44 protein-coding genes are annotated in these 57,525 nt (G+C 40.4%); 31 read left to right on the top strand and 13 right to left on the bottom strand.

The features are described from left to right. Positions 1 to 278: 278 nt before the first annotated feature. Positions 279 to 2,480 (bottom strand): CHASE2 domain-containing protein, encoded by a 2,202-nt coding sequence (locus ACFE93_RS13770; protein ID WP_375473817.1) that lies wholly within the window; start codon positions 2,478 to 2,480, stop codon positions 279 to 281. A gap of 190 nt (positions 2,481 to 2,670) precedes the next feature. Beyond that, complete coding sequence (locus tag ACFE93_RS13775) at positions 2,671 to 2,955, bottom strand: hypothetical protein (protein ID WP_375473818.1); 285 nt, start codon at positions 2,953 to 2,955, stop codon at positions 2,671 to 2,673. A 275-nt stretch (positions 2,956 to 3,230) separates the two neighbouring features. Between ACFE93_RS13775 and ACFE93_RS13780 the strand changes: the two genes are divergently transcribed. Both ACFE93_RS13780 and ACFE93_RS13785 read left to right on the top strand, forming a co-directional pair. Next, positions 3,231 to 3,467: a helix-turn-helix domain-containing protein gene (locus ACFE93_RS13780; protein ID WP_375473819.1), complete on the top strand. Its 237-nt coding sequence runs from the start codon at positions 3,231 to 3,233 to the stop codon at positions 3,465 to 3,467. A gap of 59 nt (positions 3,468 to 3,526) precedes the next feature. Next, the gene (locus tag ACFE93_RS13785; protein ID WP_375473820.1) at positions 3,527 to 6,565 is read left to right on the top strand and encodes a PAS domain S-box protein; all 3,039 of its coding nucleotides are present in this window, start codon (positions 3,527 to 3,529) and stop codon (positions 6,563 to 6,565) included. 41 nt (positions 6,566 to 6,606) lie between these two features. Here ACFE93_RS13785 and ACFE93_RS13790 read toward each other — a convergent pair whose 3' ends face one another. The 10 genes from ACFE93_RS13790 to ACFE93_RS13835 all read right to left on the bottom strand — a co-directional run bounded on the left by ACFE93_RS13790 (position 6,607) and on the right by ACFE93_RS13835 (position 19,733). Next, a complete protein-coding gene (locus ACFE93_RS13790; RefSeq protein WP_375473821.1) occupies positions 6,607 to 7,695 on the bottom strand; it encodes a sulfonate ABC transporter substrate-binding protein in 1,089 nt (362 codons plus the stop codon). Between the two features lie 540 nt (positions 7,696 to 8,235). Beyond that, positions 8,236 to 9,099 (bottom strand): TauD/TfdA dioxygenase family protein, encoded by an 864-nt coding sequence (locus ACFE93_RS13795; protein ID WP_375473822.1) that lies wholly within the window; start codon positions 9,097 to 9,099, stop codon positions 8,236 to 8,238. A 36-nt stretch (positions 9,100 to 9,135) separates the two neighbouring features. Then, positions 9,136 to 10,242, bottom strand: a complete 1,107-nt coding sequence (locus tag ACFE93_RS13800; protein WP_375473823.1) for an aliphatic sulfonate ABC transporter substrate-binding protein — start codon at positions 10,240 to 10,242, stop codon at positions 9,136 to 9,138. 401 nt (positions 10,243 to 10,643) lie between these two features. Continuing rightward, positions 10,644 to 11,465 carry a class I SAM-dependent methyltransferase gene (locus tag ACFE93_RS13805; protein ID WP_375473824.1) on the bottom strand — a complete coding sequence of 274 codons (822 nt, stop codon included), beginning with the start codon at positions 11,463 to 11,465 and terminating at the stop codon, positions 10,644 to 10,646. A gap of 86 nt (positions 11,466 to 11,551) precedes the next feature. Beyond that, the gene (locus ACFE93_RS13810) at positions 11,552 to 12,637 is read right to left on the bottom strand and encodes an acyl-CoA dehydrogenase family protein (RefSeq protein WP_375473825.1); all 1,086 of its coding nucleotides are present in this window, start codon (positions 12,635 to 12,637) and stop codon (positions 11,552 to 11,554) included. A 19-nt stretch (positions 12,638 to 12,656) separates the two neighbouring features. Next, positions 12,657 to 12,986 carry a 4Fe-4S binding protein gene (locus ACFE93_RS13815; protein WP_375473826.1) on the bottom strand — a complete coding sequence of 110 codons (330 nt, stop codon included), beginning with the start codon at positions 12,984 to 12,986 and terminating at the stop codon, positions 12,657 to 12,659. Beyond that, on the bottom strand, positions 12,983 to 14,617 hold the full coding sequence (locus ACFE93_RS13820; protein WP_375473827.1) for an FAD-dependent oxidoreductase: 1,635 nt from the start codon (positions 14,615 to 14,617) through the stop codon (positions 12,983 to 12,985). The genes ACFE93_RS13815 and ACFE93_RS13820 overlap by 4 nt, the downstream gene beginning before the upstream one ends. A 597-nt stretch (positions 14,618 to 15,214) precedes the next feature. Beyond that, on the bottom strand, positions 15,215 to 17,047 hold the full coding sequence (locus tag ACFE93_RS13825) for an iron uptake porin (RefSeq protein ID WP_375473828.1): 1,833 nt from the start codon (positions 17,045 to 17,047) through the stop codon (positions 15,215 to 15,217). 860 nt (positions 17,048 to 17,907) lie between these two features. Next, positions 17,908 to 18,915: a glycosyltransferase family 2 protein gene (locus ACFE93_RS13830; protein WP_375473829.1), complete on the bottom strand. Its 1,008-nt coding sequence runs from the start codon at positions 18,913 to 18,915 to the stop codon at positions 17,908 to 17,910. Positions 18,916 to 19,022: 107 nt separating this feature from the next. Continuing rightward, positions 19,023 to 19,733, bottom strand: a complete 711-nt coding sequence (locus tag ACFE93_RS13835; RefSeq protein ID WP_375473830.1) for a TVP38/TMEM64 family protein — start codon at positions 19,731 to 19,733, stop codon at positions 19,023 to 19,025. A 667-nt stretch (positions 19,734 to 20,400) separates the two neighbouring features. Here ACFE93_RS13835 and ssuD point away from each other — a divergent pair. The 6 genes from ssuD to ACFE93_RS13865 all read left to right on the top strand — a co-directional run bounded on the left by ssuD (position 20,401) and on the right by ACFE93_RS13865 (position 25,758). Next, positions 20,401 to 21,549 (top strand): FMNH2-dependent alkanesulfonate monooxygenase, encoded by a 1,149-nt coding sequence (gene ssuD, locus ACFE93_RS13840; RefSeq protein ID WP_375473831.1) that lies wholly within the window; start codon positions 20,401 to 20,403, stop codon positions 21,547 to 21,549. 99 nt (positions 21,550 to 21,648) lie between these two features. Next, positions 21,649 to 22,476 carry an aliphatic sulfonate ABC transporter permease SsuC gene (ssuC, locus tag ACFE93_RS13845; RefSeq protein ID WP_375473832.1) on the top strand — a complete coding sequence of 276 codons (828 nt, stop codon included), beginning with the start codon at positions 21,649 to 21,651 and terminating at the stop codon, positions 22,474 to 22,476. A gap of 141 nt (positions 22,477 to 22,617) precedes the next feature. Further along, positions 22,618 to 23,388, top strand: coding sequence for an ATP-binding cassette domain-containing protein (locus tag ACFE93_RS13850; protein ID WP_375473833.1), 771 nt, complete (start codon positions 22,618 to 22,620; stop codon positions 23,386 to 23,388). 492 nt (positions 23,389 to 23,880) lie between these two features. Beyond that, positions 23,881 to 24,117 (top strand): NAD(P)-dependent oxidoreductase, encoded by a 237-nt coding sequence (locus ACFE93_RS13855; protein ID WP_375473858.1) that lies wholly within the window; start codon positions 23,881 to 23,883, stop codon positions 24,115 to 24,117. 234 nt (positions 24,118 to 24,351) lie between these two features. Beyond that, entirely contained in the window at positions 24,352 to 25,302 is a 951-nt protein-coding gene (locus ACFE93_RS13860) for a D-2-hydroxyacid dehydrogenase (protein ID WP_375473859.1), read from the top strand. Between the two features lie 261 nt (positions 25,303 to 25,563). After that, on the top strand, positions 25,564 to 25,758 hold the full coding sequence (locus tag ACFE93_RS13865; RefSeq protein ID WP_375473834.1) for a hypothetical protein: 195 nt from the start codon (positions 25,564 to 25,566) through the stop codon (positions 25,756 to 25,758). Positions 25,759 to 25,918: 160 nt separating this feature from the next. On the opposite strand, the gene ACFE93_RS13870 is transcribed toward ACFE93_RS13865, so the two are convergent. After that, positions 25,919 to 27,118: an acyl-CoA dehydrogenase family protein gene (locus tag ACFE93_RS13870; RefSeq protein WP_375473835.1), complete on the bottom strand. Its 1,200-nt coding sequence runs from the start codon at positions 27,116 to 27,118 to the stop codon at positions 25,919 to 25,921. A gap of 2,582 nt (positions 27,119 to 29,700) precedes the next feature. Here ACFE93_RS13870 and ACFE93_RS13875 point away from each other — a divergent pair. From ACFE93_RS13875 to ACFE93_RS13985, 23 genes are all read left to right on the top strand, one after another. Continuing rightward, positions 29,701 to 32,793: a peptidase domain-containing ABC transporter gene (locus ACFE93_RS13875; RefSeq protein WP_375473836.1), complete on the top strand. Its 3,093-nt coding sequence runs from the start codon at positions 29,701 to 29,703 to the stop codon at positions 32,791 to 32,793. A gap of 129 nt (positions 32,794 to 32,922) precedes the next feature. Next, positions 32,923 to 34,470, top strand: a complete 1,548-nt coding sequence (locus tag ACFE93_RS13880) for an HlyD family efflux transporter periplasmic adaptor subunit (RefSeq protein WP_375473837.1) — start codon at positions 32,923 to 32,925, stop codon at positions 34,468 to 34,470. 114 nt (positions 34,471 to 34,584) lie between these two features. Next, positions 34,585 to 35,373, top strand: coding sequence for a peptidylprolyl isomerase (locus ACFE93_RS13885; RefSeq protein ID WP_375473838.1), 789 nt, complete (start codon positions 34,585 to 34,587; stop codon positions 35,371 to 35,373). A 437-nt stretch (positions 35,374 to 35,810) separates the two neighbouring features. Beyond that, positions 35,811 to 36,050 (top strand): hypothetical protein, encoded by a 240-nt coding sequence (locus ACFE93_RS13890; protein ID WP_375473839.1) that lies wholly within the window; start codon positions 35,811 to 35,813, stop codon positions 36,048 to 36,050. A 624-nt stretch (positions 36,051 to 36,674) separates the two neighbouring features. Next, positions 36,675 to 39,722 (top strand): tetratricopeptide repeat protein, encoded by a 3,048-nt coding sequence (locus ACFE93_RS13895; protein WP_375473840.1) that lies wholly within the window; start codon positions 36,675 to 36,677, stop codon positions 39,720 to 39,722. 108 nt (positions 39,723 to 39,830) lie between these two features. Further along, positions 39,831 to 39,977, top strand: coding sequence for a Nif11-like leader peptide family natural product precursor (locus tag ACFE93_RS13900; protein WP_375473841.1), 147 nt, complete (start codon positions 39,831 to 39,833; stop codon positions 39,975 to 39,977). A 24-nt stretch (positions 39,978 to 40,001) separates the two neighbouring features. Then, on the top strand, positions 40,002 to 40,277 hold the full coding sequence (locus tag ACFE93_RS13905; RefSeq protein WP_375473842.1) for a hypothetical protein: 276 nt from the start codon (positions 40,002 to 40,004) through the stop codon (positions 40,275 to 40,277). A gap of 148 nt (positions 40,278 to 40,425) precedes the next feature. Beyond that, entirely contained in the window at positions 40,426 to 40,764 is a 339-nt protein-coding gene (locus ACFE93_RS13910) for a hypothetical protein (protein WP_375473843.1), read from the top strand. A 92-nt stretch (positions 40,765 to 40,856) separates the two neighbouring features. Further along, the gene (locus ACFE93_RS13915; protein WP_375473844.1) at positions 40,857 to 42,119 is read left to right on the top strand and encodes a nif11-class peptide radical SAM maturase 3; all 1,263 of its coding nucleotides are present in this window, start codon (positions 40,857 to 40,859) and stop codon (positions 42,117 to 42,119) included. Positions 42,120 to 42,125: 6 nt separating this feature from the next. Beyond that, positions 42,126 to 42,296, top strand: a complete 171-nt coding sequence (locus ACFE93_RS13920) for a hypothetical protein (protein ID WP_375473845.1) — start codon at positions 42,126 to 42,128, stop codon at positions 42,294 to 42,296. A 108-nt stretch (positions 42,297 to 42,404) separates the two neighbouring features. Continuing rightward, positions 42,405 to 43,667 carry a calcium-binding protein gene (locus tag ACFE93_RS13925; RefSeq protein WP_375473846.1) on the top strand — a complete coding sequence of 421 codons (1,263 nt, stop codon included), beginning with the start codon at positions 42,405 to 42,407 and terminating at the stop codon, positions 43,665 to 43,667. Positions 43,668 to 44,256: 589 nt separating this feature from the next. Further along, positions 44,257 to 46,275 carry a tetratricopeptide repeat protein gene (locus tag ACFE93_RS13930; protein WP_375473847.1) on the top strand — a complete coding sequence of 673 codons (2,019 nt, stop codon included), beginning with the start codon at positions 44,257 to 44,259 and terminating at the stop codon, positions 46,273 to 46,275. A gap of 333 nt (positions 46,276 to 46,608) precedes the next feature. After that, the gene (locus ACFE93_RS13935) at positions 46,609 to 48,594 is read left to right on the top strand and encodes a tetratricopeptide repeat protein (protein WP_375473848.1); all 1,986 of its coding nucleotides are present in this window, start codon (positions 46,609 to 46,611) and stop codon (positions 48,592 to 48,594) included. A gap of 3 nt (positions 48,595 to 48,597) precedes the next feature. Beyond that, positions 48,598 to 49,626 (top strand): NAD-dependent epimerase/dehydratase family protein, encoded by a 1,029-nt coding sequence (locus ACFE93_RS13940; RefSeq protein WP_375473849.1) that lies wholly within the window; start codon positions 48,598 to 48,600, stop codon positions 49,624 to 49,626. A gap of 10 nt (positions 49,627 to 49,636) precedes the next feature. Next, the gene (locus tag ACFE93_RS13945) at positions 49,637 to 50,902 is read left to right on the top strand and encodes a methyltransferase domain-containing protein (protein WP_375473850.1); all 1,266 of its coding nucleotides are present in this window, start codon (positions 49,637 to 49,639) and stop codon (positions 50,900 to 50,902) included. Between the two features lie 39 nt (positions 50,903 to 50,941). After that, entirely contained in the window at positions 50,942 to 51,739 is a 798-nt protein-coding gene (locus ACFE93_RS13950) for a sugar phosphate nucleotidyltransferase (RefSeq protein ID WP_375473851.1), read from the top strand. Continuing rightward, complete coding sequence (locus tag ACFE93_RS13955) at positions 51,736 to 52,389, top strand: PIG-L deacetylase family protein (protein ID WP_375473852.1); 654 nt, start codon at positions 51,736 to 51,738, stop codon at positions 52,387 to 52,389. Before ACFE93_RS13950 ends, ACFE93_RS13955 begins: the two co-directional genes overlap by 4 nt. A 39-nt stretch (positions 52,390 to 52,428) precedes the next feature. Beyond that, the gene (gene rfbC, locus ACFE93_RS13960) at positions 52,429 to 52,986 is read left to right on the top strand and encodes a dTDP-4-dehydrorhamnose 3,5-epimerase (RefSeq protein WP_375473853.1); all 558 of its coding nucleotides are present in this window, start codon (positions 52,429 to 52,431) and stop codon (positions 52,984 to 52,986) included. 161 nt (positions 52,987 to 53,147) lie between these two features. After that, positions 53,148 to 54,032, top strand: a complete 885-nt coding sequence (locus ACFE93_RS13965; protein ID WP_375473854.1) for a hypothetical protein — start codon at positions 53,148 to 53,150, stop codon at positions 54,030 to 54,032. Positions 54,033 to 54,072: 40 nt separating this feature from the next. Next, positions 54,073 to 55,011, top strand: a complete 939-nt coding sequence (locus tag ACFE93_RS13970; protein WP_375473855.1) for an NAD-dependent epimerase/dehydratase family protein — start codon at positions 54,073 to 54,075, stop codon at positions 55,009 to 55,011. Positions 55,012 to 55,025: 14 nt separating this feature from the next. Further along, positions 55,026 to 56,366: a DUF4910 domain-containing protein gene (locus tag ACFE93_RS13975; protein WP_375473856.1), complete on the top strand. Its 1,341-nt coding sequence runs from the start codon at positions 55,026 to 55,028 to the stop codon at positions 56,364 to 56,366. 28 nt (positions 56,367 to 56,394) lie between these two features. Next, entirely contained in the window at positions 56,395 to 56,685 is a 291-nt protein-coding gene (locus ACFE93_RS13980) for a hypothetical protein (protein WP_375473857.1), read from the top strand. A gap of 240 nt (positions 56,686 to 56,925) precedes the next feature. After that, positions 56,926 to 57,093 (top strand): CopG family transcriptional regulator, encoded by a 168-nt coding sequence (locus ACFE93_RS13985; protein WP_094348841.1) that lies wholly within the window; start codon positions 56,926 to 56,928, stop codon positions 57,091 to 57,093. Positions 57,094 to 57,525 lie beyond the last annotated feature (432 nt).

A 57,525-nucleotide genomic window follows, 5' to 3' on the forward strand; every position in this document is an offset into this window, starting at 1 on the left:
AGTCGATACAATCGCATTGTTAGTCGATACAATCGCATTGTTAGCCGATACAATCGCATTGTTAGTCGATACAATCGCATTGTCAGCTTATAATATAGATAAACAAAAATATTTACAGTTATTGCGAGCGTAGCGTTTGCAAAGCGTCTCATTGGTGCAGCCTTTGGTAGAGAAGAGAAGCAATCCCAGCCTTTGCGATTGCTTCATAACGCTTTGCTGCGTTCGCAATGACATTGTGTAATTAATTATAGTCCAGCCGCGATTTCTAATCGCCAGGGCTACAGCATACGTTTCAAATCTTGTAAAACTGCGGCGGCTGATTGATAGCGATCGCTAAAATGATAGCAAACCATTTTATCTAAAATTGCTGCTAATTCTTCACTCACTTGCACCGTTTGTCGCCACATCACATTCCCTGTTTCTGGCTCTGGGTGGAGTTCTTGCGGTAGTATCCCAGTTATGGCTTGAATAGCAATCATTCCTAAAGCATAAATGTCACTGCATAAACGGGGATGACCGGCAAATTGTTCTGGAGGTGCATAACCCCGCGTCCCAATAGCTACTGTCGCTAATTCTGTTTGCTCACTACTCGGTGGTTGCATCAATTTCACAGCACCAAAGTCAATCAATACCAGCCGATCATCTTGAGCGCATCTAATAATATTAGTCGGTTTGAGATCGCGATGAATCACTCGATGTTGATGAATAAATTCTAGAACTTCTAAAACTTGTTTGAGCATTTCCATCACAAATGATTCGTTTTGCACATTTTGTACGGGTGGTAATTCTTCACTGAGGGTATGTCCCTCAATATATTGTTGAATTAAATAAAATTCTTGGTTATCTTCAAAATAAGCAAGTAGTTCGGGAATCTGATGATGTTTACCCAAAGTTTCTAAAATTTCAGCTTCACTATGAAACAACCTGCGAGCGACTTGCAAAAATCGTGTATCTTGACGGGCTGGCATTAACTTTTTAACTACACAAGTAGGATTACCCGGTCGTTGAGTATCCTGTGCTAAATAAGCCCGACCAAATCCACCAGCACCGAGAGTTTGAGAGATTTTGTAGCGTCCACTCAAAAGCAAATCACCTGATTTTATTTCTGGTGAATCAATTGGGGGAAGAAAGTCAACAGAGGAATCGGGAAGTGCTGTTTTATCTTCTAAGAGTACATTTAATTGGGCGATCGCTTCTTGTTGTTTTTCAACTTGCAGAATAATCACCTGAGTTTGCCGTTGATTTTGGTAGCTAGTATAAGCAATTACACAGATACTACTAATAACTAAAGCAAGAGCAGCAGGGATTAACGGCACCCATCCAGCTTGCAAAAACAAAGCAACGCAGATTACTACTAAGCCAAGTAAAGTCATCCCTACTACTACTAGCAAAAGCAGTGGATTTTGGCACCGCAATGCTAAAACACCACCTAATAGCGACCAGCCCCATACCCAAATAAGTTCCGCCCAGTCGGGCCAATACCAAATCAAAGGTCGCCCATCCAACACTGTGCTGATGATTTGACTTGCTATCTGTGCATGAATAAACAGAGCAGGCATTCTGGCTGGTTGATCTGGTAAAGCGCTGTAGGGGGTATAAAAGCCACCTGGGGGGAGATTAGCTGCTGTAGTGCCAATAATTACTAGACGGTCTTTGAATAAACTGGGGTTGACTCGACCGTTAAGAACATCTGTGAGGGTTACTTGGTCGGCAAGGTTGTTGGGGTAACGGTAATTTAATAATATTTGATAGCCATCTGCCTCCAGATGTTGGTAGCCACCGGAATTAGGTTGTAAACGCACAAATAGGGTTTTACCTAACAGAAAATCTCCTTTTTTAGTGAAATCATATTTAATACCTTGTTTTTCCAGATAATCAATTGCAATTAATGCACCAAATGCAAATGATGTTGTACATTTATTGTCTGTAGAGTTAGCAAATAATAAAGTACGGCGGAGAATTTGGTCGTTTTCATTGTCAGCAACCACATCGCTAAACCCAACATTATCTATAGGGACATTTGGCGGTGGGGGAATTTCATCTCTACCCAAGCTGCTGAACAAACAGGTAGTGACAATGTTATCTTGATTTTGGAGATTAGCCGCCAAATTATTGTCTTCTGGTCGGAAAAGATATAAACCAACAATTCGCGGTTGATAAGACTCTATTTTCTTTAATAGCTGATTGATTGTCCGATCTGATATGGGCCATTTCTCTCGTTTGAGATCCTTATCAGTAATTTTTACTAGCAAAATCCGCCGATCGGGTGCTTCTGCTTTCCGCGATCGCAACATCTGGTCATAAACTCTTAACTCCCAAGGCTGTAACCATTTGAGTTCCCGAACTCCCCAGATAAAGGCGGTGACTCCTATACTGGTAACAAAAATAATTTGCAGCCAGCTTTTGCTCTTAGAAGTTTCACGGGAATCCTGAACTTTGACAAAAGGTACGCGGAGTTTTTCTAATAGTCCACTAATCACGGCGTTGAGGCGGTAGCCTGAATTGGGTAGATGTTGTAGGCGCAGAAGTCAATTTTCGGAATCTAGGTTAAAAGCTAGTTAACCTAAGCTTTTATTAATGTAGTAATTTACTTGCTAGTTAGAGACTTTGACGTATTCTTACTTTGAAAGCAAGCTTACGCCCAGTGTCAACTATAGAATCAGACAACTGCTAATCATCTGTTTGAGATGTTTGAACATCTTCAACAGGACTGGTAATTGGGAAAGAAATCGGATTAGTAGATGGAGTTAGTGAATCTAACTGGGGTTGTTCAAGCGATGCTTCCATGCTTGAATCAGCAAAATAGGAGCCAACAATTCTATCATAGTTAGAAGCAACAGCTAAAAAAGCACCACCCAAAATATAGATAGGTAATGGCAGATTAAATTCTTGCAACCAGTCAAACAGTTCCGCTAAGGCAAACAGCACTAAAAAGCAGGCAAGCCAAACCTTCATATTCTTATCCCCTGAATTGAAACAATTCTATTACTAGCTTAAATAGCTTGCACGATCGTTGATGTAGTACATAATCACCAACTTACAATAAAGCAGATGGGCAGAGGAGAAAAATGATTTTCGGTACAAGCCTTGCCCCTTGTAAGCAGTCTTCTTTCCCCTATATTATCTTGCTCCTCTGCCTCTTATTGACAACCTCTATAACCCTAGATAGGTGCAGTTAGAGTTATAGCATCTGCTATATTGCATTAGAAAAATCAAAATATATTTAGCTTATGCCAGCGATCGAACAGCCAAGGATTGCACAATTGGTTCGTGAGACTTGGCAGTGCCTCAAATTTACACAGGTAAAACTGGCAACCGTGTTAAGGGTTTCATTCCAAACTATAAACCGATGGAAAAACGGACGTACACAACCTTCACTACTGGCGATGAAACAAATTAAAGAACTATTACAGCAGATGAGAGAACCCGGTGAGTCGCTTTTAGCCACTGGCGATGAAACAAATTAAAGAACTACTACAGCAGATGGCAGAACCCGGTGAGTCGCTTTTAGCCAAATACTTTTAAAATGAGTGAGAACCTGAAAGCTCAAGAGGTTACTGAATTGCAGCAATATTTGAGCGAACAGCAAACTGCGCTGCGCGATAGTGAAGCACGTTACCGTTCACTAGCAGAGGCAAGCGCATCCATTGTCTGGAGGGCAGCACCTTGGGGCAACGTTGTTGATGATATTCCAACTTGGCAGGCGTTCACAGGGCAAAATCCCGAACAATATAAAGGATGGGGTTGGGTTGGGGCACTGCACCCAGAAGATCGTGCCTCGATAGTGGAAATTTGGAAACAGGTATTTCCTACACGCAGCGTTGCAGTTGCTGAGTATCGTGTTCTGCGGCATGACGGCGAATACCGTTATATGAATATACGCGGTGTGCCCATACTCGACGAAACAGGCGAAATCCGCGAATGGGTGGGAATGTGCGTCGATATTACCGAACGCAAGCAGGCTGAGGCCAAACTGCGCGAGAGTGAAGCGCGTTTTCGGCTGCTAGCTGAGAATTCAACTGATATTATTTCCCGCCATACAGTCGATGGAATTCTTCTCTACGTTTCACCAGCTTGCTACACAGTCCTGGGATATCAACCAGAGGAATTAGTCGGTCATCCTAGCCATGAGTTAGTTCACCCTGACGATTTGGTAGAGATTGCGAGAAATTACCCAGTCAATGGCGATTTACCAGATATTTATACCATTACTCACCGTGCGCGTCATCAAAAGGGACATTATATCTGGTTGGAAGCAACTGTTCGAGCGATTCGCGATCGCCAAACTCAAAAAATTTTAGAGATGCAGGCGTCTTCGCGAAATATTACTAAGCGCAAGCAGGTGGAAGAAGAGCAGCGTTTTCTGGCTGAGGCTAGTGGGATTTTGGCTGCATCATTGGACTACGAGACGACCTTAGCAGGTTTAGCACGTTTGGCTGTGCCGGAAATCGCTGATTGGTGCTTAGTTGATATCATTAGTGACAATCAATTACTCCGTCGGGTTGCAGCAGCCCATGCCAATCCAGAGAAACAAGAATTGGTAGAACAGTTACAAAATTATCCGCCTGATTTGGCACAAACAGCAGGTGTTGCTGAGGTAATACAGACAGGCAAATCACAAATTATTCATTTGATTTCTGATCAACAGATCCAAGGGTTAAGCCACAACGCTAGTCACTTGAAAATATTGCAAGAACTAAATCCGACATCTGGTATGAGTGTACCGCTAATCCTTCGGGGACAGGTGTTGGGAGTTATGACTTTGGTATCTTCCTCAGGTCGTCGCTACGATACCAAAAGCCTGATGTTAGCTGAGGAGTTGGCTGGCCGGGCGGCGATCGCTGTTGATAATGCCCGACTCTATAGAGAAGCACAGCAATCTCAACAGGCAGCTTTACGCGCAGTATCTCGCACTACCCGTCTGCAAACCATTACTGCTGCCCTTTCTGAATCTTTAACTCCGACACAAGTCGCTGAAGTAATTGTGGAGCAAGGTATAGCAGCTTTGGGAGCTAGCTTTGTTTTTGTCGCACTACTGACTAAAAACGGCACTGAATTAGAAATTGTCCGAACTGTTGGCGATCAACAAGAAATAGTCGATTCATCGCGTCGATTCTCGATTAATGCACCCGCGCCACTGGCAGAAGCAGTAAGAATTAAGCAACCTATTTGGCAAGAGCCAACCGAAACAAAGATGGCTCCTTACTCAAATCTGGCTCAGGAATACGCCCAGTACAACTATGGCGCTTGGATTTCGATTCCATTGATCATCGAGGGACGAGCTATCGGGGGAATGTCTCTAGCTTTTACTGAAATTCAGAAGTTTAATCAAGACGATCGAGCCTTTATGCTGGCACTAGCACAGCAGTGCGCTCAAGCGATGGAACGTGCCCGTTTATACGAGGCAGAGCAAACTGCCCGGAAGGCAGCAGAAAACGCCAACCGGATTAAAGACGAGTTTCTGGCAGTACTTTCTCATGAATTGCGATCGCCACTCAATCCAATTTTAGGTTGGTCAAAGCTACTCCAAACCAAAAAACTTGATGAAAAGACAATTCCTCAAGCGCTGAAGACTATTGAGCGCAATGCCAAGTTACAGGCTCAACTGATTGAAGACTTACTGGATATCTCCCGGATTTTACAAGGTAAAATCAGCTTGAATATCTACCCAGTCGATCTGACGTCTGTGATTTCCGCAGCAATGGAGACAGTGCGGCTATCGGCAGAAGCGAAATCAATTGAGATGCACATCAGCCTGGAACCAAATTTGGGACAAGTTTTGGGAGACTCCAACCGATTGCAGCAAATCGTTTGGAACCTGCTCTCAAATGCAGTTAAGTTTACACCAGAGGGCGGACGGGTTGATATTCTACTATCATCATGTTCTAAGTCAAATTCCAACTCAGCAATCATTCAAGTCAGCGACACAGGGAAAGGCATCGACCCGAATTTTCTGCCTTACGTGTTTGAATATTTTCGCCAAGAGAACAGCAGCACCACCAGAAAATTTGGTGGATTGGGGTTAGGATTAGCGATCGTCCGTCACTTAGTCGAACTGCATGGCGGCACAGTCCAGGTAGAAAGTGAGGGCGAAGATCGGGGGGCAACTTTTACTGTAAGACTACCGTTAATCCAAAATCAATTAGAGATTAAACAAGACAGTAGCGACTCAGAGCCATCCTCAAATTTGAATGGTGTGAAAATTTTAGTAGTGGATGATGATACAGATACGCGAGAATTTATTGTCTTCTTACTAGAGCAGTATGGGGCAAATGTGACAGCAGTAACATCACCAAATGAAGCCCTAGCTACTTTAGCCCAATCCTTGCCAGATATACTTTTAAGCGATATTGGGATGCCAGAAGTGGATGGATGTATGTTTATGCGACAGTTGAGAACACTGCCACCAGAGCAGGGAGGGCAAATTCGAGCGATCGCACTTACCGCCTATGCTGGAGAAATGAACGCTCAACAGGTACTAAGAGCCGGATTTAACAAGCATATTGCCAAACCAGTAGAGCCAAGCGAGTTAGTAGATGCGATCGCTAACTTAATCGCTGAATAAACTTGCTTCTACCTATTTACCGCCAATCCCCAACTCAATATTTATTTTTCACTGATGAGTGTTTCGGGAGTGATAGCTGCATATTCTTGAGGTGTTAGTAGTGCTTCTTTAATATCAATCTTTTTGGGTAAGATTTTTTCCTTATAAAACAAATCAGCAACACTTTGTTGACTTTGGATTAGTTTTGGAGTGATTCCTCTGAGTCGGTAAGTAGCACGACTAGAAATTATTTCTTGAATAGGTAAATCAATTTTGAGTACAGGTGCTATAAGTTTGGCTACTTCTTTACGATTCGCTTCTGCCCATTGACCATTTTTATCAATTTCTTCTAAGATGATGCGAATTAATTCAGGATTTTCTTTAGCAAACTGACGTGTTCCTATGTAATATCCGCCTGGAGTGCCAATATTTGTAGCATCTCGCAATACACGGGCACCGTAGAGTTTTTCTACCAAAGCTAAATGAGGATCGCCAGTTACCCAAACTGGAATAGTTCCCTGAATAAATGCACCACGGGCTTCAACATTGGGCATACTCAGAACTTTAATATCACTATATTTTAGATTCGCTTCTTCTAAGGCTTTGATAATAAAATAGTGAGAAGCCGAACCTTTTTGAAAGACCACTTTTTGACCTTTAATTTGAGCTAAAGTTTTAATTGGAGAATTTTTAGGAACTGCGATCGCACTACCTTTACTAGAATTAGGGCCAAGTCTTCTACCAGCCAAATAGATAATTTTTGCACCCGCAGCTTGGGCAAAAATCGGAGGCGTTTCTCCAACTGAGCCAATATCAATTTTGCCCACATTCATCGCTTCCATCAGTTGTGGCCCTTGAGCAAATTGTGACCACTCTACTTTCAAGCCCAAAGGCTCCAAACGTTTTTCTAAAACTCCTCTGACTCTAACTAAATCACCAGAGCTTTGATACCCTATTCGCAATAACTTTGTTTTAAAAGTTATAGTTTTAGCCCCTGCTGGTTCTATCTTAGGCTCAGTTCCTGTATTTGTGTTAGATACAGTTGACGTACAACTGATTAAAGTAGTAGATAAAGCTAGAAAACCAGGTATTGTAAACAAGGCAAATTTACTGATGACTGTTGTCTTAGGTTTCAATAAACTTTTAAACATTTTTGCACAATTTTATATTTGGCTTCTATAGGTTTAATATTTAAGCTATACTCACTTACTTTCTTGGTATTTTTGAGTTTTGATTGTAGAGGTTTATTGCTAGGCAAATTTAGCCTTTGCAAATATTTTAAAAGCCTCATAATATTTTTTAGTTAAATTTAATAATTTTCGTTGTAGCGTTTTTAATAATTGCTAACAACTATCAATTTCAGTCTAAAGTGTATCAATTTTGGTCTGCAAATAAAGTATTCATTAACACTTGTTTTGAAACAAAAAATATTTTTTACTATTTTTGATTTACAAGCATAGAGTACAATCTTCAGACAAGTTTTATTGGTCAATAGTCCAGAATAACTCTTGACTATTGACCAATAAAATGTATATTTAAACGCCCATTAAATAAATGGGTAAAATTAAATGTAAAACCTCACCCTGCCTCCGGCTTCCCTCTTTGTGAGTTCGGAGAGTGATTGAGGGTGAAGTTTTATCTTATGTTTAATTACGCCTACCTACTTAGCTTAATCTTCTGAGCTATAAATCCTAAAAGGGACGACTACCTGCAAGGCTAACCCGCTTTAATACTCGTCGCTCATTCGGATTGAATGCTTGGCGGTAATGTAAGGTAGCTTGATTATCCCAGTAGACAATATCGCCTACAGACCATTTGTGTTGGTAGTAGAATTTGGGTTGATTCAGATGTTGCCTCAACTGTTCAATCAGTTTAGATCCTTCTTCTGGCTCTAACCCGACAATTTCCACTTCTGTAGCAGCATCTAAGTAAAGATGCTTTTTACCACTCTCTGGATGTGTTCTAACTAAAGGATGGGGAAAGATCGGACTGATTAAAGGAATACTCTTGTCTAAACGATACAAAGAGCGGGGTGCATTCCGATCTCGCAAAAATGGGTTGTAGGTAATTAACTGTAAATCTGCAATCCGTTCTTTGGTGCCTTCATCTAATGTTTGATATGCCAAATTGGTATTTAACCAATAAGTATCTCCACCTTGAGAAGGAATTTCCAAAGCATAAAGAAGTGAACCACTAGATGGGGTAGGAGTCCATTTATGATCGGAATGAAAAGTTAATTCTCCAGTACCGGTGTAGCCACCATCAACATTGGAAATCGGAATCACCACCGGAGTTTCTCCTGGTTTAGAAGCCAATACTGGAGTTTCATCAGATGGTACAAAGAGTGCGCCAAAGTATAGAGAAAAGTTCAAAAGTTCTTGATCGGAGAGCTTTTGGTCTTTGAAGATTAAGATGTGGCGATCGCGCAGTGCTTGCTTAAGTTGTAATATCACTTCAGGTGGGATCGCTTGACTGGCATCAATATCAGTAACTATGGCTCCCAAAGGGGCATCAATAGACCTAATTTTAACCTTTGTCAAAGTCGAGGTAGGCATAATATTCTTTGGTGCTTTAATTTTTTCTTCAGATAATTACTTATTCGCTAAAACGTCAGAGGGAGTAATTTTGGCGTACTCTTCAGGCGTTAAAAACCCGTCTCTAACATTCACTTTCTTGGGGATAAGTCCGAGGCTGTACCACTTATCTGCAACTTCCTGTTGCTTGGTAATAGTTTTCTCAGTGATTGGTAGCAGCCCATAGTCATATTTCTTATGCATTATTTCTAGAGTCGGCGGATCTAGCTGAGTTACAGGAGCAAGCAGTTGTGCTACTTCTTTGGGATGATCCTTAGTCCAGATTTCTGTCTTTTCTAGCTCCTCTAAAAACACTTTGATTACATCAGGATGAGCCTGATAAAATTGGCGTGAGGTTGAGTAAAAGTTGCCCGTATCCCTCAACTTCCCGCCATCTGCTAAAACACGAGCGATTTTATTTTGTACATTTCTAGTACCAAATGGTTCCCAAATATACCAAGCATCCACCTTATTTTGACTGAATGCCGCATTTGCATCTGCCGGTGCTAAAAAAACTGATTGGACATCGCTCAGTTTCAACCCTGCATCTTCTAATGCTTTAACTAATAGGTAGTGACCAATGGAAGCTTTCTGAAAAGCCACTTTTTTACCCTTCAAATCCCTAACAGTTTTAATCGGAGAATTTACAGGAACTAAAAGTGAAATAGTTTTACCACTAGGGTGTGTAGTAGCTAGATAAACAAGGGGCGCTCCTGCTGCTTGGGAAAATACAGGAGGTGATTCGGCTGTAGATGCAATATCTAATCCATTTGCATTTAGGGCTTCTAACTGTTGTGGCCCAGCCGCAAACTCAGCCCACTGCACTTTAAAACCCAGAGGCTCTAATCGCTTTTCTAAGGAACCCTGTTTTTCTAAAACTGCTAAAGCGGTAAGTTGTTTTGAACGTACAATCCGTACTACTTGTTTCTCAGTTGACTTCTCTGTAGTATTAGATGAAACTACTGACTCAGGGGAAGTTGCTGACTGTTGAGTGTTATTTTTGGCTTCACCACAACTTGATAGGGTCGTCGATAGCATTAAGCAGTAACCCAAAGCAAATAATAAAGACCGACGTGTTGTTTTCGGGCTTTTTCTGAATTCAAACTTTCCTTTTAAAGCTGGCATGGGTTGTTTTATTGATTTTCCTCTAAGTGGCTAAAACAGTAATGATTAATTGCTATGTAAAAAACAAAAAATCTTTTTTATTAGTTTATCTAATGATTAAAATAAATTATTTTTAATCTAAAAGCTTTATATATGAAATTAAGAAATAGGTGGGTTATACCCACCCCAAAACGACTCGAGGAACTGAGAATTTAATAGTTAGGAGGCAAAAATTTAGGAAGTGGAGTGAGAAAGACCCACTTCAATGTCATGCTAGTGGAAGATTGAAATTTGTGAATGGAACTCTGTTTTATTTGCGTGCAATTTTGCTAGTACAACACGGCGTAAATAAACCACCCATTCCAAATCAATAAAACATTTATGCTGTATTCATTTTGACTTTTGACTTCCGCCTTGCGGCACTAGTGCTTCCAAGCGACTAGGATTGTAGCTTTGACTTCTTCTGTAAAATGTCCAGACGGCTCAACTGCTAGTAGCGCTTCTCTAAGATCCTTTTCAAATGCTGGAGCATTATCACCATAGAAAATTTTCAGAGAGAAAGCTGTAGTGTATAAATAGCCGAGATAGCTATCGACAGTCCAAGATTTTTCAAATGGCACTTCATAGGTTTCTTGACGAACAAAAGCCGAATTGCCAATGACGACATCATGGGTAGGATCGACTGGCTTACGAGTGCCTTGTCCTCGTAAGCCAGTTCGGCGTTCTTCACCTAACCATTTTTTCACTACTCCAACAGCAGCTTGTTTCCAAGGTAAATTGCTTTCCCAAGGATTATCACCAGTTTGAAGCAGTGCTAACCCACCATCATCAGTAAGCAATTCATCAAGGCGTTCAAGTACTAGTTCGCGTTCCATCCAGTGAAACGCTCTACCGATAGTGGCTAATTTAAATGTCCCTAAACTAGAGTCGATTAACTCTGCTCCTTGTTCTAACCAAGTAATATTATTTGCTCCGACTGCTGCTGCTTGCCGTTTAGCTTCTGCAATCATGTCGGGATCGGGATCGATTGCCACAACTTCTTCAAATCTAGTTCGTAGAGGAATGGAAATTAATCCTGGGCCAGTACCTAAATCAAGGAGTCGTCCTTGACCATTGAGATTAAATATTTCGGCTAGTTTGTCGAATACAACCGGTGGGTATTTGGTTCTATATTGAGCGTAGCCCTCTGCAGCTCCCTCAAATAAACTTCGGTCATAAGTAGGAAGTGTTTTTAGTTGAGTCATATCAATTTTGGATTTTAGATTGGTGAGTAGAGACGCGATTCATCACGTTTTTGGGAATAAAGGTGGAGAAAGAAATAACCTATGCCCTAAGAATATTGCGTGATAACGGGTAGCTGCTCGTTAAGTACCCAATCGCCGATCGCTCGCAATTTGTAGTCCACGGGATCGTGCAGGGTAAAGGTTCGCAAATCTCGCCAGTAACGGTCAAACCCATATTTGGTTGCTGTAGCACGGCTTCCTGTAACTTCAAAGATGCGGTTGGTAATATCTATACCTACACGGGTTGCTAATGCTTTGGCTGCGGAAACTACAATCGCAACTTCTCCCCTTTCTTGATGAGTGAGGTTTACATCCTTGTCCCATGCTGTTTGCACCTTTTCGGCTGCTTGGTCAGCTAAAGCGATCGCAGCTTGAATTTCCACCCAAAAATCACCGTAATGATGCAGAATATATGGATCTTGAGTAGCATTATCTACTCCTGATGTAATCCACGGTTTAGTAGTAGTTTTAGTATATTCACGAGCGGCGGCGAAGGCTCCTTTAGTAATTCCCAGATAAACGTTGGTTTTTGTTAGCTGGGCAATAATGCCAAGAAAAGTTGAGAAGGCGCTATTAGGGGGATTTGCTGACCCCAAAATCTCATCTTTTTTTACTAGAACATTATTTTGACCCTTAAGTTCAGCAAGCGATCGCGGCCCATTCTTTTTCGCCACTAACCAGGCGGTTGTATTAAATTGACTGATCCGCAGCAGTCGGGTTTGCTGACCCCTTGCTCTCAGAATTATGGCTGGTGTATCGCCTAAAGAACCAACGTCTAATTGTCCTGCAACAAGCGCCTCATTTAGATCCGGCCCGTTAGGAAACCTTGCAAAAGTAATGTTTTGAAATCCCACTTTTTGCAGATCACGCTCTAATATTCCCTTTTTTTTTGCCCAACCAAGTGCCCCTGTCGGTTCTGAACTACCTACATAACCTATTCGTAAGGTAGAAATGTTATTAGATGCAGCAACAGTGTTATTGACATTAACAGCCTCAATAGATTGAGCAGATTTAGTTTCACTTTGGCTACATGCTGTAGTTGGTAGCAGTAGAATACAAGCCACCGAGGTTGATAATCTGGAGGTAAATTTATTTTTACTGATAGAACCTGTTACTACTTTGAACGACAGCATGACTATTTTCTCCGCCGTACTATTTCATCTGCTTCAGGATTTGGAATGTTTGATCGGCTTTTGCTGTTGGTGTACGTTTGTGTCCCCAACCGATGTTTTCCCGGTAACTACCCAGTAGCCCAACTTCTGCCAATTCTGCCTCGTTGACTGAAGTCGTCACATCGCTTTCTGGTGCTACATAAAGAGCATCAACTGGACAATATAATTCGCACATATAACAGGTTTGGCAGTCACTCTGTCGGGCAATGGTTGGCGGCGCATCAGCTACTTTTTCAAACACGTTGGTTGGACAAATATTCACGCAGATATTACATTTTATGCACCGCGACTCGCTGACCAACTCAATCACACTGCTGCTCCTATTTTAGATAAAGACTTTTCTGTACTCTGTAAAGGCTGACTCTTCACCCAGACTCGATCTAATCCGCCACTAATCAGGTGATGTTGCTGGTTAGCATCAAGTTCTGGATAGTCTTGATGTTTGTGCATCCCACGAGTTTCTTTACGTTCAATGGCACTGCTATACATCCATCGCGCTGTGGCTACCATTGCTGTAACTTCTCGCGCCCGGATTAGCTCTTTATCTGATGTTACCTGGCTACTGCGGAGTTCTTGCCAAAGATGATTTAGCTTACTCAAAGACTCGGTTAAGCCTTGTTCTGTACGGAAATAGTTCTTTTCGTAAGGGAATACTTCGGCTTGGACTGCTTGAATAATTTCATCAGTTGCCAAAGTTTGAGAGCGATCGCTCCCACTCTGTAATCCTACCTCTCCAACACCCTTAACATGGCGTTGAGTTTTGTGTTCCCCCAAACTGCGGCTATATTCGGCAGCTGATTTCCCCGACCAATAGCCAGAAGATATTGCCCAAGCCGCGTTGTGACTACCACCACCAGTAAATCCGCCACAAATCAGTTCCCGTGTGGCAGCATCTCCAGCCGCATAGAGTCCTCGTACAGAACTGGCACAACTCTCATCTACAATCCGAATTCCTCCCGTACCGCGCACAGTTCCTTCTAGGCGCAGAGTCACAGGGAAACGTTGAGTAAATGGATCGATACCTGCACGGTCAAAGGGTAAAAAGAAGTTGGGTTGTGCTAAACGCATAGATGGCCGCATCGATTCTGCGGCTTTGTCTATGATGGCGTAAACTGGCTGTTGCAGTAATGTCTGGGCTATTACTGAACGTCTATGAGAACTTGCCCCCGGAATCACAGTACCGTCTTCGTAGGTAAAAGTTGCCCAATTATAAAACAGGGTTTTGGTGACTGAAGAAAAGGCGGGAGAGATGCCGTAAGCATTAGAAAATTCCATACCCGACATCTCGGCTCCTGCTTCTGCCGCCATCAGATAACCATCCCCTGTCAGGACGTTGCATCCTAACGCTTTGCTGAGAAATGCACAGCCACCAGTTGCGATAATTGTGGACTGCGATCGCACTATCCATTTCTCACCAGTCTGACGATTTACACCTGTTGCACCAGCAACACCACCAACACCACCATCGTCATCTACCAGTAATTCTAAGGCGGGGCTGTTGTCTAAAATCTTGACTCTAGCACGTTGAATTTGCCGTCGCATCAGCCGCATATACTCCGGCCCTTGCAGCGATCGCCGATAGGGTTTACCTTCATCGTCAGTAGGGAAGGGATAACCCCACTCTGCTAACTGATTAACGTTGATATAGGTCTGATTCAGTACTCGATCCATCCAATTGCGATCGGCTAAAAACCCACCCAACGATTCCCGACTCGCCTTTGCTGTTTCCCGTGCTTCTGGATCGGGTGGCACATACCACACACCATTTCCAGATGCAGCAGCGCATCCAGTTGTGCCGCAATACCCTTTATCTACAAGGATCGCCTTAGCTCCATTTGATGCAGCACTCCATGCCGCCCAAGTTCCAGCTGGCCCACCTCCAATTACAAGCACATCTGCTTCTAAGTCGAGTTCAAAATCGTTTGTTAACGTCTTCAGCATCTACCATTTCCCCCCCATTTATAAAGTCTTAAGTGCAAAATAAATATTTAAAAATCTAGAAATTGCAATCTTTTAATACAGGTTCTCACTAGCTTGATTCCATAAAATACTTTACCTTGATCGATAAACCGTAGTTTATGAATATAATAGAGTTTTTCACAGTTTTCGACAAAAAGCAAGCATTTTACCAAACAACTTCAAAGGTAAATTTATGTAAAATCAACTTTGTTGGGGTGAGGCAGGAGGCATGGGTGTCAACTTAAGCTAAAACTCCTTTTCAAACCTTGTTTCCAGCCTCTGGCTGGAAATGCTTGTCATTGCGGCTCTGCCGTGAGTCAGACACTGGGAACGAGACAACAAGACAATCTCTCAAAGCTATGTCTAGACTGATTTTTACGTTAAGTTGACACCACTGGGCAGGAGGCAGATAAACAGTTTTGTCTGGATAAGTAAAGACGCAAAATTGGATTGGGCTTTGTTTTTAACGTGTCTCTTTGTGGGTTAAGAGCGATCGCTCCTTTAAGACTCAAGAATTCCCGGACTTTTAATTAAACAAATGTAAGCAAATCTTTATTCAGTCCGGGGAGTGCCATTCGGTTAAAACCTAAAGACAGTACGAACCCAAGCAAATAAACTATCAGGATTGCTGGCATCCGAATCAGGTGCAGTAATCCAGATCAAACCTGGCGTAACCTCAATATGATCTCCGATTTTATATTGGTAGAATGCCTCAACGTGCAGAGAAAGATCTCTGTCCGCTTGTCCTAGACCTTTTCCCAAATTTATATTATTACTAAGACTGATAAGTTTTGGCTCCATACCAACTAAAACCCCCCCTAAAGCACCTTCACTAAAAAGATCCGGGAATGCCAGTCCTACGGCCCAATCCATAGCTTCAGCATCTCCGCGTCCTAAATAACGGTGTACCCCATAACTTACCCACGCATTGATTGCCAACTTGGAATTAACTTGATAGAACGCCTGTAGGCCATAAAGGTTGCCTAGAGTTGCTACTCCAGGCACAGTGCTGTTTACCAGGTTACTCCCGACTGCTGGGCCGAAATTTGTTCCGCTAAAACCTATGGTATTTGGTGGACTATAGGTATTAACGTAAGTTGCAGCTACCCGAAAATTCCTATTACCGGAGTAGTATATTAACTGTGCTAAAGCTAAATATCTGCCTGTAAATAAGCCATTATTAGCTGTGGCATTGTTACCGTTTGGTGCGCTGTACGCTATCCCGAATTGAACCTGTTTGCCTAATCCCTGGAGTATGGCAATTCCGGGGCCGCTATCTCCATAGTTATAGACCAAAGACCGCCTTGAAAATCGTGAAATCCCATTAGCACCAGTCGCAGAAGACGATTCAAAATATGGGTTAACCGGACCAGAAAGACCTATCTCACTAGCTCCGTCAGACAAGGGATAAATGTTGACTTGGGTATTTGGAAAAGGTAGAAACCGATAGCGAACACCACTGAGAATAATAGTATTGCGTGGAAAAGTAATACTGGAGTTATCAGCAGTTCTTCCCTCATAAGTTCCCAATAATCCACCTGTTGGATTTAGCGGAGTAGGTGGTGCTTGTCCCAATGATTCAATATTTCCACCTCCTATTGTTATCCCTAGTGAATCTTTACCGTTAAAACTGGTGTTTAACCGTAAAGAAGTTGAGCCTTGAAGTGTGACATTGTGAGGTGCTGGTGTCTTTCTAACGACGTTATTGCCTGCTATAACTTCGCCAAGGACAATCTGAGAGCGACCTATAAGTTTGGTTGTGGTCGTAAACTGAGTTGATTCTAACTTCGCATTTCGTACTTCCAAGCTATCTAAGCGTCCCCGAAGTTGAGCGAGTTCTGGAGAAAATTGTTCTTGTAGTTTTTTGATGGTATCCAAGTCTTCGCGTTTGACTAAATCTGTTGTCGAAGTCGCTATTAGTTCATTGAGGCGATCTAAAGCTGCATTTAACCCAGCTGCAAATTCATAGCGCGTTAGGGAGCGATCGCCTTTAAATGTACCATCTGTATATCCTGCAATTACACCGTAGCGCTCAACTAAAGACTGTAATGCTTGAAATGCCCAATCTGTCGGCTTAATATCTGATAGTTGCGAGACGGATGTTGTTTGTCCTGCTGCATTATTTGGAGCTTTTTTGTTAGCTGGCGGTGCAACTTGCAACAATTGCGAGACAGGTGTCACTCGATCTTGAAAAGCGTTTGGAGCTTTTTTAAGAGTGACTGGTGCAGAAGTGTCTACTGTTTGATTAACAACTGCTTCTGGCGCTTTGTTTTGTTCTACTTCAGTCGGAGATACATCAGATTTAGGTAGTTCAGCCTGACTTTTGGCTGGATAAAAAACTAGGATAGCTAGAATATCTAGCAACAAAAGTAGAAACACTATGGATCTATAATTCCAGCGAAAATTCGACATGACTCCTGAACTCCTCAACCTTAAAGATGAATAAATTAGCTCCTCATTGGGCAATAGAACCAAGATAAATCATTGTTCTAATATTTCTAAAAAGACAATTAGAACATAGATTCACCAAAGCTTTAGCCGCTGAAAAAAGTGCAAAATTCTGTTAAATATCGAAACTAGTACTAAGTAGTTAATCTCTACTTTTAAGGGGAACTCAACCACACACTATATGAACTGATACTTCTGAGACATCCTAAAGTCCGTTTTTTTAGTTATGCTGTACAAAGTTCATCAATGGCTACTGACATTGACGAAAGCTTGATTTCGATTCAAGTGATTATTTGCCAATTAACATTAGTTGAAAACGCTATTTTGTAATCAGCTAGATTTTGACAGCATCAATTGTTGTATAAGTACGATAGTTCTATCGACTTACCGTATATTGTTAGGATTATCTTTGCATAGAGCTTGGTACAATGCAAGACCTAGTACTTTTCCATGAGGCGAAAATATGTCAAAATTCTTGGCTAAGTCAATTCCAGCAACTGCGTAGGCGTAGCCCGTCGTAGACATCGTCGGAAATAGTCAGTTGGGAAAGACGAATAGACCTTTTGTACAAATGCAAAATTCGCCCACCCTGCGGGATCTTGCTACATCCCCCAACCCCTTCTTCCAATTTTGGGAAAAGGGGAACCAATTTCAAACAGGACTTACGCAAAATTATGAAAAAACGAACCGCATACTCCTACGGAGAAGCAAGCTACGCGCAGCGTCTCGTTAGAGAAGGACACAAAGCACACAAAGGAATAAGCTTTCAGAGAGTTATTGCGTAAGTCCTATCAAAGTCCCTCTCCCAAGATTGGGAGAGGGATTTAGGGTGAGGGCTTTTTAGGATCTTCTAAATTATCTAGTTTGTCAGAATTACTTGTTGAGTTAGAGGATTTGCGATAAAAACCACCTACCTCTGCCAAAGTATAGAGGGGCCTAGCTTTAACTTCTTCGTAGATGCGCCCTATATACTCGCCTAAGATGCCAACACTGACTAACTGCACAGATCCGAGGAAGAAAATTGCCATCAAAATAATCGTAAACCCGGTTAAAGGCGAATGGGGGACAAAAAGACGCCAATACAATACTAATAAAGCCATGAAGATAGCGGCGGCCGCTGCTACTAACCCTAAGTAAGTTGATAACCGCAGTGGCACTATTGAAAAGGACACTAAACCATTGATGGCAAGAGCTAAGGATTTGCTAAAAGTATATTTAACTTCCCCAGCAAAGCGGGGATTGCGCTCGAACCGAATTGCTGTTTGCTGAAAGCCAACCCAAGAACGCAGTCCACGAATATAGCGGGTGCGTTCTGGCATAGAATTGAGAATATCTACGATCTGCCGATCCATTAGACAAAAATCACCAGTATCAGTAGGAATCTCTACATCTGCAAGCTTTTTGAGGATGCGATAAAAGAAATAGGCAGTAAAACGCTTAAACCATCCTTCGTTAAGGCGTTGAGTGCGTTGAGCGTAAACGACCTGATAGCCCTGTCGCCATTTTTCAACCATATCAGGAATTAGTTCTGGTGGATCTTGAAGATCGGCATCAAGGATGACGATAACTTGACCCCGGACAAAATTGAGACCAGCAGTAACTGCAATTTGATGACCAAAGTTACGAGCAAAACTCAGATAGCAAATGCGTGGGTCTTTTTGATGAAGCTCTTGTAGTAATTGTAGGGAGCGATCGCGGCTACCATCATTGATTAAAATTAATTCGACAAGCCCATCCATCCGATTCATTACTGCACTCAGTCTGCGGTATAGTTCTGGAATAATTTCTTCTTCGTTATAAATTGGAACAATGAATGAATACTTTGGTAACATCTAGAAATATGGTTTAATTTTTGAACAGCCAAGCTAACAGACTGCTTGCGATCGTAAAGGTTTGGTTGTCAGTATACCTAGCAAGACTCAAGTTTCATCCCCATAATTTATTTATTCTTCGGATTGATGTTATCTGAAGAGTCTGATCCTTTAAGACTTTCTACAGCTTTTTTGGGAAAAGTCCGACGATGGCGATACCAAGTAGACCCTGCTACCAGCGTTCCAGTTAAGCCTAATGCAAGTATTAACGGCAAAAAATCGCCTGTATTCACTGCCTTCAGACCAGAACTACCTAGTAGTACAAAAGGTAAGACACTAGGAACAGTACCAAGCGTTGTACCGAGAACATAATCTTTAAAACCGATCGAAGTTAGTCCAGCAACAAAGTTGACCAAACCATAGGGCATGATCGGTACTAATCGGATGGCAAACATATAAAAAAGCCCTCCACGTCGCACCTCAGCATCCATAGCTTGCCAGCGTCCTGCTAATCGTTTTGCAACTGTTTGGCGTCCAATAGTCCGAGTAAAAACAAAGGCAATTATCGCCGCAATGATAGCTCCAACACTAGTCCAGACAGTACCCAGCCAAGGCCCAAAAATTGCACCTCCAGTCAAATTAAGCACCGTTGAAGGCAAAACTAACATAGTTGCCACAACGTATAAAGCAATATAAATAATGGGTGCCCAGATACCAGAAGATTTCAGCAAGGCTTGGATTTGTGATGGTTCAATGCCGCCAAGAAGATATACTGCTATACCAGTTGCAATGATACAACTCAGTGTGAGTAGTAAAATACCAGCTTTCAAGTTCCACACTAGAATAATCCTACTTTTTTTGTAACCCAACCCATCTTTCTTAAATTTTCCCTTTAATTCATTCTTGAAAACTTTGGTTCTGGAAACTAGTACTCTGACACATTAATTTTGATAAATTCGTAGTGTGACCACATTGTACTAGAAGAAATACAGGAGTTTTCAAGTATAGGACTTACGCACACTCTACGAATCCTTGGCGTTCTTCTCTAACGAGACGCTTCGCGTTGGCGGAGCCTCTCCAAGAGTTGGCGACTTGGCGGTTCGATAAATTAAGCTTTTTGGCAATTTTTGCGTAAGTCCTGAAGTAGATAAGGTACAAAGTGTAGGACTTAAAATCAGACATAAAGAGTTTCTACCTCCCTTCCTGCCTCCTGCCTACTGCCTGCAAGGCTTCTGTCGATGAAACCGGAAGCGAACACTTTCAAGTCGCAAAAATGTTGGGTAATTGACACAAAACTTGTATTCTTCACGACAGCCATTGTTGCAACAAAAGTGTCATGATTGTCGGGATTGTGCGTAATAACGTCAATTTTGTAGGCAGTTTTCTTTATGAATCGTTAATCTATACTGGCGTTTTAAATAATTTCCTGTAAAATGCTGACTATAAAATACGGTAATTCGGTCGAGCTACCGTAGAAATTTATCCTTAATACCCTGCCTGACACAAATGCAAATTCTTTGGTTTATTCCTACTGGATCTCATGACGGACGCTATTTAGGCACAGATATTGGCTCTCGTGTTGTCACACCTGATTATTTACAACAAATTGCCCAAGCTGTGGATAATTTAGGTTACACGGGCGCATTGTTACCTACTGGGAGTTCTTGTGAAGATGCTTGGATAACTGCCGCTGCTTTCATATCTGTCAGCAAGCAGATGAAATTTCTCGTAGCAATTCGTCCGGGAATTACTTCCCCAGGTGCTGCTGCACGGATGGCAGCAACATTTGACCGAATTTCTAAAGGAAGATTGTTAATTAATGTAGTCACAGGTGGAGATCCTCTGCAACTGGCTGGGGATGGCTTGCATCTTAGTCATGACGATCGCTATGATTTAACCGATGAATTTCTCACAGTTTGGCGGGGTATCGTTAGCGGGGAAACAGTCGATTTTAAAGGAAACTACCTGGATATTAAAGGTGGTAAGCTCCTATTCCCACCAGTTCAACAACCCTATCCACCTTTGTGGTTTGGTGGTTCATCTGCTGCTGCCAAGCGGGTTGCTGCTAAACATATAGATGTTTACCTGACTTGGGGTGAACCTCCACAACAAGTTGCCCAAAAGATTGCCGAAGTTAGGAAATTGGCAGCGGAACAAGGTAGAACAGTCCGTTTTGGGATTCGCTTGCATGTAATTGTGCGAGAAACCGAGTCAGCTGCTTGGGATGCTGCCAATGAGCTAATTAAGTATGTCAATGACGATGCGATCGCTAAAGCTCAGAAAGACTTAGCTCATTCTGATTCTGAAGGACAGCAGCGCATGAGTCAACTACATAGTGGTAGTCGAGAAGCCTTAGAGATTAGCCCCAACCTGTGGACAGGAATTGGATTGGTGCGGGGTGGTGCTGGTACGGCCTTAGTTGGAGATCCTGACACCGTTGCCGCTAGGATGCTGGAATATCACAATTTGGGCATAGAAACATTCGTTTTCTCTGGATATCCTCATTTAGAAGAAGCGTATCGCACCGCTGAATTATTATTTCCCCGCCTACCTTTGCAAAGCGAATCAGCACCTTTAACGCCACCAATTTTGAGTTCTGTTGGCGAAATCGTCGCCAATGAAAAATTTGCAAAACAATTAACGAGTGCTTCATAACCAACGTAATTAGTGATTTGTAATTAAAGACCAAATTACTAATTATGTTGGTGATACTTCTAGATTCATCCTTTGGAACAATCTAAAATCCCAAATTCCATGACTATTACCTTTAAAAGCACCAAAAGTAAAAATAATATATCCCTGAGCGAGGTGTTAGACAACCCGCAAATCGAGAAAATAGTTCCTTGGATTGTGCCTGTTACCGTATTAATTCTTTGGGAACTTGCTTCTAGAACTGGCCTACTTTCAAGCAGGATTTTACCAGCACCTAGTGGTGTAATTGCTACAGCGATTAAACTAGGCTCCACTGGAGAACTGTTCCAACATATAGGAATTAGTGCTGGACGGGCGATATCTGGTTTTATAGTTGGTGGCAGTATTGGGTTTGGTTTAGGACTACTTAATGGCTTTTCCCGTGTAGCAGAAAAGTTACTGGATAGTTCCTTGCAAATGCTCCGTACTATCCCTAATTTGGCACTAATTCCGCTAGTGATTCTCTGGTTTGGTATTGGCGATCAAGCTAGATTATTTCTAGTATCTATGGGGGTATTTTTTCCGTTATATATCAATACATTTCATGGTATTCGCAGTGTTGACCCTGGACTGATTGAAATGGGAAAAGTGTATGGATTAAAAACACCACAACTTCTGTGGCAAATCATTTTTCCAGGAGCTTTGTCTTCGATTCTCGTTGGTGTCCGTTTTTCCTTGGGGATTATGTGGCTGACACTAATTGTGGCAGAGACGATCGCGGCAGATTCCGGTCTTGGTTATATGGCAATGAATGCCCGTGAATTTATGCAAACTGATGTTGTGGTTTTGAGTATTGTAATCTATGCACTGCTGGGTAAATTAGCAGATTCTATTGCTAGAGGATTAGAAACAAAATTCTTGGCTTGGAACCCCAATTATCAAAAGTCCTAAATGCTAAATTCACCAGAATTAAAGGTTTAAAATTCCTAATTTTAACTTTTGAGTTCTATTAATTTTGAGTGTGATTTGCTTTCTTGAACGTCTCATCAGACTAATTAAATTTCAGTTGTTCTCAAAAAGGAGGTTTTGCAAGTGAGTTCAAATGTGCAGGGTATACAACTAAGTATTTTAGATTTGACGAAGGTTTTTGGCAAGAAAACTGTTTTAAACTCGCTGAATTTGGAAGTTGAAGCGGGTGAGTTTGTCGCTATTGTCGGACGAAGTGGTTGTGGAAAGAGTACCTTATTGCGTCTGGTGTCAGGATTAGATAGAGTAACTTCAGGTGGAATATTACTGGATGGAGAACCACTGCATAGACTCAGCCGTTTTGTAACAGTGATGTTTCAAGATTCCCGCTTGCTGCCGTGGAAGCGCGTTGTTCAAAACGTGGGGTTGGGCTTAGAAGGTAATTGGCGTGAAAAAGCTTTATGGGCACTCAATAAAGTCGGACTCAAAGATAGAGCTGATGAGTGGCCTTATGTTTTGTCTGGAGGACAACGGCAACGGGTATCATTGGCCAGAGCGTTAGTCAGTCAGCCCCGTTTGTTATTGCTAGATGAACCTTTAGGAGCATTGGATGCTTTAACTCGGTTAGAGATGCAGGCTTTGATTGAAAACTTATGGCAAGAACGAAGATTTACTGCATTTTTGGTTACTCACGATGTTGAAGAGGCTGTGGCGTTGGCAGACCGAGTGATAGTGATTGAGCAAGGAAAAATTTCTATGGATTTGCCTGTGAAACTTTCACGTCCACGGGATAGAAGTAGCGAAGTGTTTATCAATATCAGAGAAGCAGTTTTAGAACGAGTAATGAGCAATCAAAGTACTCAGCCAACTAATCAATTGTTGCAGTTGAGTAATTAAGATTTAGCTTTCGTTAGTTGATTAATATCATGCTTGAGGTAGCTGCGGTAAAATAGGCTACATCGAGATTAAAACTTCCTTATATTGTTCAAAGTAATTTCTTCGCAAAACAACTTTATTTATCACTGGGCTTTCAAATATATGGAATAGAGAAAATGGCGTATAAATTAAATAATCAATATTTCAATCTTGAATTTATGTATTTAAAAAGTAAACAAGAACAGCTAAATTATTCCAGAAGATCGTAATTTGTGCTTGGAAAAGAGGCTTTGGCATCCGAGAATTGATAGATGCAACCTTGCTAATTATTGGCGCTGGTGGTATTGGTCAAGAAATCGCCGCTTGTGCTAAACTTTCGGTTTAAGAATTATTGGCAGTCGCCGTCATTCCCAAGAGATACCAATACCAAATTTTGATAAAGTAGTGGGTGCTGATGAATGGCGTAGTTTACCGCCGTAGGCATCGCTCCTAGCAGGGGTAAATCATGTAGTTATTGCAACACCATGTACTTCAGAAAGTAGAGAATTTATTGATGAATCTGTATTGCGTTGGCGTAGCCCGCCGAAGGCATCGCTCCTAAATCATGCCTACTTAATTAATATTGTTTGCGGTGGCGTAATCGATGAATCGGCATTAATAAAAGCGCTCAAAGAAGGTTGGATTGAACGTGCAGGATTAGACGATACAGTTAACTTTGAACCCTTACCCCCAGAAAGTTTTTTATGGTAACATCTTAACATCTCGAGCGTACCTCATACTTTCGGTCATTCACTCAAAAGTAAACAGCGTTCAATAGCTCTATTTATCGACTATCTAAAGCGTTACCAAGCTGGTCAGCCGTTACGAAATGTAGTAGATAAAAAAGCAGGATACTAAACAATTAAAAATTAAAAATGAAGAGGTGCTGCCACTTGGGTTGCACAATCTAAAATCCAAATCGAAAATGGAATTAGGAAGTAGCAAATTGTGAAATTAATTTTACCCGATCATCTCATTGCAGATATAGAACCACACCTACCATCTAATATAGATGTCGTGGAGGTGGATAGTGAAGGTAATTTTGATGGTGATGCCAGTGATGCAGAGATTTATGTCAATGGATTTTACCTGAAAACCTCTACTCTTGACAAAGTATTGACAGCAGCACCCGCACTGCGTTGGCAACAGTCACCAAGTGCTGGCGTGAATCACATCCTCACGCCAACTTTTTTGCAAAAGGACATTATCCTCACCAATGGCGCAGGGGTTCATGCAATTCCAATTTCGGAATTTGTACTGGCATTTATGCTTTATCACGCCAAGAATCTGCGGAAATTACAAACTTTCCAGAATGAACACACTTGGGTAAGAGGAGTGTTTCTCGAAGAGTTGGTAGACGCGACTTTATTAATTCTCGGCACAGGAAATATCGGTCAAGCGATCGCATCTCGTGCTAAAGCCTTTGGAGTTATAGTTTGGGGTAGTCGCCGTCATCCCGAACCCCTACCGAATTTTGACAAAGTTGTCGGTGCTGATGAGTGGCGATCGCTCTTGCCGGCAGCAGACTATGTAGTTATTGCTACACCACTTACTCCAGAAACTAAAGGCTTGATCGATGAAGCTGCGTTGCGCTCTATGCGTCAGTCTGCTTACCTAATTAACATCGCTCGTGGTGCGATCGTAGATGAAGCCGCATTGCTTACCGCACTACGTGAGGGCTGGATTGCGGGTGCTGGATTAGATACGGTTGCAACCGAACCTCTGCCGCCAGAAAGTCCCTTGTGGTCGTTGCCGAACGCTTTTATCACACCCCATTGTTCAGCCTTGTCGCCACGCCTGAGAGAGCGCATAGCACAACTGTTTATCGACAATCTCAAACGCTACCAAACTGGTCAGCCCTTGCGGAATGTCGTAGACAAACAAGCAGGATACTGAGCAATTCAAAATTCCAAAAAATTAATTATTGCTCCTATAACGATGCGATCGCACATAAATATTGAGGCACTACGATGTGTGCAAAGGGATTTGGGCAATCTCATAACCCAAAAATCAACAAGCTAGTTTTAAAGAGAGTGAGCTATTGCCCGCAACGTATTCCAGAAGCTTCAATCAAAAGCATTTGCCTCGTTATGTCGCTTGAATAAAGATAAATGATAGAGTATATAGCGATCGCTATGCGAAAAATGTAAATAAGATATGGCTGACCAAAAAGATAAAGCTCAAGAAAAAAACCGCGTTGAACAGCTTCAAGAAGAACAAGGCAACACAGATTCTAAACACTCAGGGGGTGCTGGCGCTTCTGGCGGCAACTCAGGTGCAGGCAAATCTGGCACATCAAAAATTTCTGCCAGTGGTACACCTGATGATATCGAAAAAATTGATCGGGAGTAAAGCTGACTCCGACAACGAGTCAAGGTTTAACTACGTTGGCTCTAATTAGTAACTCAACTCAATAAAGTCCTGATTATTTTAAGGGAACTGAGCATTGAGTATGGGGGAAGATTCCTTTCCCCTTGCTCACTGCTGCTTGTCCCTAATCCGTAGTCTTTAATCACTTGACTTTCAGTACAGACTTCCCTAATGACTGACAAATAACATCATTCTGTGGTGTATGTATACGGCTACATAGAACATCACGGTAGTGACGCTCTAAAGGATTCCTTTTTAATAAACCAGGATTACCAGTTAGTTCTAAGGCAATCTCCACAGCATGAATCGAGTTGGTTGTGGTGAGGTATTTAACAGCCTGTGCTTGTAATCCTACATTAGGCTCATATTCGCCCTTGTCAATATCTTGAGCTAAACTATAAATCAATCTATTATTAGCAAATAGCAGTGCTTCTATCTCACCCACGGCAGCTTGGAAGCGTGGCAGAGTTGCCAGTGGCTCTTGGAGATTAGAAGGCGATCGCTCCCAAAGATATTTAGCAAGCCAGTCTCGCGCACTAATCGCAACACCCAGATATAAGGCACTCACTGTCAAACTGCCCCAAGTGGAAATTAGCGGATCAAAAGATGGCACAGCAGATATGGGGTTGATACTTAGAGCATACTCTGAAGGAATTAATACATTCTCTAAAATGAGGTCGTGGCTACCTGTAGCCCTCATTCCCAGGTGATCCCAGGTTTCGACAATTCGCAAACCTGGCAGATCGTGCGGAACTAGAAAATTCCCAACTTGTGGTTCATCTTCGGTTGTCCGTGCCCAAACAACAAAATAGCTGAGGATGGGACTGCCCGTGGTGTATTGCTTATGTCCTGTTAAACGCCAGCCCTCTGCTGTTCGTTCGGCAATTGTCGCAGGCAATCCGCCTCTAGCTGGCGTTCCTAACTCTGGTTCAACACGGGCAGCATTCAGCAGAGCAATGCCTTCAATTGATTCACGACACAGCCGCTTATAGACTTCTGGATGCCAGCGACGGTTACGGGCTGCATGAGCATGTTGAAGATAGTGCATTGTCAGTACTAATGCGGTCGAAGCATCGCCACGCGCTATCCCTTCAATCACCCGGCAGATAGTTGCCAACCCCAAATCCTGACCACCAAATTCATGTGGAATGGTGAGGTTGAGCAATCCTGCCTCATGCAAAGCTGTAAAATTCTCGAAGGGAAAGGAAGCATCTCTATCGTGTGCCCCTGCGCGGGTGGCAAAATCTTTGGCCAGAGCCTCAACTCGGTCGAAAATATTAGGGAGAGTTTCTAAGCCTTTGGCTACAAAGGTGTCTGGCACTGCTTGCTCCAACTGTGACATAAATACTCCTTCACAATTCACTGTACTACTAAACCAGAGATGTTTTTCAATATGGAAGCATCTTAAGTTTGCAGAAATATCAATTTTTCGCACGCCGCCAGTTTTCCCTCAATACCCAATCCTCATTACACTAACTGTATTACTTCTAGCGATCCTGAAAATACTACTTAAAGTCGACCGAAATTTAGTAATTAGTAATTTCTGTAAGTAAGTATGACACAAACTACTTTCATAGAGCAAGCCAAGTAGAGAATTCAGCGATCGCCCCACAACTTATATCATGTCCGATTAAAGACTTATCATTAAGACCGCAGAGAGCAGAGGGGAGGGGTTTTTGAGCTTTCTCCATAGAGAAAGGGAATTATAACTAAGACTTACGCACACTCTACGAATCCTTGGCGTTCTTCTCTAACGAGACGCTTCGCGTTGGTGGAGCCTCTCCAAGAGTTGGCGATTTGGCGGTTCGATAAATTAAGCTTTCTGGTAATTTTTGCGTAAGTCCTGATAACATGCGATTAGTTGAGCGGTGAATCACAGTACTCAGTCCGTAAATAGCCTCTGCAACTCACAAGAGTTGAACTCTCAGATAGATGTAGGTTTGAGTCTTTTTCAAAGCCCTGCTCGAGCGGCAAAGCTAAAAAATCCTTGTTTGGAACCAAGTACGCAGAAACAAGCGTTGAAATATTCTCTGCTGAGATAAATATAAATATCCCTACATAACAGAGGGATAATTTTTTCATCAAGTAGATGTTCCAATGGATAGATATGTAGCAACGGCATTGCCGATCGCAACCAAGGTGATATTGGTTGCTTTGATAGCGGTTTCTCTGCTACTGAGGTATAACTTGACTTAATATATAAATTTTTTAACTTTGAGGATGTACCTCATCTGATTGAGAACTGCTATGGATGATTTCCTGTATTTTACCAAATCTCTGGTGTCACACTTTCGTCAGGGCACTGGCTCTATAACCACCATTTTTATCTATTTATTATCTTTACTCGATCGCATCGCAATCTTCGGTTTTAAAAGGCGAATTTGCGACTTATTGTCATTTTGTGAACTCTAAGCCCATTTAAACATGACGGTTATTTCTCAACTTCTATCAAGCTATAACATGTATTGCTGCTATGCCCTTGATAGAAAAAAAATGCTAAGATTACCATAGTTAACTAAGTGTGTGTGCCCGATCACAACATTCATGTGTTTTCCCTCACAGCTAATTTAAACAACTTAAATATCACCTTTAAGCAAACAATACTCGCCGTTCTGACTCTCATCATGTTATGCCGCCTAGCTATTTAAAGATTTAATGTTTAAATGGTTGTGAAATATGTTTTTTTTGTTAAAAATCATCTATTAAGTGACTTGTCAGAAAATTTACATTAAGAAACTCCTAAAATATCTAAATTTAAGAGCTAAGAGTGTAAACTAATTATGTAAATATCATGTTTGTATGTAAATATGATGTTCGCAAGTCTCTTTTAGGAACTTGCATTTATTACACTATAGGAGGTATAATACAAACGTTAAATAGCTTGCTAGATGTTCCCTCAAAGATACTAAGTAGTGCTGGAAAAAGATCCATCTTGGAATCTCCAAGCAAACTTAATCAATATTTGTTTAACTGGAATTTTGCTTAATTGGTAAAATACTACATTAAACAAAAATTGCGATGTGCTTTTATAGCTTTATAGCTTTATAGTTTTCTGTTTCCTGTAGCCTACTCAAAACCCTATTTTGATCGAGGTTGCACGATAAGAATGAAGCTATCTCGGAGACTATCCCCCAGACTTGCAAAGCACTAAGGGAATATGCCGGGAGCTAATTGCACATTGCGTAAATTTCTGATTAATACTACAAGGTTAGTCAGATTTGTAGTTGTGGTTTTTTTGCTGTCAGGCTTTGTTCACACAACTACAATGAATTGCCTTTTTCCATAATTTACGACTCAATGCAATTTATAACTACAATTATGTCACACCATTTAAGTCCAGACAAGGCTGTTAAAAAGTTAGGAATGTCTGAAAACATTCTTTTAAGAATTATTCCAAGTTAGGTCTTGTTCAAGAGCATAAAAGCTAACTTTTAGCCATAACATTGTCCAGAACTAGAAAAAATATCGAGAGTTTGTGATTGAGAAAGGAAATACTTTGCATAGCTATTGCTGCATATAGCAAATTACGATCCGAAAATAATTCCTCTTAATCATCACTTACAACCACAGCTGATTGCCAAAATGAGTAATCCATATTTGTGTGGAGTACGTCAATGTAGTTAGTTGCTCTTGAAGCTGAATGTAGGTAAACAAAGCTCTAGTTCGATATTTTGACATTTAGACTAGTTTATTGCCATATCAATAACTGGCTGCAACAAGTGGGTTGTCCACCTAATAAAAATCCTTTAATGTACTTTATATCTAAAAGATAGATGCTTTGCTACCAGACTATTTCTTTCTAACTTTACTCTAAGAAAGCTTAGAGTTTCCTCGGTGAAAACACGGGATTAAATAATAATATTTTTAATGAATTTTGGAATTGGATTGAGACTGATAACTAAATTTTTTTGTGGAGATTAGAAAATGCCACCAGTGCTTTCTGAGCAACATGTGGGTGAAAGACTTTTGTACACTTTAGGTACAAAACTTTCAGAAAAAGAATTAGAGAACTTCTTGGCAGAAATGGAAATTGTGGAGCCACCATCAGCAAAGCAATTCTGGCAATCTGCACAGAAAAATCCTGGTATATACATTATTCTTACAGGTAAAGTTCGACTGTTAGATAGTTCTGAGAATTTAATTACTACCTTTGGTGCGTGGTCTGTCTTTGGTGAATTGACTTTGTTTCCCGAAGCTAACTTTAGTCCTTATGTAGTTAGAGCTTCGACAAGCTTAAAACTTGGCTATTTCAGACAAGAAGCATTGCAAAGGTTGATAGACAAGTATCCTAACATTCGCGATCGCCTATTCGCCCGTGCAGAACTTTGGGATTTGTTGTTGTTATGTCGCCAAGTATCACAATTTCCACGCCATACATCACAAGTTTCAGGAATGCTCAAAGCCTTATCTTTGTTTGAGCGACACCAGTTAGAAACTGGCTCTGTAAGTCCACAAATATCCCAAGATTCACAGTTGTGGCTATTATACAAAGGTCAACTGCGGCATTCTGAAGGTCATTCTTGGACACCAGGTACAATCTTTGCTCAACCAAAACAAGGAGATTGGCAAACAACCCAACCAACGATTGCTTACATTCTGAAAAACGATCAGATGCAAACAGCACTAGAATACTTTCCAGAGTTGGGGGAGTGGGCTTTTGCCATGAGTGTCAGCAAAACGGAATCCGAGACTGAGGACTGGGGACTGACTACTAGAGAAAAAACTTTCCAATCTCCAAAATCTAAATCTAAAATTATTCCTTTTCCCCAAAGAGAGAATCAGTCACAACAACAGCCAACAAAAAAATCACGTTTTTACTTTCCCAGTCCGAAAGTACAAATGGGGCATTGGTGGAAACGTATCACCAAAAGCTATCCCTTCTATGCCCAACAAAGTGCAGCTGATTGTGGCTCTGCTTGCTTGGTGATGATTGGTAACTATTGGGGCAAACATTTTAGTATCAATCGCCTACGGGATATGACCAATGTCACTCGCAACGGTGCATCCCTAAAGGCGATGGCAGCAACAGCAGAATACCTGGGTTTTGCCACCCGTCCAGTGAAAGCCACTCTTGATAAATTAGCAGAACAACCTTTACCTGCAATTGCTCACTGGGAAGGTAAACACTTTATTGTTGTCTATGAAATCACCAAAAAGCGGGTGATTGTATGCGATCCGGCTCTTGGTCAACGCAGCCTGACAAAAGCTGAATTTCAAGCAGGTTGGACTGGTTATGCATTGTTACTGCAACCTACAGCTCTACTAAAAAGTGCTAAAAACGAAAGTAGAAGCTTCTGGAAATTTTTTGAGTTAGTCAAACCTCACTATCGAACACTGGTAGAAATTTTCATAGCTTCGATAGTAATTCAATTATTTGGGTTAGTAACGCCAGTATTTACCCAGTTGTTGCTCGACAGAGTACTTGTGCAACGCAGCGTTCCAACCTTAAACGCCATTGGTTTGGGAATGATTGTTTTTGGGTTGTTTGGTGTTGCTGTCAACGGTGTACGGCAATATCTCTTATTTCACACTGCTAACCGCATTAGTATCGCCTTACTCGTAGGCTTCATCAAACATACCTTCCGTTTGCCCCTTGCTTATTTCGAGTCGCGTTTCGTTGGGGATATAATCTCGCGCATCCAAGAAAACCAGAAAATTCAGCATTTCCTTACTGGTCAGACACTCTCCATTGTGTTGGATATGCTGACATTAGTGGTTTATCTGGCTTTGATGTTCTCCTATAGCTGGCGGATGGCATTATTCGTGCTGTGTACTGTACCGCCATTTTTTATCTTAGCGCTGGCCAGCACAAGTATTTTGCGCCGCATCTCCAGAGATATTTTTAATGCAGCTAACAAAGAACAAAGCTATCTCATAGAATCCCTAAGCGGAATTCGTACCGTCCGCTCATTAGCAATTGAACAGACAGTGCGTTGGCGTTGGGAGGAACTGCTAAATGATTTAATCAAAAAAGACTTTAATGCTCAAATTATTGGCAATCGCTTACAAATTATCAGTGGCGTTATCCAAACCTTTGTGAATACTTCATTGCTGTGGTATGGAGCGACTCAGGTAATTAATAACGAACTAACTATTGGACAATTAGTTGCTTTCAATATGTTGGTAGGTAACGTCTTGAGTCCTTTCCAGCGACTGGCTTTGCTGTGGAATGAATTACAGGAAATCGTGATTTCTACCGAACGGATTAATGATGTGTTGGAGGCGGAACCAGAAGAAGACTTAGCAAATAAACCCCGCAAGTCGTTGGGTAAACTCCGCGGTAACATTTGTTTTCAGAATGTTACCTTTCGTTATCACTCAGAAAGCGACACTAACGTATTAGAAAATCTCAGCTTTGAAATTCAGCCGGAACAGATGGTTGCAGTAGTGGGGCGCAGCGGTTCTGGAAAAACAACTCTTAGTAAATTGATTTTGGGTTTATACCCACCGACAGATGGCAAAATACTCATTGATGGTAGCGATATCACCAGTGTATCGATGCGATCGCTCCGTTCGCAAATCGGCGTTGTAGACCAAGATACTTTTCTGTTTGGTGGGACTGTTCGCGAAAACATTGCGATCGCTAATGCAAATGCTTCTTCAGAAGAAATTATCCAAGCAGCAAAATATGCTGGAGCCGATGAATTTATTCAAAAATTACCGATGGGTTACGAATCCGAAATTGGTGAAAGCGGCGGAATGCTCTCTGGTGGACAGCGCCAACGCCTAGCAATTGCTCGTGCTTTGCTCGGGAATCCTCGGTTATTACTGTTTGACGAAGCCACTAGTCACCTAGATTCAGAATCAGAACGGATTATTCAAAACAACCTCAAAACAATTCTTAAAGGACGCACAAGTGTAATTATTGCCCATCGCCTCTCTACAGTCCGCAACGCGGACTTAATCCTGGTTTTGGATCAAGGTATTTTGGTAGAAAGCGGTACCCACGACGAATTAATCGCTAAAAAAGGTCATTATTACTACCTGAATCAACAACAAATGTCTCAAGTTAGTTGATGGGACATTGGGCAGTCTTTTTGTTGTTTACGAGACTCTACACGTAGCTTGCTTCCCTGTAAGGGTACAATTTTAAATTTTGAATTGATTTCTCCCCACTCCCCATCTACTGTTATCGGAAATAAAACCATGCCACATCCCAATAGATCGTCCCCACTTCCCCAAGATAAGCAAGATGAATATCAAGGTTACAAACAGCAAGAGGAATCGGTAGAGTTTGACGAGCAGACAGAGGCAGAAAATGAAAGTCAAGATTTGTACTACGGTACAGAAAAACTACTTGATGCCTTACCTCAAATTTGGACTCGTGGCTTGTTGTATGTGCTCATCGCCTTTGCTGGTCTGTTCTTACCTTGGGCAACTCTCTCGAAAGTAGATGAAACCGGTAGCGCCAGAGGGCGTATAGAACCTAAAGGCGCAACTCAAAAATTAGACGCTCAAGCTGGTGGGAGTGTTAAAGCAGTTACGGTTAAAGAAGGAGATACAGTTAGAGCCGGCCAGGTTTTACTGGAATTGGATGCTGATTTGCTGCAAACGGAACTGCAACAAGTCCAGAGCAAATTGCAAGGGCTACAAAATCGGCAATCCCAACTGGAAGTGCTGAAAAATCAACTCCTAATGTCAACGAGTCTTTTAGAACAACAAAATAAATCCCAAGAATTAGAAAAAATGGCTCAAGTTAACCAGGTGCAGCAAAACCTGGATGCCAAACTGAGTAGCTATAACCTGCAAAAGTTAGAAAAGCAATCATTAGTTAAACAAGCAGAGGAGCAAATTTCCACCAGTCGCGACGATCAAGAATCGGCTAAAAAACTTTTGAGTATAAATTCTAACCAAGTTGCTCGTTATAGCCAACTTGTTGACAAGAAGGCAGTTCCGACAATCCAATTAGAGGAAAGCAAAAAACAAGAGGAAGAAAGCAAACGACTTTATAAAAAGTCTCTATCAGATATTAAACAAGCTCAATTGCGTTTAGCCCAAGAGCTAAATAATTATCAAGTAACGATCAAAACGTTGGAGTCTGATATCAAACAAGCAAAACTCCGACTGCAAGAAGAACAAAGTAGCTATAAAAGTGCCACGCAAGCCGGAGAACTGGCTGTAATGAAAAATCAGGAGCAGCTAAAAGATATACAGGCACAAATAACAGCAACGCAATCAGAAATTGCTCAGACTAAAAGCCAGCTTATATCTACAAAACTACAAATTCAGCAACGCGTGGTGCGATCGCCGATTAATGGGGTGATTTTTGAATTACCCACCACTAAGCCAGGAGCGGTGGTACAAGTCGGTCAAAGGGTTGCCCAAATTGCACCCACGAAAACAGACTTTGTACTCAGAGCAAATATGCCTAATCAGGATAGCGGTTTCTTGAAGTTAGGAATGCCAGTAAAAGTTAAGTTTGATGCCTATCCCTTCCAAGAGTATGGCATAGTACCAGGGAAAGTTACTTGGATCTCGCCTGACTCGAAAGTTAACCAAACACCCCAAGGCAACATCGAAACCTATGAGTTAGAAATCACCTTAGACCAGCAGTATGTCCAAAATGGCAACAAACGTATTCCATTAGGTGCCGGTCAGACAGCAAATGCTGAAGTGATCATTCGTCAACGGCGAGTAATTGACTTTGTTCTAGATCCGTTCAAGAAACTGAAAAAGGGTGGTTTAGAGATGTAGTTAAAGGTATCGCACTGGAATCAGGAAATAGGACAAGCCAGGCTGGAGGAATAATCAATACCCCGTGCCCGATGCCCAATTCCCAATCCACTTAATTATTGGAGATATCGTGTTATGCCCCACAATCTGAACATTTCCATTTCAGATATCATTCACAGTCTGAAACTCTCCTGTCAGATACCTGCTGTTGTGGAAGCGATCGCATCGCAAAGTATTATTGCCGAAGCAGCTCAAGCCGCAGGAATTACAGTCACACCAGAAGAACTACAGCAAGAAGGAGATGACTTACGGTTCGCCAAGAAGCTTGTTAAAGCTAAAGACACCTGGTCATGGCTAGAAAAACACCACCTCTCTGTAGATGAGTTTGAAGAATTAGCCTACAACAACATCCTTTCGCGGAAGTTAGCGAATCATCTATTTTCCAATCAACTGGAAAAGCACTTTTACGAACATCAGCTAGATTATATCGCCGCCGTTACCTACGAAGTCGTCTTTGAGGATCGAGACTTGGCTTTAGAGCTTTTTTATGCTCTAGAAGAAGGCGAAATTAATTTTCCAGATATTGCTCGTCTATATATCTCAGAACCAGAAGCCCGCCGTGCTTATGGATACCAAGGACTCCGATACCGCAAAGATTTTCGTCCAGAAATTGCCGCCGCTGTATTTGCTGCTGCACCACCAGATGCTCTCAAACCGATTTCAACTCCCAAAGGAGTGTATTTAATTTGGGTGGAAGAAATCATTCAACCCCAATTAGACGAACAGTTGCGCCAAAAAATCATTACAGAATCCTTTTCTGATTGGTTAAAGCAACAAATCAACGCTATGAAAATAGTTACTCAAATAGATTCAGACGGATCGCAAGAGGAATTAGTAGATATGTTATTCACCAAGACTAAATAATTTAAGAAATTTCAAATGTTTTTGTCGCTAAGTATCTCCCCTGACTTAGGGCAGATGTCTCTAGTGTTCAAAAATGTTGCAGATGTAGATTTTGTTTGCTTAAAAACTTAATAAGTTTTCTTTTATAGTGTTTTGTCAATATATCTACAAAGTGCTACTTTAGCGTTATTAAAAAATTAAACTAAATCGCTATAAGTCTTGCTAGGCAGCAATAATTTAAATTACTGCTTAGATTTATATTACATTTTTTTTGAATTCAATTATTACTATTTATGATAATTATTGAACTTAAATATATTAGTTTTTTTAATCATAAATTCTTCAAAAAGGCATTGACTTTTTTGAAAAATCAAGTATATTAAACATATAACCAACAAAAACAAGTTGGTTACACAAAACATTCCCAACAGCAGTTACAAATTTTAGGAGAAACTCAAATGATCATTTCTGATCTTAACTACTTGGAAAATACCTCAGAAGAAATTATTGGTGGTGGTAACAAACCAGTCTACAACAAGGATAAATACAAGAATTACTTAAACTTTGCAGAAGCCTTTGCAGATGCTTCTGCATCGGGCGGCGCCGTCAATCTAACTTCAACCTTTACTGACACAACCACCACTAAGAATAGTGCTACTTCTTCATCTGGCAGCAGTTCTCAAACTTCTTCTAAGTAGTAATAATTAAACTCTACTCACAATAAGTATTAACTTCTGCAAGTAGAGTTAGCCTCAAAAGCCTAGTATATTGATAAATCGCCGGAGGCTCTTAGCTCATTTGAGCCTTCGGCTTTTACCAAAAATACATCCTTTGATCTCAAAAAACTGTTTCCGCAATAAATTTTTACAACATTTTAGTCCTCAACCTATTTTACAGTCTGTTCTGTTTGCCCGCCCTGAATTAAAACTCTGGGCTAAGGATTTTTGTAAAAATAACCTAAACAATTTTTATGTGAAAGTATGTGAAAGCTAGATTTAGCAAGCTATTTCAAATAAACTTTGTTGTACAACTTATTTTTACATGATGCCTAATAGTCATAAGTGAGACACTTTACCGTAGATTTAAGCTTTCATAACTCCTCAAAAGGTAGAGAGTTTAGTAAGTAATCAAGCAGACATGATATCAATCGATTTTAAGCAAATTCAGTTATAAGTTTCAAAAACTTGAGTTCCTTGCAGATATAGGAACAAAAGACATATTAAATAAAACTGATTGTATAAATTATAACCCATAAATAAAATGAGGCAAGCTCCTAAGTTTATTTATGGGGATTGTTAATTTTGAATTTGGAGCAAAGCGACGTGACCACAATTCCTGAGGCTCTCCAACTCGCTAGTCAATATCACCAAGCCAAGCGCTTCACCCAAGCCGAAGAGATTTATCATCAAATTATAGACGTAGATCCCAAGCAGTCAGAGGCATTATATGGATTAGGTCTGCTGGCACAGCAGCGGGGACAATATCAAAATGCAGAACAATTTTTTCAAGCAGCTCTGCAATTACAGCCAGAAGCAGGGACAATATACAACAGCTTGGGGTTTACTCTGCAACAACAGGGTAAACTAGAAGAAGCGATCGCCTGTTATAAAAAAGCACTGGAAATTCTCCCTGACAGCATAGAAGTGCAAATCAATATTAATAATATTCTCCACATTCAAGGAAACCTGTCACCAGAAGAACAAGTCCACTACGCAGAGTTGAATGAGCAGTTTGCTTTAAGTAGGCAACAGGCAGGCGATTTCAAGATAGCAGAGTTATATTATCGGCAAGCTATTGTATTACAGCCAGATTTTGTATCATCTCATACTCATTTAGGAGAAGTACTGCAAAAGCAAGGGCGATTAAATGATGCCATCAATTCTTACCAACAAGCAATAAAAATTAAACCAGATTATCATCAAGCCTATCACAACTTAGGGTGTCTTTTCGAGGAAAAAGGAAAATTTGAAGAAGCAATAGAAGCTTACGAAAAAGCTTTAAGCATTCAACCTGATTTTGCAATTACTTATAACAATTTGGGATATGTTCTGAGGCAACAGAATAGATTTGATGCTGCCATAGAATCCTTTCAACAAGCTATTAAAATTAAACCTGAAATTGATTACATCTATTGCAACTTAGGACTAGTATTTAGAGATATTAACAAAACAGAAGCGGCAGTCCAGGCATTCGAGCAAGCCGTAAAGTTAACGCCAAACTATGATATGGCTAAATTGGGTGTTTGTATGAGCCAATTGCCAATTATCTATTCTAGTGTTGATGAAATTTCATTCAGGCGAAATCAGTATCAACAGCATTTGCAAAATTTAGCTAAATATTATAAATTAATTAATCAGGAAGAACGGGCAAAAGCATCTGAAGCTGTGGGAACATTTCAGCCTTTTTATTTGGCATATCAAGGCTTAAATGACCGAGATTTACAGCGAATTTATGGGGAAATGATTTTCCAGATTATGTCGAGTCGCTATCCCCAAAATTGCCAGCCGCTTATTCTGCCTAATTTAGATAAAAATCAAAAAGTTCGTATTGGTATTGTCTCTGGGTTTTTATCTAGTCATTCTAATTGGAAAATCCCTATTAAAGGTTGGGTAGAAAATATAGCTCGAAGTGAATTTGAATTATTTGGTTATTACACTGAGGACACAACAGATAATTCCACAGTTAGTGCCGCCAAGGCTTTTGATAAATTGGTTCAAGGCGATCGTTCAGTTGAAGAATGGTGTGAGGTAATAACAAAAGATAAATTACATATCTTGATTTTCCCAGAATTTGGGATGGACCCAATGGCATTACAACTGGGTTGTCTGAGATTAGCGCCAATTCAAATGACATCTTGGGGACACCCTGAAACGAGTGGACTCCCGACAATTGATTATTACTTGAGCAGTGACTTAATGGAACCAGAAAATGCTCAAGAACATTATACAGAAAAATTAGTTAGATTACCCAATCTATCTATTTATTACGTACCTTTAGCAATTCAACCCGATGAAATTAAGAAACAAGATATAGGTTTAAAAGAGGATGATATTTTCTTTTGGTGTTGTCAGTCATTATATAAATATTTGCCTAATCATGATGATGTTTTTCCCTCTATTGCTAAAGAGTTAAGAAATGCTAAGTTTGTATTTATTAAAAACTCAAGTGAAGAGGCTACAGAAGTATTTCGCCAGCGCTTAAACCATGCTTTTGCAGTATTAGGGTTGAATTATCAAAATCATTGTTTATTTTTGTCTACACTAAATAATAAGAAGTTTGCTGGGACTACAGCCTTAGCAGATGTTTTCTTAGATAGTATTGGTTGGTCTGGATGTAACTCCACCCTCGAATCTATTGCTCATAATATTCCGGTTGTCACTTTACCAGGAGAGCTGATGCGGGGACGGCATTCTCTGGCAATTTTGCAGATGATGGGTATAGAAGAGACGATCGCTTCAAATAAAGCAGAATACGTACAAATCGCTATCCGTCTGGGGAAAGATGCTAAATATCGACAATATATTTCCCAGCAAGTTGCAGAAAATAAACATAAATTATATAGCGATTTAAAGCCAGTTAGAGCGCTGGAAGATTTTATTTTGCAGCTGGTTAATAAACCAAGACAATTTAACGCTCAAGAAGTTGCTGAACTTTTTCAACTTGCACTTCAAGATCATCGAGCTAATCGCTTAGACGCAGCCGAACAGCTATATCGTCAAGTGATAGAAAAACAACCAGACTATTCAGAAGCATTATACGGTTTAGGAATGTTGGCACAGCAGAAAGGTGCGTTACAGGAAGCCCAGAAGCATTTGAGTGCAGCTTCGCAAGTTCAGCCTAACTCTGTGAAAATTTGGTTTAGTTTAGGCAATTTGCTGCAAGGCCAAGGACAGTTACCAGAAGCTGAAGCAGCTTACCAAAAAGCTATTGTTTTGCGACCAGATGCAGGGACAATTTACAACAATTTGGGCTACACCTTGCAACAACAAGGTAAGTGGGAAGAAGCGATCGCATCTTATCAAAAAGCTCTGGAATTTCAGCCCAACTGCACAGAAGCGGAAATCAATTTAGGGAATGCGCTTTTTGCTCAAGGGAGGCTTTCAACACAGAAACAAGCCTATTATGCAGAATTGAATCATCAGATGGGCATGACCCGCAAACAAGCAGATGATCGGCAAACTGCTGTTGTTTACTATCGAGCTGCGATCGCACTCAAGCCTGATTTAGTAGAAGCTCATTATAACTTGGGGGTGGTACTGCAACAACAAGGAGAGATAGAAGAAGCGATCGCTTGCTATAAAAAAGCTTTGGAGTTCAATGCTCAACACCAGGAAGCCAACATGAATTTAGCACAGATTTACCAAACCTAGCACCAAGAAGTTACACAATTTGACTCACTAAAAATTTATGGTTAAATGGTCGTCTCAAAACTTTTTATGACGGACAAAAAGAATCATTTTTAAGGAGAAAACAAGAAGATGTCTCTAGAAATTTTAGAAAAAGTCAAAAGATTCATCATCAGACTCGTCAAAGACGAAGCTTTTCGCGCTCAATTAATGAGCGATCAAATCGACGAAGTAATCAAAGTCATGGAAGAAGGTGGCTATAATTTTTCTCAAGAATAATTTGAAACAGCCTCTATTCAAATATTGGAATTAAAAGAATTAGGTCAGTTTGATGATCTCAGCGAAGAGGAATTAGTGGGGGCCTTTGGTGGGCTTACAAGCACTAATGATAAAGTTGCTCAACCATTGTATGGTGCTGTAGTTTCACCACCTCCCAAAGACTGTGCAAAACCACCAATTAAATGGATTCCCAGACCATGTCCAAAGCCATTGCCACAACCACAGCCCCTGTATGGCAAAGTAATCGGTTCGCCTGTACAAGCGTCATACGGAGCAGTTGTCCAACCAGAAGTACAATAACCCGATAAAATGATGAAGACGTAGAATGTATTACGTCCCTAATACACCCTACAATAGTGATAAGTTATGAAACCCACATAGTAAAAACTTCTCTGCCATAGTAAAGAGGTTTTCTAATTAATTTCATAACTTTCCAAAGATCCAAGTAATGTTGAAAAAGGCTCATTTAACTATGGATATCCATGATTTATGTTATTTAGAGAGTGTTACAAAAGACGAGTTGATTTTAGGTTCTGCTAGAGTCACTATCACATCTAAGGCATTTGCTTCAGGGTCAAAATATGCTAGTGCAATTAGTAGTTCCACAGCAACAAGTGATGGTTTGACAGCAAAAGGTACAGGATTCGCCAGGGCAGTAGGCGCTCATACTACGGCTAAAGTAACAGCCCAGGGTAATGCTTCTTTAGTAATTAAGAGATTTAAATCCAAATTCTCTAAAAACAGTGCGACTGCAAGTGGTTTTGTAATTGCAACTAATTGGTTCTAAAACCAGACTTTTGGACGAGTATTTTCTACTTTACTCAGCATTCACCACTGAGTAAAGTAAACTTTTTTCTAAAACCGAGATTGAGAGTTAACATGACATATCACCGCAAAAGCTATGCAGTTTGGGAAATTACCTTAAAGTGCAATCTAGCTTGTAGTCACTGTGGTTCCCGTGCAGGACATGAACGCACCAAAGAACTTTCCACAGAGGAAGCTTTGGATCTCGTCAAGCAGATGGCAGAAGTTGGAATTAAAGAAGTTACTCTCATTGGTGGTGAAGCATTTCTGCGTCCAGACTGGCTGGAAATTGCCAAAGCGATCAACGAGGCGGGGATGTTATGTGGTATGACTACAGGTGGCTATGGCATTTCCTTAGAAACCGCCCAAAAAATGAAGGAAGCAGGAATTTGTAGCGTCTCTGTTTCTATTGATGGCTTGGAAGCAACTCATGACCGCCTGCGGGGAAAGAAAGGCTCTTGGAAATATGCATTTAAAACCATGAGTCATCTACGAGAAGTGGGTATTTCTTTCGGTTGCAACACCCAAATTAACCGCTTGTCAGCGCCAGAGTTTCCGTGCATCTATGAGTGCATTCGTGATGCTGGTGCTCGTGCTTGGCAAGTTCAGCTAACTGTACCAATGGGAAATGCAGCCGATAACGCAGATATCCTCCTCCAACCCCATGAACTGTTAGATATTTACCCCATGCTTGCCCGTGTGGCGCGTCGTGCTTACCAAGAAGGTGTGCAACTTCAGGCGGGAAACAACATTGGTTACTACGGCCCTTATGAACGACTGTTGCGGGGACGGGGAAATGAGCATGAATTCTCATTTTGGCAAGGTTGCGGTGCAGGACTCTCCACTTTGGGAATTGAAGCTGACGGAGCAATTAAGGCTTGTCCCTCATTACCGACTACTGCCTATACAGGTGGTAATATTCGAGAACAGACCTTGCATGATATTATCGAAGGTGCAGAAGAACTACGCTTCAATTTAGGAGCAGGAACACCTGAAGGCACAAAACACCTGTGGAGTTTCTGTAAAACCTGCGAATATGCTGAACTTTGTCGTGGGGGTTGCAGTTGGACTGCCCATGTTTTCTTTAATAAGAGAGGTAATAATCCTTACTGTCATCATCGCGCTCTTGTTCATGCCAAACAAGGTATGAGAGAGCGTGTAGTTCCCAAAGTCAAGGCGCAAGGATTGCCATTTGATAATGGCGAATTTGAGCTAATTGTCGAGTCTACAGATACTTTATTGCCAGCAAGCGATCGATTATACTTTACTGCTGACAGTATTCAGTGGTCGGAAAGTTGGCAACAAGAACCTGAATTTCATTACTCTATTGTCAGATAATAAATCATGGCAGAAAATTCAGAAATTACCACAATTCCAGAGAACAAAACTGACCTTGAGTCATTACCATCTCCAGAATTAGAAAAAATCTCCCTGCTTCCACGTTCAGGTTGGAATAGTCAATTAAGCTATTTAAAAGTGCTGTTAAAAGCAAAGCAAGTCCTGGATAAAAGCTGATAATTTCATTAGGGATATTGAGAGATTTAGCTCGTAAATTAGGAGAGAATTACTCCCCGAATATTTACGCGCAAATTTGTTAACTCACAAAATCAACACAGGTTTTTTATGGCATCAAGAGTAAGTCTAAGACTAACACCTCAAAAGTTACTTTCTTTCAATGGTAGAGTTAATCTCAATAATAAGCCCGATCCCAAGCCCGATCCTAGTCCTAATTTTGTTACCGCTGAAGGGGATGCTACTTTTTCTAATTATAGTGAAGGTACTGCAAGCATTTTAACTGCTACCCAGGCAGACACATTAGTTAAAGGTGGGGTAACTGCTGCAATTGCTGAGGCTCAAGCAAGTTTTGACCCAACTTTTTCATCACTTTTCACTCAGGCTGCTGTCGTTGGATTAAGTGGTCAGTTTGAAGGTACTTCCAACAGCGAAGCAAAAGTACTTGCTAGTTTTGCGGTTGGCCGTAATGAAGATTTCTCTTTTGATTTTTCAGCAGATTTAGAACTGACAGCTAAAGAAATTGAAAATCCTGACGTTGAATATAACAAGGGTCAGTCTACAACCACTTTTTTGGTATTAGATACCACAAATCCTAACAAGGCTAAAGTTTTAGATTATTTTGGCGTTCAGGGTAAATTAGTCTCCTCCGAGCAAATCGGCAATCTAACATTTGGTCGTAGTCGCAATGTCACAATCGACAGTCGTGATAAAGATTCTGATATTGATGGCGACAATGGTACTGACTTCCTGAATGGTAGTGCTGTTGGTACTTATGAGCGGAATTTTAATCGCAATACCAACCTAACTATAGTCAAAATTAATACTAGTTCTGTTGAATTGGCAGGAGATACTTTAATCGGCAACCTGGGTAAAGATGTTATCTATGGCACGATTCAGAAGGATAATCTGACGGGAAGCAACGGGGCGGACAAACTTTATGCCAGCTTGGGAGATGATAAGCTATCTGGAAACAGAGGTAATGATGACCTCGACGCCGGCCAAGGTAATGATTTGCTAAATGGTGGCGATGGCAATGATACACTCTATGGCGGTAAAGGCAATGATACTCTGAATGGTGGTAGTGGTAATGATGTCTTAATTGGTGGCGATGGTAATGATACATTTACTTTCAAACGTAGCGATACCTTGTTGAAAAAAGACTTTGATGTCATTCAAGATTTTCAGGTTGGTGTTGATAAGCTTGTATTAGATGGCTGGGGAAGTCGAGGTAACATCACAGATACCAATGATGGCGCTCTTCTCACCTTAAATTCTTTGTCTCTCGTTAATTCTTTGTCTCTTATTAATAATCCTCAACAAAGCATACTATTTTCAAACCTGAGTGCCAGTGACATTAGCTCGGTAATATAATTTGCTTAAGGCTAATTGCTCGTTTTATTCCCTAACAGACTCTGATTTCCAAGCCTCTGAGTCAAAAAAATTAGGTGAGTAAAAAATCTGATTGCACAAGAAAATGTCAATACCTTTTCTAGAAGAGATTTTGCCAACAGTAACCCCTATAGTGTACGCATTGAAATTACTTGAGTTGGTAATTTTTTATTACTAATTTAAGGCTTATTTCTCAGGAGCATCCCAATGCAAGCCAAAAGACACAGGATTGATACAAAAAACCTGTACAAACCTCTTTTCTTTGCGTCCTTCTCTAACGAGACGCTGCGCGTAGCTTGCTTCTCTGTAGGAGTATACGGTTCGTTATTTCATTCTCTGCCTAAGTCCAAATACTGTATAAAAATAAACTTGCACATTTGAGATGCTTCCTATTTCTCGCCCATACTGTTGACAAAACCTTTCTTTTATCTTAATTTAATAACCTTATTTTCTTATACAGGCAAAAACAGGTAAAATATTTTATTAATAGTTATCACTTATCATTCTAAAGTTATAGTAATCTATAACAATCTAATATCAAATTAAATATAGTTATAGATACTACATAATTATGGATACTACAAATATTTCAGAATCTAAAATTAAATCTCTTATTGAAATTGCAGTACAGAAGCATCAGTCAGGTCAAAAGGATGAAGCTGAATTGCTAGATAAAACAGAAGTAGCTGAAATCCTCGAACTAGCAGTTCAACAGCAACGAGACAATCGTTTAGTGGAAGCAGAACTGCTATATATTCAAGTTTTGGAAAAACAACCTGACAACCCCGAAGCTTTATATGGTTTAGGGATGTTAGCGCAGCAGATGGGACAACCCCAAACTGCTGAACAGTGGCTAAGTGCAGCTTCGCAAGTTCAACCAGATTCTGTTAAGACTTGGTTCAGTTTAGGTAATTTACGTTTAGCTCAGGAACAGTTTTCAGAAGCAGAGAAAGCTTATCGGCAAGCTTTAGTTTTATTACCTAACTCACTGCCAATTTACAATAACTTGGGCTATACTCTGCAACAACAAGGATTATTTGAAGAAGCAATTAACTATTATCAAAAAGCTCTAGAGTTAAAGCCAGACTTTATAGAAGCAGAGGTTAGTTTGGGCAATGCGTTATACGCTCAAGGTAAGCTCTCCAGCAATCAACAAATGCACTATGCACAATTAAATAATCAATTGGGTATTGCCCGGAAAAAAGCTCTTGATTTGAAAAATGCTATTACTTGTCACAAGCAAGCGATCGCACTACAGCCAGATTTGTTAGAAGCTCATTATAACTTGGGGTTGGCGCTGCAAGCACAAGGAGAATTAGAAGAGGCGATTATTTGCTATCAACGAACCTTGGAACTTAATGCCAACTATGGAGAAGCTTACCTCAAGTTAGGTGCAATTTACCAACAGCAGAACAATTTTACAGAGGCGATTTCTGCTTATCAACAAGGGTTAAAGCTGATTAATCCCCACTATGCTAAAGCATTAGCAGCTACCCAAGCACTTGAGAACACAGATGAAATATCAGTAACTCCTCTGTATTCTCAAGGGGAGGTGCAAATAGGTAAGTATTACTTTCCACTAATCCCTCCAGTATCCGAAACAGGAGATAAGCGACCTTTTTGGAGTGTGGTTATTCCTGCATATCAACGTACTGACTATCTGCTAGAGTGTTTGGTCAGCGTCCTAGCTGAATGGTCAGGAACTGAAGAAATGGAAATACTTGTGATTGATGATGCAAGTACACCACCTCTATATCAACTAGTAAATGCGATCGGGCGAGGAATAGTACGCTATTACCGTAATCCCCAAAATCTCAGACAGCAAGGAACTTGGAATGCAGGAGTTAGTAATAGTCGAGGATTGTGGATTCATTTACTTCATGATGATGACTATGTGTTGCCAGGTTTTTATACTCGCCTCAAGCAGAGTCTAGAAGGTTGTCCAGATTCCGTTGGAGCAGCTTTTACAGGTTATGAAAATATCAATGAGACAAGAGAAATTACTTTCCGCCAACAATTGTACGGGCAAAATAGAGGTATAGTTTCAGATTTATTGCTATATGTTGGTGTAGCAAACCCATTGAATCCGCCTGCTGTTGTGATTCGTCGAACAACTTATGAACGGCTAGGTGGATATCATCCAGAATTAACCTCTACTCTCGACTGGGAACTTTATAAACGGATTACCACTTTCTATGATTGGTGGTACGAGCCAGAAATTTTGGTTCATTATCGTGTGCATTCCCAAAGTATGAGAACTGAACTTTCCTTATCTGGAGAGCGGGTAGCATCGATCCGTCTTTCTATTGAGATTTCTGAGAGCTATCTTCCGGCTGAGTTTTGTGCAGAAATTACGGCAAAATCACGTAGACATTACTTTATTAGTTGTTTAGCAGATATAGAAATTCCTTTAAAAGCTGGTCATATTGCTGGAGCTTTTCGCACAATTCAAGAAGTTCTCAAAATTGATCGCTCTCCTCAAGCATTGGCAAACTTATTCGCTTGGTTGGAACAAGATAGCGCAGCTCCGTTACGGGATGAGATCGCCTTAAGGTTGACCTCACTACCTTTGAATAATTGTGTAACGTGAGTTGCTAGTTAGTGTCTATAAACTGTATCATTTCTGATAAAAAAAGCTAGTTTTAAAGTATTGCTAAATACCAAAAAATAAAATGTTGTAATTAAGTAAAGGTACTTTTTGATAACTAGCAACTTGGGTTGTAGAGCGACAACTTGAATAATGTTCATAACAAAAGAGAATTTATATGACAATGCTTACTGAAGCCCTCGAACAAACATGGGAGTTTGCTAGAGCTAATCACACCAGAGAAAAATTTGCAAAGGAATATCGGAAAACGGTTGAAACCCTCATAAACAACCATATTTTATCACGTTCTTAATGTTGCTCTTTTCAAAAACTGATATGAACACCATTTCTTCAAACCTCCAACTTGCTGTGCAGCATCATCGCGCCAATCGTTTAGCCCAGGCTGAACAGAGTTATCATCAGATACTGGCAGAACAACCAGACCACCCTGAGGCTTTATACGGATTAGGTATGCTGGCGCAGCAAAACGGTCAGTTGGCGGTGGCAGAGCAGTTTTTGAGTGCTACCGTTCAGGTGCAACCAGATTCTGTTAAAGCTTGGTTTAGTTTAGGTAATTTGTCTTTAGCTCAAGAGCAGTTCTCACAAGCAGCGATCGCTTATCGTCAAGCTTTAGCTCTACGACCTGACTCACTGCCAATTTACAACAACTTGGGCTATGCTCTGCAACAACAAGGACTATTTGATGAAGCAATTAACTACTATCAAAAAGCCCTAGAGTTGAAGCCAGACTTTACAGAAGCCGAGGCAAATTTGGGTAATGCACTCTACGCCCAAGGCCAGCTTTCAAAAGAACAACAAATCTACTATGCTCAATTGAATAACCAGTTGGGTGTTGCCCGGAAACAAGCAAGAGATTTGAAAACTGCTGTGGCTTTCTATCGAGCTGCGATCGCTTTACAGCCTGATTTACTAGATGCTCACTATAACTTGGGAGTTGCGCTTCAAGAACAAGGTGATATGGAAGAGGCAATAGTCTCTTATCAAAAAATATTGGAACTGAATCCTCACAATGGAGAAATTTACTTCAAATTAGGCAAAATTTACCAAGACCAAAACAAATTACCAGAGGCAATCGCTGCCTATCAACAAGGGTTAAAGCTCACCAATCCCCAGTACCTCAAAGCATTTATAGCTGAACCAAGAACCGAAAACGCTGAGGAAGTACCGATTACACCGGAACTTCCTCAAGGAGAGGTAATTGTGAGAAACTATAAGTTTCCTAAGATTCCAGCAGTTGCAGCTAGTGAAAAGAAGAGGCCATTCTGGAGTGTGGTGATTCTTGCATATCAACGTACTGACTATCTTCTCGAATGTCTGGCTAGTGTTTTAGCACAATGGACTGGCGAAGAGGAGATGGAAATTTTAGTAATGGACAATGGCAGTACGCCGCCACTCTTTGATCTAGTGAATGCTATTGGCAGAGGTATAGTAAGCTACTACCGCAATTCGCAAAATATTGGGTTAGTGGGAAACCATAACACAGGTATTACACTCAGTCGAGGGCAATGGATTCACATACTTCACGATGATGATTATGTTCTCCCTGGTTTTTATTCCCAACTCAAGAAGAGTTTAGAGGATTGTTCGGATTCTGTTGGAGCAGCTTTCACAGGTTTTGATAATATTGACGAAAAAGGGGTGTTTGTTTCCAAAGGAGATATTTTTTACTGGTATGGAGAAGACAGAGGTATTATTCAAGATTGGCTGTCACAGATTGTAGTGACAAATCCGTTGAGACCCTCGGCAATAGTTGTTCGTCGGCAAACCTATGAAAAACTAGGGGGATATTGCTCTGAGTTGAACGATCTTAACGGGTGGGAACTGTGTAAACGTATTGCTACTTTTTATGATTGTTGGTATGAACCAGAAATTTTGGCTTGTTATCGCCTAGATACAAATTTATATACTAACAAAATGTCGAATAAGCTTTTTTTGACAGGAAATCACGCAGTATTTCTTCGCCGTGCCATCGAGATTACAGAGAGCTATCTTCCGGCTGATGTTTGTACAGAGATTACAGCAAAAGCCCGTAGCTATAACTTTGAATATCTTCTAGAAAGGAGAGTAATCATTCCTCTCAAAGCTGGTAATCTGACTGGTGCTTTGCGTATGCTCCAAGAAGCTCTAAAAATCGATCGGTCTCCTGAAGCGGTAGCAAAGTTATTTGCCTGGTTGACTCAAGATGAAGCCGCTCCCCTCAGAGATGAGATTGCTGCCAAGTTGCTTGCTATTCCGGGAGAAAATATTCCAGACAATATTCTTACTGAATTAAAATCCCCACAAACTGCGATCGCACCATAGGATATGAAAGTACTTGTAACTGGAACTGAAGGTTATATCGGCTCGTTATTAGCTCCCCTGTTAATCCAAGAAGGTCATGAAGTTATTGGTTTGGATACTGGCTTTTATAAAGTAGGTTGGCTATATAACAGCACTAAAGTAACTGCCAAAACCCTCAACAAAGACATCCGTCAGATTACAATAGAAGACCTGCAAGGCGTGGAAGCAGTAGTACACATGGCAGAACTCTCTAACGACCCTTTAGGTCAGTTAGCCCCTGATATCACCTACGATATCAATCACAAAGGTTCAGTACATTTAGCGAAACTGGCGAAAGCAGCTGGAATCCAACGCTTTGTCTACACTTCGTCATGCAGTGTCTATGGTTTTGCCACTGAAGACTACGTTAGCGAAGAGTCTACCATCAATCCCCAAACAGCTTATGCCAAATGCAAAGCACTTGTCGAACAGGATGTGAAACTCCTTGCTGATGACAGCTTTTCTCCCACCTTTCTCCGAAATGCTACAGCCTATGGTGCCTCTGGGAGAATGCGCTTTGATATTGTCTTAAACAATCTAGCAGGTTGGGCATGGACAATTAAAGAAATCAAGATGAACAGCGACGGTACACCTTGGCGTCCCCTAGTGCATCTGTTGGATATCTGCAAAGCAATTATCTGTACCTTAGAAGCTCCACGCGATGTAATTCACAACCAAATTTTTAATGTCGGTGATACAAATAGCAACTATCAAGTCAAACAAATTGCTCAAATAGTTGCAGATGTCTTTACAGATTGTCAATTGAGCTTTGGCAAACACGATCCTGACAACCGCAGCTATCGGGTTTTATTTCATAAAATTAACCAAAATTTACCAGGATTCAAATGTGAATGGGATGCCCAGCGCGGTGCCCAACAACTCTATAATGTCTTCCAGCAAATTGATATGGATAGAGAAACATTTGAGTCTAGAGGCTTTACTCGTCTGAAACAACTGGAATATCTCATTCGCACTCAGCAAATCGATCGAGATTTCTTCTGGCAGACTGTTTAAAATATAAGTTATGAATTTACTACAGCCAACAAAGAATCAACTAATAACTGGTAACTGTCTATTCTGTGGGACAGGGTTACATCATACCTTCGTAGATTTAGGTATGTCTCCTCCCTGCGAAAGTTATCGCAGTCTCAAACAACTCAATGAAGTAGAGCCATTTTATCCTCTACATGTCTATGTTTGTGAGAAGTGTTTTTTAGTTCAACTCCAAGAATACATTAGCCCAGAAAATATTTTTAGCGACTATGCTTATTTCTCTTCATACTCTGATAGCTGGTTACAACACGCCAAAAAATATGTTGATTTGGTAGTAGAACGTTTCCAATTAAACCAGGAAAGTCAAGTAATAGAAATTGCTAGTAATGATGGCTACTTGCTGCAATACTTTGTTGCCAAAAGCATCCCGGCGCTGGGAATAGAGCCAGCAGCAAATGTTGCTGAGGTAGCAATTAAAAAAGGTATTCCTACAATTGTCAAATTTTTTGGTCAGGAGATAGCAAAAGAACAGGTTGCTAAGAGCAAACAGGCAGATTTATTACTCGGAAATAATGTCCTTGCTCATACACCATATCTGAATGATTTTGTCAAGGGAATGAAAATTATCCTCAAACCGCATGGTGTAATTACTATGGAGTTTCCCCACTTGATGCGGTTAATCGAGGAAAATCAGTTTGATACTATTTACCATGAGCATTTCTCTTATTTTTCCTTTCTTACTGTAGACAAGATTTTTGCTGCTCACGGTTTGACAATTTTTGATGTAGAAGAATTAACTACTCATGGTGGTTCTTTGAGAATTTATGCGCGCCATAATGAAGATTATTCTAAACCTATTAGCGACCAAGTATCAGAACTGAAAAATAGAGAAGAAGCGGCTGGTTTTACGCAATTAGAATACTATTTTTCCTTTGGAGAACAAGTTAAAGAAACTAAACGTAACTTATTAGATTTTTTGATCGAAATTAAGCGGGAGGGAAAATCGATTGTTGGTTACGGTGCTCCAGGTAAGGGAAATACTCTCTTAAACTATTGCGGTATCCGCACAGATTTTCTTGACTATACAGTAGACCGTAATCCTTATAAACAGGGTCAATTTTTACCAGGAACTCATATTCCGATTTTTCATCCAGACAAAATTGCTGAAACAAAGCCTGACTATATACTAATTTTGCCCTGGAATCTGAAAAATGAAATTATGACACAAATAGCTTACATTCGGGATTGGGGAGGCCAATTTGTTGTACCAATTCCTGAAGTTAATGTTTACTCTTAAGTATTTAATATTGTCGATCGTCAAAAAGAGGTAATTGATATGAAAGTAGTTTTATTTTGCGGTGGTTTAGGAGCGAGAATGAGAGAGTATTCAGAAAGTATTCCTAAACCAATGGTGAATATTGGTTATAGACCTATATTATGGCACGTAATGAAATACTATGCTCACTATGGGCACAAAGATTTTATCTTATGTCTTGGTTACAAGGCTGACCTAATTAAAAGCTATTTTTTGAATTACAATGAATGGCTTTCTAATAACTTTAGCCTTTCCAATGGAAGCAAAATAGAGTTGTTTAATCGGGATATTCAAGATTGGAATATCACATTTGTAGATACAGGGTTAACTGCCAACATTGGACAAAGATTCAAGGCAGTAGAAAAATATTTAGAAGGAGAAGAAGTATTTTTAGCTAACTACAGTGACGGTTTGACAGACTTACATTTACCAACTTATATTAATAATTTTTATCAACGTGATAAAATCGGTAGTTTTTTGTGTGTTAGACCAAGCCAAAGTTTTCACCTAGTTGATATGAACGAGGATGGGTTGGTACAAAATATCGAAGAGGTAAAACAACGTGATATTTGGATTAATGGAGGATATTTTATCTTTAAAAAAGAGATTTTTAACTATATAAATTATGGTGAAGAACTTGTCCTTGAGCCTTTTCAAAGATTGATTGCCAAAGAAGAACTTTTTGCGTATAAATACACTGGCTTTTTCGGAGTAATGGATACGTTTAAAGAGAAACAACAGTTGGATGATATGTATGCTCAAGGTAAAAGACCTTGGGAAGTTTGGGGAGATCAACAACTAGAAGTCGACCATGTATGATCCAACTTAGGTTGAATAAGACAGAAGAATCTGAGTACAAAATTCTTTGCCTCGGTTCTCATTGTGATGATATCGAGATTGGTTGTGGAGGCACAATCTTAAAACTGATAGAGAATTACCAACACGTTGTTATCTATTGGGTTGTCTTTAGTTCCAATGAGCAAAGAGCAGAGGAAGCAACCACAAGTGCTAGTCTTTTCTTAAAAGAAATCCCAGTTAAGAAAATTATCATTAAAAATTTTCGAGATGGCTTTCTACCTTTTCAAGGGATAGAGGTGAAGGAATGCTTTGAACAGTTGAAGCAAGAATTTTCACCAGATATAATCTTTACTCATCATCGAGACGATCGCCACCAAGATCACCGCTTAATTTCTGACTTAACTTGGAATACTTTTAGAAATCATTTAATTTTGGAATATGAAATACCCAAATATGATGGTGATTTGGGTATTCCTAATTTCTTTGTTCATTTAAATGAAACACTCTGCCGTCGAAAAATTCAATATATTTTGGATGCGTTCGCTACCCAGAATAATAAGCAGTGGTTTACAGAAGAGACTTTTCGTTCAATTCTCAGAATTCGTGGGATTGAATCAAATTCACCGAGTAAATATGCTGAAGCATTTTACTGTCGAAAAATGTTTTTCTAAAAAATTAGAATTTGGATTTTCCCTTATGTTTGTAAATTTATGATATTTACTGAAACTAAAATAAAAGAAGCATTTATTGTTGATTTAGAACTGCACCGAGATATTCGGGGCTTTTTTGCTCGGAGTTTCTGTACTCAAGAATTTCAAAATCGTGGTTTAAAACCTACTATTGCCCAATGCAATTTATCTTTTAACTATAAAAAAGGAACGTTGCGGGGTATGCATTATCAAATGCCTCCTTCTCAGGAAACAAAATTGGTGCGTTGCATCAAAGGAGCTATTTATGATGTAATTATCGATTTGCGTCCAGATTCTCCTAGCTATTTATCTCATATTGGTATAGAGTTAACTGCTGAAAATCGTCTTGCTCTCTATATCCCAGATAGGTGTGCTCACGGTTTTCAAACTCTAAGCGATGAGACGGAGGTGATGTATCAAATGGGTGACTTTTATGCACCAGAATATGCTGGCGGGTATCGCTATGATGACCCAGCTTTTGGTATTCAATGGCCTCTGTCAGTAACTGAAATTTCGGATAAAGATCGGGCTTGGAGTTTATTTGAATCGGAAAAAATTGTAACGCCTACGGTGACGTAAGACTTTTAAAGGCAATTTAAAAATATATAGTTGCTGAGTGAATGTAGGATTAGAATCGCACAGAGGCGCAGAGACAGAGAAAATCAGAATTTGAAAAATTGAATTTTGAGTTTCATACTTAACACTGTGTTCAAACTTTGTTACAGCAGATGAGGAGCGAAGTGAATACAATTTATTTTGATTCGATTTTTAGTGATGAAATCAGACGCAAGCATCTTTATAATGGACAAATGTTTGTCTTTTCTCCTTGCGCCAGTGCGATCGCTCTATGTGATTTTGCTCGTGGTATGCTTGAAGAAGCGTTTGCCCCTTTAGATCCGAGAGAAGCACAACATAGTCTGCCTGTAGAGAAATATGTTGAGATTTTGGCACAACTCAAGCCAGCTTTTATCCATCACCCTGAATCTAAACAACTCATTCAAGGCATCTTGAAACAAAGTGGATGTGACTTGAACAAAACCTATTTCGATGTACCTCGCCTGAGAACAGCAACCAGCGATCGCTATCTGACTGCTGGTATTGCTTACGCTTTTCATCCTCATCGTGACACCTGGTACTCTGCTCCTCTATGCCAGATCAACTGGTGGATTCCTGTCTACGATATTACCCCAGAGAATGCGATGGCATTCCATCCGCGCTACTGGAGTCAACCAGTTAAGAATAGCTCAAGAGATTATAACTACGCTCAGTGGATTAAAGAAAGTCGCAAAAATGCGGCACAGCACATTAAAACAGATACGCGCAAGCAACCCCATGCGGAAGAAACTTTAGAAATGGAGCCGCAATTGCGGTTAATTACACAAGTCGGTGGCATGATTCTGTTTTCAGGAGCGCAGATGCACTCCACTATTCCCAACACATCAGGCTATACCCGTTTCAGTATTGACTTTAGAACTGTACATTTTGATGATGTCATAGCTCAAAAGGGTGCGCCAAATATTGATTCAGCTTGTACAGGAACTTCTTTAGGCGACTTCTTACGAGGCACTGATTTCTACCCGATTACTGACACATTGTTGTTGTCTACAACAAACAATCTCTTGTAGAAGAACTTTTGTTTTCCAAACTCCAGTCTATGAGCAATAAATGGTGAACTCTGTTGAAAAATTGTCTGGACAAACAATACTGATTACAGGTGCTAGCGGATTTCTAGGATCTCATTTAGTCCGTCATTTATGTCACAATGGTGCAGAAGTACATGCTGTTTCTCGCAATTTTCATACTTCTGATATCAGCTGCTTGCGATGGTGGCACGGTGACATGGAAGACATTAAGTTTGTTCAAAATCTTTTCCACAGCATTAAACCTGACGTAATCTTCCATTTATCCGGTCTTGTAACAGCAGTTCCTAATCTAGAGTTCATATTGCCTACCTTTCACAGTTTACTGACTAGTACTATTAACTTATTGACGGTAGCTGCCGAAATTGGCTGTAGTCGCATTGTGTTAATAGCTTCTTTAGAGGAACCAGAACAAGATCGTCCTGAAGTAGTTCCTTCTTCTCCTTACGCTATTGCTAAATTTGCTAGTAGTAATTATGGTCGGATGTTCCATCGACTCTATCAGACACCTGTAGTTCTTGTTAGACCCTTTATGACCTATGGGCCAGGGCAAAATGTGTATAAGATCGTTCCTTCTGTTATTCTTTCCTTGTTGCAAGGGCAAGCTCCAAAACTTAGTAGTGGAAAGCGTCAAGTTGATTGGATTTATATCGATGACGTGATTGCAGGACTTCTCGCTGCAACACAAGTTCCTAGTGTAGAGGGTTGTACATTCGACTTAGGTTCGGGAGAACTAGTACCCATTCATGCAGTTGTGTCCCAGCTTGTTAATCTGGTCAACCCTCAAATCCAGCCACTATTTGGTGCTTTACCTGAGCGGCCGATGGAAAAAATAAGAGTAGCTGATACGGCTTATACATACGATAAACTGGGTTGGCAATCTTCAACTCCTCTAAAAAAGGGCTTGGAATTGACTGTAAATTGGTATACAAAACATCAACAAAAGATTGGATACCCCAGTTAACAAGGATTCTACTTATGGTTGCAGATAGACTTCAAAATATTAATTTAATTGATCTAAAAAATTCTTTGAACCTCAAGGATATCAGTCTAGAAATTTACCAACTAATTTCTGATTTATATCCCATTTGCCGTAGTATTACAGGTAATGGTTTTAGAGAAACTTTAAAAATCCTCCAGCAGTATATTCCTTTGTCAGTTCATGAAGTGCCGACAGGAACAGAGGTTTTTGATTGGACAGTCCCTAATGAATGGAATATTAAAGATGCCTATATTAAAAACTCTCAAGGTGAAAAAATTGTAGATTTTACTAATTCAAATTTGCACGTTGTTAACTATAGCATTCCCATACATCAAAAATTATCTCTTGAAGAACTTAAATCACATTTATTTACACTTGTCGATTATCCTAATTGGATTCCTTACCGAACTTCATATTACAAGGAAAGTTGGGGTTTTTGCCTGACTCACAATCAGTATTTGCAACTAGAAGATGAAGAATATGAAGTATGTATTGATTCTTCTCTAAAACCTGGTTACTTGAGTTATGGCGAGTATTATATTCCAGGAGACAGTACTGATGAAATCTTGATTTCTTGCCATGCCTGTCATCCTTCACTATGTAATGATAATCTTTCGGGAATTGCGATCGCTACTTTTATCGCTAAATATTTAAGTCAAACTACACCAAGATATTCCTATAGATTTCTCTGGATTCCTGGAACCATTGGCTCAATTACATGGTTGGCTCTCAATGAAGCTAAAGTCAATAACATTAAACATGGCTTAGTATTAACTTGTTTAGGAGATTCAGGCAACTTTACCTACAAAAAAAGCCGTAGAGGTGACACTGAAATCGATAAAGTTGCTGCTTATGTACTCAAAAACTCAAAACAAGATCACAAAATTATAGATTTCTTCCCCTATGGCTATGATGAGCGACAATATTGCTCACCTGGATTTAATTTAGCTGTAGGTTGCTTCATGCGATCGCCTCATGGTAGTTTTCCTGAATACCATACTTCAGCTGATGATTTAAATTTCGTTCAACCCCAATATCTTGCCGAGTCATTCTTTCAATGTAATTCAATGTTGTATATCCTTAACAATAATGAAATCTACTACAACAAAAATTCTAAATGTGAGCCACAGTTAGGTAAAAGAGGAATATATCGGACAGTTGGTGGTAACAAAGATAGCGGACTAAATGAAATGGCAATCCTGTGGGTTTTAAATTTATCTGACGGTCAGCATACTTTATTAGATATTGCAGAAAGATCGGGAATGTCATTTGATGTGATTAAATCTGCTGCCGATACATTATCAACACATGACTTATTAACAATTAAAACCAACTAAGTACAGCTACCCCTGAAGTTCGTAGCGAATGGACTCAAACAAACTTTGCGCTCCTTTGCGCTATACTCTGTGTCCCTCTGCGTTTAAACTCAAACCCTCAATTGGTCATGAATTTACGAAACTGTATACTAAGTTTGAAAAATATTGGGAAAATGAAACTCGCTACGACACAAATGTAGGCAAGTCCTTCTCACCAGGTAGTCTAAAAGAAAATCCAGGCTTGAAAACCCCTGGAGGTGGGTTTGATGTGTATAGCCGCGAATTCTATTTGCTAGGGCTGCCAACTTTTTCTATATTATTATCCTCAACTGTTCTGTGAGAATACTTATTTTGTATTGATATATTTAATATTATTTTTACATTCAATTTATAATTACTGCCCACAAAGTAGCTTAACTTCATAATCTAGAATAAACTTCATCTCTTGACTATTGCTTGGAAAAATATCCTATTCAACTTCATGATTACTTGAACTAAATGTCATTACTTATACCATTGTAAGAGCAGTTTAGATGATTGATATTAGAGAAGTAGTTTAAAAACATACCTTGTCTAGTACATGAATAAAAAATGGGCTGTTAAACGACTTACAATCAATCTCACATCAGGTGAGGCACAGAAGCTTGAACAATACTGTTCAACAACGGGCAGACCAGCAACTGATGTAATTCGGGAGTTAATTCGCTCTCTTTATCCTAAAGATGAAAAAGCCTCTGAAACCTCGTGAATCAGACTGCAAAAAAATCAAACAGGATAAGTACATCTTAATTTGTCAGTGAAATATGCTGCTTAACAGTTATCAGCTAACAGTGAATCCCTATAACTAAAGTTAGGGAATTTAAATAAGAATACTCTCTTACAAAGTTCAGAGCCGAGGAAATCTTCGCTCTGACTTTTGCTTTGAATATAGTGCTTGGTTATAAATCAGCCAAGGGTAAGCAAGTCCGTGGACGAATTGAGGGTTTTTGCTGGATTTATAACACTCAGCTTTGCGATCGCCTTGTTAAGGGTTCAAAATCATACCGTTTTGGGCAACCTAAAATACAAGGTATAAATAAAAGCTTGGCAATGACAACGACCTCCATTTGCTTGGGTCTGTGCAGTAGAATATAGCGGTTCCTGATTGAGTGCAATACAGTATGGGATAATGGAGTATATT

Source organism: uncultured Nostoc sp. (assembly GCF_964247315.1).
Lineage (GTDB): Bacteria > Cyanobacteriota > Cyanobacteriia > Cyanobacteriales > Nostocaceae > Nostoc.

Coding starts and splice junctions, on each gene's coding strand:
- ACFE93_RS13775 (WP_375473818.1), bottom strand. CDS start 2,955: ATGAAGGTTTGGCTTGCCTGCTTTTTAGTGCTGTTTGCCTTAGCGGAA.
- ACFE93_RS13780 (WP_375473819.1), top strand. CDS start 3,231: ATGCCAGCGATCGAACAGCCAAGGATTGCACAATTGGTTCGTGAGACT.
- ACFE93_RS13785 (WP_375473820.1), top strand. CDS start 3,527: ATGAGTGAGAACCTGAAAGCTCAAGAGGTTACTGAATTGCAGCAATAT.
- ACFE93_RS13790 (WP_375473821.1), bottom strand. CDS start 7,695: ATGTTTAAAAGTTTATTGAAACCTAAGACAACAGTCATCAGTAAATTT.
- ACFE93_RS13795 (WP_375473822.1), bottom strand. CDS start 9,099: ATGCCTACCTCGACTTTGACAAAGGTTAAAATTAGGTCTATTGATGCC.
- ACFE93_RS13800 (WP_375473823.1), bottom strand. CDS start 10,242: ATGCCAGCTTTAAAAGGAAAGTTTGAATTCAGAAAAAGCCCGAAAACA.
- ACFE93_RS13805 (WP_375473824.1), bottom strand. CDS start 11,465: ATGACTCAACTAAAAACACTTCCTACTTATGACCGAAGTTTATTTGAG.
- ACFE93_RS13810 (WP_375473825.1), bottom strand. CDS start 12,637: ATGCTGTCGTTCAAAGTAGTAACAGGTTCTATCAGTAAAAATAAATTT.
- ACFE93_RS13820 (WP_375473827.1), bottom strand. CDS start 14,617: ATGCTGAAGACGTTAACAAACGATTTTGAACTCGACTTAGAAGCAGAT.
- ACFE93_RS13825 (WP_375473828.1), bottom strand. CDS start 17,047: ATGTCGAATTTTCGCTGGAATTATAGATCCATAGTGTTTCTACTTTTG.
- ACFE93_RS13830 (WP_375473829.1), bottom strand. CDS start 18,915: ATGTTACCAAAGTATTCATTCATTGTTCCAATTTATAACGAAGAAGAA.
- ssuD (WP_375473831.1), top strand. CDS start 20,401: ATGCAAATTCTTTGGTTTATTCCTACTGGATCTCATGACGGACGCTAT.
- ssuC (WP_375473832.1), top strand. CDS start 21,649: ATGACTATTACCTTTAAAAGCACCAAAAGTAAAAATAATATATCCCTG.
- ACFE93_RS13865 (WP_375473834.1), top strand. CDS start 25,564: ATGGCTGACCAAAAAGATAAAGCTCAAGAAAAAAACCGCGTTGAACAG.
- ACFE93_RS13870 (WP_375473835.1), bottom strand. CDS start 27,118: ATGTCACAGTTGGAGCAAGCAGTGCCAGACACCTTTGTAGCCAAAGGC.
- ACFE93_RS13875 (WP_375473836.1), top strand. CDS start 29,701: ATGCCACCAGTGCTTTCTGAGCAACATGTGGGTGAAAGACTTTTGTAC.
- ACFE93_RS13880 (WP_375473837.1), top strand. CDS start 32,923: ATGCCACATCCCAATAGATCGTCCCCACTTCCCCAAGATAAGCAAGAT.
- ACFE93_RS13885 (WP_375473838.1), top strand. CDS start 34,585: ATGCCCCACAATCTGAACATTTCCATTTCAGATATCATTCACAGTCTG.
- ACFE93_RS13890 (WP_375473839.1), top strand. CDS start 35,811: ATGATCATTTCTGATCTTAACTACTTGGAAAATACCTCAGAAGAAATT.
- ACFE93_RS13900 (WP_375473841.1), top strand. CDS start 39,831: ATGTCTCTAGAAATTTTAGAAAAAGTCAAAAGATTCATCATCAGACTC.
- ACFE93_RS13910 (WP_375473843.1), top strand. CDS start 40,426: ATGTTGAAAAAGGCTCATTTAACTATGGATATCCATGATTTATGTTAT.
- ACFE93_RS13915 (WP_375473844.1), top strand. CDS start 40,857: ATGACATATCACCGCAAAAGCTATGCAGTTTGGGAAATTACCTTAAAG.
- ACFE93_RS13920 (WP_375473845.1), top strand. CDS start 42,126: ATGGCAGAAAATTCAGAAATTACCACAATTCCAGAGAACAAAACTGAC.
- ACFE93_RS13925 (WP_375473846.1), top strand. CDS start 42,405: ATGGCATCAAGAGTAAGTCTAAGACTAACACCTCAAAAGTTACTTTCT.
- ACFE93_RS13930 (WP_375473847.1), top strand. CDS start 44,257: ATGGATACTACAAATATTTCAGAATCTAAAATTAAATCTCTTATTGAA.
- ACFE93_RS13935 (WP_375473848.1), top strand. CDS start 46,609: ATGAACACCATTTCTTCAAACCTCCAACTTGCTGTGCAGCATCATCGC.
- ACFE93_RS13940 (WP_375473849.1), top strand. CDS start 48,598: ATGAAAGTACTTGTAACTGGAACTGAAGGTTATATCGGCTCGTTATTA.
- ACFE93_RS13945 (WP_375473850.1), top strand. CDS start 49,637: ATGAATTTACTACAGCCAACAAAGAATCAACTAATAACTGGTAACTGT.
- ACFE93_RS13950 (WP_375473851.1), top strand. CDS start 50,942: ATGAAAGTAGTTTTATTTTGCGGTGGTTTAGGAGCGAGAATGAGAGAG.
- ACFE93_RS13955 (WP_375473852.1), top strand. CDS start 51,736: ATGATCCAACTTAGGTTGAATAAGACAGAAGAATCTGAGTACAAAATT.
- rfbC (WP_375473853.1), top strand. CDS start 52,429: ATGATATTTACTGAAACTAAAATAAAAGAAGCATTTATTGTTGATTTA.
- ACFE93_RS13970 (WP_375473855.1), top strand. CDS start 54,073: ATGGTGAACTCTGTTGAAAAATTGTCTGGACAAACAATACTGATTACA.
- ACFE93_RS13975 (WP_375473856.1), top strand. CDS start 55,026: ATGGTTGCAGATAGACTTCAAAATATTAATTTAATTGATCTAAAAAAT.
- ACFE93_RS13980 (WP_375473857.1), top strand. CDS start 56,395: ATGGACTCAAACAAACTTTGCGCTCCTTTGCGCTATACTCTGTGTCCC.
- ACFE93_RS13985 (WP_094348841.1), top strand. CDS start 56,926: ATGAATAAAAAATGGGCTGTTAAACGACTTACAATCAATCTCACATCA.